This is a genomic window from Georgenia soli (assembly GCF_002563695.1).
Taxonomy (GTDB): domain Bacteria; phylum Actinomycetota; class Actinomycetes; order Actinomycetales; family Actinomycetaceae; genus Georgenia; species Georgenia soli.
Genome location: NZ_PDJI01000004.1, coordinates 800941 through 856578, shown reverse-complemented (window position 1 = coordinate 856578; position 55638 = coordinate 800941). Strand labels below are relative to the sequence as shown.

The following is a 55638-nucleotide window of genomic DNA, read 5'->3' as shown; positions in this document are numbered from 1 at the left end:
CGAGAACTGCGAGAGAAGCAGGCGCACACCGCGGTGCCTGGTGCGGGCCACGAGCGTCGCCGGGCCGTCGCGGTCGAGCCGCCGGGCGGCCTCGGTGCCGGCCAGACCGCGCGGCGCCGAGTCCAGCGCCTCCAGGACGGCGGTGCCGTCCTGGGCCCAGAACGCGGCCTGCTCGACCGACGGCACCCGGACTCACCCCCGCGCCGCGCTCCGCGGGGCCGGCCCGCCCGCCGTGCCCGCGCCGCCCGCCGGTGCCGCCACCACCGCGACGGCGGGGGCCGCGTGCAGCACGGCCTGGACGACGGAGTCCGGCCCGCGCGCCGGGCCCCGCAGCGGGCGGCCGAGAACCATCAGGGACGACCGTGCCCCCTCGTCCCTCAACGCCTCCACCGCGTCCAGGGGTGTCTCGACGACCTCCACGGGCACACCGGGGAACGGCTCGCGCGCGGCCGCCAGGAGCGTGTCGGCCCGACGGCTCTCCGGCGGCCGCTGTCCCGCCGCGGGGTGCACCACCCGCAGCGTCGTCCCCCGCCGGGCCGCCTCCGCGAGGGCGAGAGCCAGGGGGGCGGCCGTCTCGCTCCCGACGTCCAGCCACACCGTGACCGGCGCCTCCGGCAGCTCCTGCCGGCCGGTGACGACGACGACCGTCCCGTGCCCTCGGCTCACCACGGCACGGGACACGGACCCGAGCACGGAGCTGGTCAGCCGGCCGCGCTCGCGGCAGCCGAGCACGACCATCGACGCCCCCCGGGTCAGGTCGAGGAGCGCGGACGTGGCGTCGCCGAGCACCTCCCGCGTCGTCACGGCCAGGCCGGGCCGGCGCCTGGCGGCCCGCTCCTGCGCCGCGCCGGTGACGCGCTGACCGGCGGCGTAGGCGGTGGGGAGGGGAGCGACGTGGTCGAAGGCGTACAGGACCAGCAGGTCGGCTCCTCGCCAGGCCGCCTCGTCGGCCGCCCACCGGACGACCGCCTCGTCCTTGGCCGAGCCGTCGACGGCAGCCACCACCGGGCGGGGGGCGGAAAGCTCCGCAGAGCTCACCGTGACCTCGCCGGGACTCCTGGGCGGGTCCTCTCCATGGCGACCACCTTCGTCGGTGCGTGCCGGTGCAGCGGCAGGGCGAGCACGGCGTCACCGCGGCCCTGCTGCGACGAGCGTATTCCGCCGTCGCCCCGTGCGGGGGCGATCCGGGCCGAGCCCCGGCCCAGCCGTGTGCGCCCGGGGACCGGCCTACCGGCGGAGCACCTTGCGGGCGAGGTAGTTGCCGAGGAACTGCACGAGCTGCACGAGCACCACGATGACGAGCACCGTCACGTACGTGACGACCCAGTCGAAGCGCTGGTACCCCTGCGTGAGGGCGAAGTTACCGAGACCGCCGCCGCCGACGATGCCGGCCAGGGCCGACATGTCGACCACCGCCACGAAGAGGAACGTGTACCCCAGGATCAGCGGGGCGAGCGCCTCGGGGATGATCACCGTGAAGATGATCCGGAGGGGGGAGGCCCCCATGGAGCGGGCCGCCTCGATCACCCCCGGGTCGAGCGCCACGAGGTTCTGCTCGACGATGCGGGAGGTGGCGAAGGACGCCATGATCGCCGCCGGCACGATGAAGGCGTCCGTCCCGATCCTCGACCCGGTCAGCGCGATGGTCAGCGGGCCCACCGCGGTGATGAAGATGACGAAGGGGATCGGCCGGACGAAGTTCACCAGGACGTTCAGCGCCGTGAAGACGTACCGGTTCTCCAGCAGCCCGCCCCGTCGGGTGGTGTAGAGCACCAGCCCCAGGACCAGGCCGATGGCGCCACCGATCCCGAGCGCCAGCGCGACGATGTAGATCGTCTGCCAGAACGCCTCGACGAAGACGGGCCAGTCGTTGGCCCAGTCGAACTTCATGAACGCTCCCTCCCCGCGAGCGCGGGGTAGTCCTCGACGTCGGTGAACGTGCGCAGCTCCGCCAGCGCCCGGTCGATCGCCGCGGGGTCGCCGGTCAGCGAGAGCGTGAGCGAGCCGAACGGCCGCTCACCGATCTCGGTGATGCCGCCGTAGACGATGGCGCCGTCGACCTCACGCTCGGCGAAGGTCCGCATGATGCGGGCGGAGGAGCCGGTGTCCTCCTGGACGGCCACGGTCACCAGCCTGCCGGGGTGGCTCGCGGCGAGGCGGGTGAGGACCTCGGGGCTCGGCCGGTCGCGCAGCGACGTCCCGACGAAGCGGCGGGTCGCCTCGTGCCGGGGCCGCGAGAAGACGTCGTAGACGGTGCCCTGCTCGATGACGCGGCCGTGCTCCATGACGGCCACCCGGTGGCACAGGTACTTCACGACGTCCATCTCGTGGGTGATGACCACGATCGTCAGCCCCAGCTCGGAGTTGACCCGGCGCAGCAGGCCCAGCACCTCGCGGGTGGTCTCCGGGTCGAGCGCCGACGTGGCCTCGTCGGCCAGCAGGATCTTGGGCTGGCTGGCGAGCGCGCGGGCGATGCCGACGCGCTGCTTCTGCCCGCCGGAGAGCTCGGCGGGCCGGGCCTGCGCCTTGTCGGAGAGGCCGACGAACTGCAGCAGCTCCGCCACCCGGGCACGCCGGCGCTCCTTGTCCCACCCGGCCACCCGGAGCGGGTAGGCGACGTTCTCCGCGACGGACTTGGAGGAGAAGAGGTTGAACTGCTGGAACACCATGCCGATGTCCGTGCGCAGCGGCCGCAGCTCCCTCTCGCTGAGGGCGGAGACGGTGTGGCCGTCGACCTGAACGGTGCCGGAGGTGGCCCGCTCGAGGCCGTTGATGAGCCGGACGAGGGTGGACTTGCCGGCACCGGAGTAGCCGATGACGCCGAAGATCTCACCCTCCTCGATGTCGAGGGTGACGTCCTCGACGGCGTGCACGGCCTTCGGTCCTTCGCCGAAGGTCTTGTGCACGCCGTCGAACCGGATGATCGGACTCATACGCCCATCTTCCCGGGGACCGCCGTCCGCTGCGCGGCGGACCTCATCAGCTCAGGCTCGCCTGGACCTCGGCGAGGATGTCCTGGAGCTCCGCCGGGCCCTGGTCGGCCAGCGAGGCGGTGCCGCCCGCGGACTCCTGCAGGGCCTCGGTCACCTCGGGAGACTTGTGGATCTCGACGAGCTGCTGGAACGTCTCGTTGTCGGCGTCCTCGGCCCGCGCGACCCAGACGTTGATGTACGGGCGGGCACCCTCGGACTCGGCGCTGTCGGCGAACAGGGCGTCCTCCGGGTTGAGGCCGGCGTCGTCGATGAAGTCGTTGTTGACGATGGACGCGTCGACCGAGTCGAGCGAGACGACCGTCTGGTTCGCGTCGACGGGCGTGACCTTGACCTTCGACTCCGCCTCGACGACGTCGGTCGGGTCCGGGACCACGCCGGCGTCGTCGGCCAGGGTGATGAGCCCGGCCTCCTCGAGCACGAACAGGGCACGGGCCTGGTTCGTGACGTCGTTGGGGATCGCGACCTCGCCGCCGTCGGGGATGTCCTCGACGGCGTCGTGCTTGAGGGAGTACAGCGCGAGGGGGTACACCGCCGTGGCGCCGATCGGGGTCAGGTCCTGACCGTCGGCCTCGTTGTACTGCGCGAGGTAGAGGATGTGCTGGAACTGGTTGAGATCCAGGTCGCCGTCCGCGAGCGCGGGGTTGGGCTGGGTGTACTCGGTGAAGTCGACGATGTCGACGGCGATGCCCTCCTCCTCCGCGAGGTCCTCGAAGATGGGCCACTGCGGGTCGGTCGCACCGACGACCCCGATGCGGACCGGGTTCTCCTCCGAGCCCTTCTCGGCGGACTCGTCGGCGCCCGAGCCGCCGCAGGCGGCGAGGGTGAGGGCGAGGGCGGCGGACGCGGCGATCGCGCCGCCACGGCGCAGGTAGGTCATGGTGGGTCCTTCGGATAGGTCCGGGCCGGGCGCCGGGGGCGCCGGGCGGAAGCCGCCGGGGGGTCGGTGGCTCGACTGGTTCCAGAAAAACAGCGAGGCGACGCAGCGAGCGAACCGTGAACGGTGCCGTCTCAGGATGCGAGCGCCCGGAGGGGGTGGATGAGGCGGAGATCACGACCGGCCGGACAGCGGCCGGCGCCGGGGAGCGCCGCGGAACCGGACGGGGCCGGTGGGCGCGGTGGCGCCGGAGGCGGCGACGCAAGGTAGGTTGACCCCGTGTCAAAGCCGATCGTAACCCTCGCCACCTGCGCCGCGCTGCCGCGGCTGTCCGAGGATGATGCACCCCTGCCCGACGCGCTCGCCGACCGCGGCATCGAGCCTCGCATCGCCGTGTGGGACGACCCGGACGTGGACTGGTCCTCGGCCGGCACGGTCGTCCTCCGCTCGGTGCACGACTACGCCCTCCGGCGCGACCAGTTCGTGCGGTGGGCCGAGTCCGTGCCCCGGCTCTGCAACCACGCGGACGTGATCCGGTGGAACACGGACAAGCACTACCTCGTGGAGCTGGAGAAGCGCGGGATGCCGACCATCCCGACCGTCTGGCTCGAGCCGGAGCGCAACCTCAGCAAGCACCAGGTGCACACCCGCTTCCCGGCGAGCGGCGACTTCGTGGTCAAGCCCGCCATCTCCTCCGGCGCGCACGACACGGGCCGTTACACCGCCGTCGACGCGGGCTCCCGCCAGCAGGCGATCTCGCACGCGATGGACCTGCTCTCGCAGGGGCGCAGCGTGATGGTGCAGCGCTACCTCGAGTCGGTCGACCAGCGCGGCGAGACGGCGCTGATCTTCATGAACGGGCTCGTCAGCCACGCCGTGGAGAAGGAGGCGATGCTCCACGGTCCGTTCCGCAGCCAGGTCGAGGCGCCGAAGGAGGTCGCGCACGCGCGGGAGGCCACGGACGCCGAGTGGCGTCTGGGCGAGGAGGCCCGCAAGGCGATCCACTCGTACATCAAGGACCGGATGGGCCGGGACGAGCAGCTGACGTACTGCCGCATCGACGTAGTCGAGGGGGAGGACGGCATGCACGTCATGGAGGTGGCTCTCGTGGACGCCTCGCTCTACCTCTCCACCACCCCGGGCGCCGTGGACAACTTCGCCGACGCGATCGCGGTGCGCGCCTTCTGGTGACGGCCCGCCGGGTGTGAGGAGCGGCCGCGCGGTGTGTCAGGCACCGCGCGGCCGTACCGCCGAACCGCTCACGTGGCGGCTGCCCGCGGAACCGCACGGGCGCGGGCGCGGAGATGTGCGCCGGAAGGCGAGGAGGGCGGGCCGCGATGCGGCCCGCCCTCCTCGTGACGGGGTGAGTGACGGGACTTGAACCCGCGACATCCGCGACCACAACGCGGCGCTCTACCAGCTGAGCTACACCCACCATGCTGCCGTGAACTCCCCGGCAACAGTGGACGAGCATAGCCGATCCGCCGGCGGCTCCCGTAATCGACCGGCCGTGGTCTGGGTCACGTCGTCGCGTGCTCCGGGGCCTCCTTCTCGGCCGCCTCCTGCGCCAGCGCCTCGACGACGGCGGCGGTCGGGGCCGCGGCGATCGCGTCGGCGGCCGCCTTGGCGGTCGGGGAGTCGGGACCGTCACCGGCCGGGAAGAGCACCGCGCGGTAGTAGCGCAGCTCGTCGATGGACTCGAGGATGTCGGCCAGCGCGCGGTGCCCGCCGTTCTTGGCAGGGGACTGGAAGTACGTGCGCGGGTACCAGCGGCGGGCGAGCTCCTTGATCGAGGAGACGTCGACGATCCGGTAGTGGAGGTGCTCGACGAGCTCGGGCATGTCCCGGGCGAGGAAGGTGCGGTCCGTCCCGACGGAGTTCCCGGCCAGCGGCGCCCTGCGCGGCTCGGGGACCCACTGGCGCACGTAGGCGAGGACCTGCTCCTGGGCCTCCGCCATCGACAGGCCGTGGTCGAGCTCCTGGAGCAGGCCGGAGGTGGTGTGCATCTCCCGCACGACGTCGTTCATCTGCTCGACCGAGCCCGGCGTCGGGGCGATGACCAGGTCCAGCCCGGCGTCCAGCGGCACCAGCTCGGAGTCGGTGACGACGACGGCGACCTCGATGAGGGCGTCCTTCTCCAGGTCCAGCCCGGTCATCTCGCAGTCGATCCAGACGATCGGGTCCTTGGGGGCGGTGTTTCGGCTCACCCGGTCAGCGTAGTCGGGACGTGCCGCACCGCCGTGGTGCCCCCAGCAGGACTCGAACCTGCAACCTACGGATTAGAAGGCCGTTGCTCTATCCATTGAGCTATGGGGGCTCGGTGAACGAGGGTAGCGCCCGGCGCGCTTGTCCTAGGACGCCGCGCGCATCACCGACAATGGGGCCGTGACCACCCTGAACCACGATCGTCCGGAAGCTCCCGCGGACGGTTCGGCGGCGCGGGAGGAAGGCCGTGGCCCGCGACTCTCGGTCGTCACCGATCTGCGGGCGGACGTCGAGCGTGCCGCCTACCCGCTGGACCTGCCGGGCGCCGAGGACCTGCGAGCGCTGCGCGAGCAGGTGCTCGTCCAGACAGGTGCGCGGTTGCTGCCGCGGCTACGCCGGGCGTCCGCGCCCGCCGTCGTCGTCCTCGGCGGTTCCTCGGGCGTGGGCAAGTCCACCGTGCTGAACTCCCTCCTCGGCGAGGAGGTCACCGAGGCGGGAGTGCTGCGCCCGACCACGCGCCGCGCCGTCGTCGCGGTCCATCCCGACGACGCGCCCGACCTCGACGGGCACCCCCTCGCGGAGATGGCGACGGTGGTCACCCACCCCGAGGTGCCCGTCGGTCTGGCACTCCTCGACGCGCCCGATCTCAACTCGGTCCACGCCGACAACCGCGCGCTGGCCAACCGGCTGCTCGAGACGGCCGACCTGTGGGTGTTCGTCACCACCGCCGCCCGTTACGGCGACGCCCTGCCGTGGCGCCAGCTCACCGAGGCCCAGGGGCGCGGTATCACGACCGCCGTCGTGCTCAACCGGCTGCCGCTGCGGGTGCGCGCCGCGGTCCGCGCCGACCTGCTGGCGCGCATGGACGGGCTCGGGCTCGGGTCGGCCCCGCTCTTCGTCGTCCCGGACACCGGCCCGCACGAGGGTCCGCTCGACGCCGCGGTCGTGGCCGAGCTGAAGGAGTGGCTCGCGCTGGTGGCCGACCGGCACCGCGCGGCAGGAGTTGTCCGCAGGACCACGCGGGGGGCCTGGGCCGCCCTGCGGGAGCAGCTGCTCGCACTGGCCGCCGGCGCGGACGCCCAGGTCGAGGCCGCCGACGAGTTGCGCCGCCTCGCCGCGGAGGCCGTCGACGAGCCCGCGCAGGCGCTGACCGACGCGCTGCGGAACGGCCAGGCGGGCCTCGGGGCCCCGACGACCCGCTGGCTCTCGCTGGCCTCCACCGGTGGCCCGCTGGCTCTCCTGCTCGAGGAGGGTGCGCGGCCGCGGGCGGGCCGGCAGGGGCGGGCCCTCGCCGCCCGGGACGCGGCGGCCGCCGATCTGGCGGCCGAGGCCACGGCGGCCCTTCAGCTCGTGGTCGCCGACGGCCTGCGGGGAGCGACCGACGGTGTCCGTCGCGTCCGGGCGCAGGCTGCGTTGGCCGAGAAGGCGCTCACCGCCTCCGGGACGACGCCGGACCGGGCGTCGGCGGTCGACGGTGCCCGCGCCGTCGTCACCGCCTGGGCCCGGGCGGTGCGTGACGCAGTCGGCGACCGTGGGGCGGACGAGGCGCTCAGCCCCGACGGGCTCGGCGCGCTCGTGCAGGCCGGCGCGGCCGGCGTCGCCGGTGCCGCCGCAGCCGTCCGGCGGCTGACCGGCGGAGAGCAGCTGGTGGACACCGCCCGCGACGACCTCGCCCGGCGTGCGGTGTCGGCGGTGCGCGCCGCCGTCGAGCCGTACCTGGCGGAACTCGACGCGCTCCCGCTGCAGCCGGGCACCGCGCTGCGGCTGCGCGCGTCGGAGCTGAAGGAGCACGCATGACGACCACCACGCCCTCCGAGACGCACGGGAGCTCCGCCACCGGCGGGGACACCCGGCCCTCCCCGGACACCGCGGCACCGCTGGGCGCCGAGGTGGCCGACGGCGCCCCCGCCGACGTCTCCGCCGTTGCTGCCGCCAACGCCGCGCCGACGCAGCCCGCGGAGGTCGACGCCGCGGCGCTCGCGGACCGGGCCGACTCGCTCGTGCTGGCGCTGGACGCGGCCGAGGGCCTGGTGGACCCCTTCGACGCCGCCCGGGCTCGGGCGGACCTCGACGCCGTGGCGGAGCGCCTGGCGCTCGGCGCCGACCGCACGGTCGTGGCGCTCGTGGGCGGGACGGGGTCCGGGAAGTCCTCGCTGTTCAACGCGATCTCGGGGCTGCAGTTCGCCGACGTCGGGGCCCTGCGACCGACCACGGAGGTTGCCGCGGCGTGCGTCTGGGGCGGCCAGGCGGAGGAGCTGCTCGACTTTCTGGAGGTCTCGCCGGCGCGACGCATCGAGCGCGAGTCGGTCCTCGACGGCGACCACGAGAGGGCGCTGAGCGGGATGGTCCTCCTGGACCTGCCCGACCACGACTCCGTGGCGCTGGAGCACGCCGTGCAGGTGGACCGGCTGCTGCCCGTCGTCGACGTGCTCGTCTGGGTGGTCGACCCGCAGAAGTACGCCGACAACGCGTTGCACGACCGCTACCTGAAGGCGCTCGCCGGGCGCAGCGACAGCATGCTGGTGCTCGTCAACCACGCGGACACGCTGCCCCCGCACGCCGTCGGGAAGGTGGCCGACGACGTGCGCCAGCTTCTCGCCCGGGACGGACTGACCGGGGTGCGGGTCCTCGCCACGTCGGCGCTCGAGCACACCGGGATCGAGGAGGTGCGCGAGGTCCTGGCCGAGGCTGTGGCCCGGCCCTCGGTGTCCCTGCGCACCGCGCTGGCCGAGGTGGACGCCGTCTCCGCGCGGCTGGCCCACGTGGTCGGTCCGGCCGAGCCCGTCCTCGAGACCAGCCCCGCGGTGGAGGAGCTCGCCCGGGCCGCCGGCGTGGACGCGGTCGCCGAGTCCGTGCGGACCGCCGTCGGCGGGCGACGCGGAGGGGCGGTGGCCCCGCCCGAACCGCCGTCAGCCGTCACCGTGGCCGCCGTCCGGGACGGCTGGGTGGCCCGGGCGCAGGACGGTCTGCCGACCACGTGGGCCGCCGCCGTCGACGCCGCGGTGCCGGGCGCACCTGCCTTGCGGGACGCGGTCACCTCAGCGGTCGGTGGTGTCGCGCTGCCGGCCGCCCGCTCGCCGCGCGCCTCGAGGCTCGCCGCCGCTGCTGCCGGGGTCGGTGGCCTCGCCGTCGCCTGGGTCGTCCTCGCGGTGGTCCTGGCGCTTCCCTGGCCGGCCGTGCTGCTGCCCGCCGTGGCGGCCGGCGTCGCCGCCTGGTTCCTCCTCTCCCGCTCCGCGCGGCTGCGGCTGGAGGACGCGGGGGCGTCCGCCGAGGGCTACCGGTCGGAGGCCCGGCGCCGCATCGACGAGGTGGTGCGTCGGATGCTGGCCGACCCCACGAGCGAGGTGCTGGCGAAGCACCGGCGGCTCCGCACCGCCCTCGGGCGCTGAGGATCCGACGCTGGGGATCCACAGCGCCCTCGCTCGCCACGTCCTCCACAGCTCCGCGCCGGCGGCCGGCGTCGCTCCGGCCTCACGAGGCACCGTTCTGGAGCAGGGCCGGCGCCCGGCCGGCCCGTGAGCCGAGGAGCGAGCATGAGCAACGAGATCCAGATCGCCGTGCGGGGGTGGATGGGCAGCGACCCCGTCCGCCACGTCGGCCCCAGCGGGGTGACCCTCGCGATGTTCCGTGTCGGGTCGACGCCGCGCCTGCGCGACCGCACCACGGGCGAGTTCCGCGACGGCGAGACCCAGTGGTTCACCGTCAAGGCCTGGCGCGACCTGGCCGAGAACGTCATCGCCAGCCTCAAGAAGGGCATGCCGGTGATCCTGCGTGGCACGCTCCGCACGGAGACGTGGCAGGGCGAGAACGGTGAGCGGTCGGCCAACGTCATCTCGGTCGACGCCATCGGCGCCGACCTGGCCAACGGCACGAGCGTCTACACCAAGACCGTCCGGGCCTCCACGGCCGCCGAGCCGGAAGGCGCGGCCGGGGCGGCGTCAGGCGGTGACGGTGCGCGGGAGGCCGGGCTCACGGGTCCTGACGGCACCCGCTTCACGGGGCAGGAGCTTCCCGACGACGTGGGGGACCTCGCCGACGAGCTGACGGAGGAGCTGGCTGAGGAGGACTACGCGTTGGCCTGAGTCAGGACGCCCACAGCTGCGCGAGCGGGGAGTCGTCGAGGCGTTCGTGGAGCTCGGCGACGGAGCGGTACACCGCGACGGCGCCGGCGTCGGTGAGGTCGGCCTCGCTGATGCCGCCGGTGAGGACGCCGACGCAGGGCACGCCGGCGCGGCGGCAGGACCTGACGTCCCACACGGAGTCGCCGACGAAGACGGCCCGGTCGGCCGGGACGCCCGCCTCGTCCAGGGCCGCCTCGACGAGGTCGGGAGCGGGCTTGGGGTCCTCGACGTCGGCGGCGGCGGTGATGCCGTCGACGTCGACGTCGAGCACCTCCTCGATGTGCTCGAGCTCGTCGGGGGAGGCGGAGGTGGACACGACGACCCGCAGTCCCCGTTCGCGCAGCGACCGGACGAGCTCGGGGACGCCGTCGAGCCGGCGCAACCGGTCGGCCGCCCGGCCGTAGAGGTCGGAGTGGATCTCCTTGGCGCGGTCGCCGACGGCCTGGGCGGCGTCTCCCAGCAGCTCGGGGATCAGGAGCTCCGAGCCCATGCCGATGCAGCGGTGGATGCGCCAGGCGTCCACCGGGTGCCCCACCTCCGCGAACGCGCGGGACCAGGCGTCGACGTGGAGATAGTTGGAGTCCACCAGGGTGCCGTCGGCGTCGAGCAGTACCGCGCCGGTCGAGGAGTTCGCCATACCGCAGTGCTACCGCCCGGCAGCGCCGTCCGCATCCCGGGGAGCAGCCGCCGTCCGCATCCCGGGGAAGATCCGCGGGGTCCCGGTGGCCTACCCTTGGTCCCGAAGCGGCCGCCCGTCGGGCGGCCGAGACCCCACGTACGCGATGCGGAGAGCAGTGGCTGAGTACATCTACTCCATGGTGCGGGCCCGCAAGGCCCATGGTGACAAGGTCATCCTCGACGACGTCACCATGGCGTTCCTGCCCGGCGCGAAGATCGGCATGGTCGGTCCGAACGGCGCCGGGAAGTCGACGATCCTGAAGATCATGGCGGGGCTCGACACCCCCTCCAACGGTGAGGCCCGACTCACCCCTGGCTACACGGTGGGCATCCTGCAGCAGGAGCCGCCGCTGAACGAGGAGAAGACCGTCCTGGGCAACGTCCAGGAGGGCGTGGCGGACATCCTCGGCAAGGTCCAGCGGTTCAACGAGATCGGCGAGCAGATGGCCGACCCCGACGCCGACTTCGACTCCCTGATGGAGGAGATGGGCAAGCTCCAGACCGAGATCGACGCGGCCAACGCGTGGGACCTGGACTCCCAGCTCGCCCAGGCGATGGACGCCCTGCGCTGCCCGCCGCCGGACGCCGACGTCTCCGTGCTCTCCGGTGGTGAGCGTCGCCGGGTGGCGCTGTGCAAGCTCCTGCTCGAGCAGCCCGACCTGCTGCTCCTCGACGAGCCCACGAACCACCTCGACGCCGAGTCCGTCCTGTGGCTCGAGCAGCACCTGTCGAAGTACCCCGGCGCCGTCATCGCCGTCACGCACGACCGGTACTTCCTCGACCACGTGGCCGAGTGGATCGCCGAGGTCGACCGCGGCCGCCTGTACCCCTACGAGGGCAACTACTCCACCTACCTGGAGAAGAAGGCCGCGCGTCTCGAAGTCCAGGGCAAGAAGGACGCGAAGCTCCAGAAGCGCCTCAAGGAGGAGCTGGAGTGGGTGCGGTCCTCGGCCAAGGGGCGCCAGACGAAGTCCAAGGCCCGCCTCGCGCGGTACGAGGAGATGGCGGCCGAGGCGGAGCGCACCCGCAAGCTCGACTTCGAGGAGATCCAGATCCCGCCGGGCCCGCGCCTGGGCTCCGTGGTCATCGAGGCGAAGAACCTGCGCAAGGGCTTCGGCGACCGCCTGCTGATCGACAACCTCTCCTTCACGCTGCCCCCGAACGGCATCGTCGGTGTCATCGGGCCGAACGGTGTCGGCAAGACCACGCTGTTCAAGACGATCGTCGGCCTCGAGCCCCTGGACGACGGCGACCTCAAGATCGGGGAGACCGTCAAGATCTCCTACGTCGACCAGAGCCGCGGTGGCATCGACCCGAACAAGACCCTGTGGGAGGTCGTCTCCGACGGTCTCGACTTCATCCAGGTCGGCAACGTCGAGATGCCCTCGCGCGCCTACGTCTCCGCGTTCGGGTTCAAGGGCCCGGACCAGCAGAAGCCGGCCGGGGTGCTCTCCGGCGGTGAGCGCAACCGCCTCAACCTGGCGCTGACCCTCAAGCAGGGCGGCAACCTGCTGCTGCTCGACGAACCCACGAACGACCTCGACGTCGAGACGCTCGGCTCGCTCGAGAACGCCCTGCTGGAGTTCCCGGGCTGCGCCGTCGTCGTCTCCCACGACCGGTGGTTCCTCGACCGCGTCGCCACCCACATCCTCGCCTGGGAGGGCGACGAGGAGAACCCGGCCAAGTGGTACTGGTTCGAGGGGAACTTCGAGTCGTACGAGAAGAACAAGGTCGAGCGGCTCGGCGCCGACGCGGCACGCCCGCACTCGGTGACCTACCGCAAGCTCACCCGCGACTGACCACCCCGTGCGGCGTCGCGCCCGACGTCGCCCGAGCACGGCCGGTCCCCGCAACGCGGGGGCCGGCCGTTCCTCGTCGGGCACACCGGTCGCCGGCCGCGCCCGTCGGTCAGCGCCGGTCCATGCCCGTCGCTCAGCGTCCCGTCCCCGCCCGTAGCCCCGCCCGTTGGTCAGCGTCCGGCGGGTCCGTTAGTGTCCGCGGGCGCCCCTCGTCACCGACCGACCCCGCCTGGAGGCCCCGTGGCACGGCTGACCATCCCCCTGCACATCCGCTGGAGCGACATCGACGGCTACCAGCACGTCAACAACGCGAAGATGTTCACGCTCCTGGAGGAGGCGCGTATCGCCGCGTTCTGGGCCTCGGTCCCCGGGGACGCACAGCTCGACGCGATCGGCGGGGGAGTCGACCCGGCGCACCCGCACCATGGCGCACCGGGCACCAAGATCCTCGCCACCGGTCCCGGCTCGGGCACCAACACCTACATCGCACGGCAGGAGATCGAGTACCTCGCGCCGCTGCCCTACACGCTGCGCCCCGTCGAGGTGCAGCTGTGGATCTCGCACCTCGGGGGCGCCAGCATCGACGTCTGCTACGAGATCGAGGGCGCCGACGGCCCCGCCGTGCGCGCGATGACGACGCTGGTGCTCATCGACGAGGAGACGGAGAGGCCCCGGCGCATGACCGACGCCGAGCGGGCCGCCTGGGAGCCCTACACGGACGATCCGGTCCCGTTCCGTCGTCGGCGGTGACCGGCACCGACCGGTGAGGAGTCAGCAGAGCAGGTCGAGCACCGCGCGCTCCACGGCCCCGTGCGTGTCGGGCGGCGCCGGGTCGCCCGGGTTGTCGGCCCGGGCCGCCAGCTTCAGGTCGATGGTGCGCCCACGCTCGGCCAGGTCGAGCACCCGGGAGTCGATGTAGGAGGCGCGGCACACCGCGGGGGTGTTGCCCAGGTACTCCGCGACCGCCTTCACCGCCTCGCGCTCCGCGCGCTTGTGAGCGGTGCGGCTGGTGGCGCCGGGGGTGCGCAGGGCCAGCTCGAGCGCCGCGAGGACCGTGGCGTGCCAGGTGCGGAAGTCCTTCGCCGACGCGTCGGGTCCCAGCCGCTCCTTGACGTACTCGTTGATGTCCGCGCTCGTGATGTCCACCCACCGGCTCCCGCGGCGGTAGGCGAGCAGCTCCTCGCCCCCGCCCCGGCGACGCCGCAGCGTGGTCAGCGGTTCGACGAGCGCCTCGTCGCGCAGCACCAGGCGCCGCGACTGCCCGGACTTGGCGAGATAGGCGAACACCAGCTCGCGGTCCTTGGTGATCTTCAGGTGCCGCTTGCGCAGGGTGGCGAGCCCGTAGCTGCCGTTGTGCTCCGCGTAGCTCTCCCCGCCCACCCGGAAGTACCCCAGGTCGAGCAGCCGGAAAGCGACGGCGAGCGCCCGTTCGCGCGGCATCCCCGGCCGGTTGAGGTCCATGGTCACCCGGCGCCGGGCCGCGGGCAGCCGGCGCGCGAGCTCGAGGACGCGCTCGTGCTTGGCGGCGTCCCGGCTCTCCCGCCAGGCGGGGTGGTACAGGTACTGGCGCCGCCCGGCGTCGTCGGTCCCGACGGCCTGGATGTGGCCGTTGGGCACGGGGCAGATCCACACCTGCTTCCAGGCGGGCGGGATGACGAGCGAGGCGCAGCGGGCCAGCACGTCGGGGTCGGTGACGCGTGCACCCTCGGCGTCGAGGTAGACGAACCCCTTCCCCGCCCGGCGCCTCGTCAGCCCGGGCCTGTCGACCCGCACCCGCCGCAGTCTCATCGCTTACCTCTCACGGGGTCAGTCTGCGAGCGGCGACGGCGACGCGCGCGCCGGGAGCGGCTACCCCAGGCGCGTGCCGAGCACGAGCGCGTCCGGCCGGGCCTCCAGCGTGCGCAGCCCGAGGTGCCGGTAGAAGCCGATCGCCGCGGTGTTCTCGGGCGAGACCCCGAGGTGCAGCCCGGGCGCGCCGGCGGCGGCCAGCGCCTCGAGCAGCGCCTCGAGCAGGCGCCGGCCGTGGCCGCCGCCCTGCGCCTCGGGCAGCAGGTCGACGTGCAGCTGGGCCGGGTGGTCGGCCAGCCAACCGCCCTCGGTGCGCGTCCCGGCGTGGAGGATGCGCACGAGCGCCGCGTCGGGGGAGTCGTCGTCCGGGTCGGGCAACGGGTACCGGGCCCGGAGCGGTGGCCACCACGACGCCGCGCACGCCTGCTCGAACGCCGTCGTGTCCGCGGTCGCGACGGCGTAGCCGACGGCGGAGCCGTCCGGGCGGCGCAGGACGCGGGCGAGCCGGGGCTCGAGGGCGAGGTAGGCGCCGAGGTAGACGTGGCCGAGAAGATCGTGGTCGCGGTAGAGGGCCGTGGCGTCGCCGCCCGCGTCCCCGGTGCGCAGGCAGACGTCGTAGAGCGCGGCGCGGTCCTCGGGGCGGTAGCCGCCGATCACGAGCGGCCCCGCGCCGGCGGCCGTGGGCGGTCCGGCGTCCGCGGACGCGGCCGGCCGTGCGCGCTCAGGCACGGCAGGCCTCCACGGCGGCGCTGAGCGCGCCGACGTCGGGCAGCGGCCACCCGGCGCGGTCGGCGGCGAGACGCAGGGACCCGACCACGGGGGCGGCGGCGTCGTGGACGCGGGGCCCGCCGGCCGGCCCGCCCAGCGCGGCGAGCACCCCCTCGCGCACGGGACCCGGCCGGGTCAGCACGGAACCCGCGAGCACCACGTCCGTGGCGCCGTCGGCCACGACCGAGAGCGTGCGCAGCAGTCCCGCCACGCCCTCGGCGACGATGCCGGAGGCGACGGCGTCACCCGCCTCCGCGAACGCGGTCACCTCCCGTGCGAACGCGCCGAGCTCCGCGGGGGAGCGCAGGTCCGTCAGCCGCACGAGGTCCTGGCGGGGGTCCCCCGTGCCGTCGGCGCCGCCCGCGGCGGCGAAGGCGGCCGCGGCCCGCGTCAGCGCCGTGCCCGGGCCGCGCCCGTCGAGGTCCGCCGCCGCGGCACGCAGCCCGGCCAGCGCCAGCCAGACGCCGGAGCCCACGTCCCCGAGCAGCCAGCCGAGCCCGTCGCTGCGGGCCAGCTCCGCGAACCCCGCGACGCGCAGCGCCACGGCCCCGGTGCCGGCCAGCAGGAGCGCCCCGTCGGGACCCGGCGCCCCGGCCGCGTAGGCCACCACAGGGTCGGTCACCACCTCGGCGGCGCCCGTGACGGGCAGGCCGGTCCTCGGCACGGCGCCCTGAAAAAGAGCCACCGCTCGGTCCCGCCCGGCGGGCCCCGCGCCGGCGACGCCGGCCACCAGCGCGTCGACCGCCCAGGGCCGCACCGTTCCGACGCGGTCCCGGACCCGTGCCGCCACGGCGGTGAGCAGCGAGCCGACGTGCTCGGCGACCGCGCCCGGGGAGGACCGGAAGTTCGCGCCGGGCCCGTCCAGCACCGCGAGCACGGTGCCGTCGTCGGCGAGCACGCCGGCGGTGGAGGAGGTCCCGCCCACGTCGAGACCGACGACGGCGCGCAGGGGAGAGGCCATGCTGTTCCACACCTCGCAAGACGGTGGTAACTTTCCAACTCAGAGCAGTTGGCGGAAATTATCACCCAGATGGTTCCGCCCCATCCAACCACCGCGACGGCCGGCCGGTGCGGCCCGCGGCGGCAGTCCCGCGCGGCCAGCCGCGCCCGACGTTCCCTGGAGCCGCGATGAGCCGCACCGACAACGACTGGCGCGAGGTCATCGGGCTTCGCTCCCCGACGGAGGAGCGCAACCCGCGCACCGGCGCGATCGACCAGCTGCCGGCACGCGAGCTCGTCGACCTGGTGATGGCGGAGGACCGTGCCGTCCTCGACGCCGTCGCCGCCGTCGCGGACGCGGTGGCAGAGCTCGTCGAGCGGGCGGTCGCGGCACTCGCTGCGGGTGGGCGCGTGCACTACGTCGGCTCGGGCACCTCCGGCCGGCTCGGGGTCCTCGACGCCGTCGAGCTGCTGCCCACCTACGACGTCGGGGAGGAGGCCTTCCGCGCCCACCTCGCCGGCGGCGAGGGGGCGATGATGCTCGCCGTCGAGGGCGCCGAGGACGACGTCGACGCCGGCCGGGCCCTCGGCAGCCAGTTCACCGGGCGGGACCTGGTCGTGGGGCTCACCGCCAGCGGGCGCACCCCGTTCGTCGCCGGCGCGCTGGAGGTCGCACGGAGCCTCGGCGCGGGGACCGCCCTGCTGTCCACCAACCCCGGGGCGCCGCTGGCCGCCGACGTCGACGTCGCGGTCCTGGTGGACACCGGCCCCGAGGTGGTGACCGGATCGACGCGCATGAAGGCGGCGACGGCCCAGAAGCTGGTCCTGAACACCTTCTCCACCGCCGTCATGGTGCGCCTGGGCAAGACCTTCTCGAACCTCATGATCGAGGTGCGGCCGACCAACCAGAAGCTGCGCGCCCGCACGGTGCGCATGCTCGTCCAGGCCACCGGCCGCGAGCCCGCCCGGTGCGCCGAGGTGCTCGAGGAGGCCGGCGGCCGGGTGCGGGTGGCTCTGGTGGCCCTGCTCGCCGGCACCGACGTCGCCGCCGCGGCCGACGCCGTCGCCGGCTTCCCGCCCGACCCCGACAGGGCCGACGACCCGGCCGGGGTCCGTTCCGCCGTCGCCACACTTGACGGGACGACGGTGCCGTGACCGAGGTGGCGCTCGCGGTGCGGCTGCGAGGGTTGCTCGACGACCTGCAGCCCTCCACCCGGCGCGTCGCCGAGTTCGTGCTCGCCGACCCGGAGCGGGCCGCCGACCTGACCATCACCGGGCTCGCGGACGCCTCCGGCACGTCCCAGTCGACGATCGTGCGGCTGTGCCGGGAGGTCGGGCTCGCCGGCTACCGGCAGTTCCGCCTCGCGCTCGTCGCCGACCTCGGCAGACGGGCCGGCGAGTCCCGCCCCGCCGAGCTTCCCGGCGACATCGCCGAGGGGGACGACCTCGCCTCCGTCGTCGCCAAGATCGCCTTCGCCGACGCGCGCGCCGTGGAGGACACCGGGCGGGCGCTCTCCGTGCCCGCCCTGGAGGCGGTCGTCGACGCGGTGGTGGCGGCGGGCCGGACCGACGTCTACGGGGTGGGTGCCTCGGGGATCGTGGCGGCGGACCTGCAGCAGAAGCTCCACCGCATCGGGCGGGTGGCGTTCTCCTACCCCGACGCGCACCTCGCCCTCACCTCCGCGGCGCTGCTGGAACCGGGCGACGTGGCCATCGGCATCTCGCACACCGGCACCACCATCGACACGGTGGACGCGCTCGCCATCGCCCGGCGCAGCGGCGCCACCACGGTCGCGATCACCAACGCGCCCCGGTCGCAGATCGCCCAGGAGGCCGACCACGTGCTGCTCACCGCGGCCCGGGAGACCACCTTCCGCTCCGGCGCCACCGCCTCCCGGCTCGCACAGCTGACCGTCGTCGACTGCGTGTTCGTCGGCGTCGCCCAGCGGACCTTCGCCGCGAGCCAGCGGGCCCTCGAGGCCACCCGCGACGCCGTCCGCGACCGGCGGCTGGAGCACCGCCCGCGCAGCGCCGCGCACTGACGGGCCGTCGCGGCGGGCCACCAAACTTCACCGACACCGACCGAGGGGGAAGGAGCAGCACCCGGGGAAGTTCCCGAGGGTCCGGCGCCCGACGACGCGCGCCGGACCCCGCCCGCCGCACCGAGGCGGCGGGCGAGCCGCCGGACCACCGGCGGCGACCGTCGTCGCCCGGAGCCGTGCGACGACAAGGATCACAACTGCAAGGGGGAGCAAGACATGAGACGACCGACCTCACGGACGATCGCCGCGCTGGGGGGCCTCGCACTCCTGCCCGCGCTCGCGCTCGCCGCGCCGGCCACGGCCGGCACGACGGACGTCGACCAGGACCGGCCGGAGCAGTGGCGCGGGTACTGGGTCGACGCCTTCAACCCGGGGATCTACGACGCCGAGCAGGTCACCGCCCTGGTCGCGGACGCGGAGGCGCTCGGCGCCAACGCGCTCGTGGTCCAGGTGGGCCGCCGGTTCGACTGCTTCTGCAACGACGCGCTGTACCCGCGCACCGACGCCTGGATCGACCCGGCGCCGTACGACCCGCTCGCCGAGGTCATCGAGCAGGCGCACGCCGCCGGCATCGAGGTCCACGCGTGGGTCAACGCCACGACCCTGTGGAACTCCGCCACCCCGCCGCGCTCGCCCGAGCACGCCTTCAACGCCCACGGCTTCGCCGCCGAGGGTGAGGACCGGTGGCTGAACAAGAGGGTCGACGGGGTGGAGAAGGTCGGCAACAACTCCTTCGTGGACCCCGCCAACCCGCACGTGGTCGACTACATCGTCGACGCCGTGGCTTCCATCACCGAGAACTACGACGTCGACGGCGTCAACCTCGACTACATCCGCTACCCCGACTACAACAGCGGCGACTTCGTCAACGACTGGGGCTACTCCGAGGTCTCCCTCGCCCGGTTCGCCGCCGAGACCGGGCGCACCGACGTCCCCGCGCCCACGGACGAGCAGTTCAGCGACTGGCGCCGCGACCAGGTCTCGGCGCTCGTCCGCAAGATCTACCTGGGGATGTACGAGGTCGACCCCACCGACCGGCTCAGCATCAACGGCATCACCTACGCGTTCGGACCGGCGAGCTACGGCGGCTGGGAGGGCACCCGCCCGTACCGCAACGTCATGCAGGACTGGAAGAGCTGGCTGGACGAGGGCATCGTCGACACCGTCACCGCCATGAACTACAAGCGCGAGTGGATGCCCGCGCAGGCGCAGATGTTCGACGAGTGGAACGACGCCCTGGTCGAGTACCGTGCCGGGCGGCACGTGGTCAACGGCCCGGCGCTGTACCTCAACGACGTCGACAGCTCCGTCCAGCAGGCCCGGGACACCCTCGCGAGCGGCTTCGACGGGTGGATGGGCTACTCCTACGCCAACGCCACCATGGCGGCGACCGCGTCCGGCAGCCAGGCCGTCAAGGACGCCGAGCGGGCCGCTCTCACGGCGGCGCTGCGGAGCGACGTCTTCGCCGACGACGTCGCTGTGCCGACGATGACGTGGAAGACCGCCGCCACCACCGGGAACGTCGCCGGCACCGTCACCCTGGCGGACGGGACGGTGGCGGACCAGGTGGACGTGGTGCTCCACCCGGTCTCCGGGCCGGGGCAGAAGCTCGTGGTGCGCACCGACGGGTCGGGCTGGTTCGGGGCGGTCGACCTCGCACCCGGCCGCTACCGGGTGCAGGTGGTCGAGGAGGGCGCCGAGGGGACGGCGTCGACCTTCGTCACCGTGGAGGCCGGCACCGTCGCGGACGTGGCCGTCCGGGCGGGCACGCTCGGCTGACCGGGAGGCGCCCGTCGCTCAGCGCAGCGACGGGCGCTTCCACACCTCGTCCGGTCCCGGCACGGAGACCGGGTGCCGCTCCGTGCCGGGTCCGGGCTCGGCGTCGGCCGGCACGCGGACCATGCCCTCCTGGGCGACCGTGGCCACGTGGGTGCCGGCCGTGTCGAAGATCTTGGCGATGCCGAGCCCGCGGCCGCCCTGGGCGGAGGGGGACTCCTGGACGTAGAGGAGCCACTGGCCGACGTCGAGCGGGCGGTGCCACCACATGCCGTGGTCGAGGCTCGCCACGCTCAGCCCCTCCGTCCGCCAGCTCAGCCCGTGGCGGCGCAGCACCGGCTCCAGCAGCACCTGGTCGCACGCGTACGCCAGCAGCGCCCGGTGCTGGAGCTGGGTGAGCCCCTCCGGCAGCGGCGAGCGCACCCGCATCCACAGCATCTGCGAGTCGGTCGCCCGCTCGGCCTCACGCAGGTAGATGTCCCGCTCGACGTGACGGATGTCGAACGCGGCCGTGGAGGACATGAACTTCGCGGCCGGGTGGTCGACCTCGCTGAAGAGCGTCAGCGCGCTGGGCAGGCTCTCGGGGTCGGCGGCAGGCGGTGCCGCGGCCGCGTGCTCCCGGCCGGGCTGGTCCTCCTGGTAGGAGCTGATGAGGGAGAGGATCGGCTTGCCCTGCTGCAGCGCGTGCGTGCGCCGGGTGCTGAAGGAGCGGCCGTCGTGGAGTCGCTCGACCGCGAACGTGATCGGCAGCTCGACCTTGCCCGGTCGCAGGAAGTACCCGTGCACGGAGTGCAGCTGACGCGAGCCGTCGCCGTCGTCGGGCAGGGTCGCGGCGGCGGCCAGCACGGACTGCGCCAGCACCTGCCCGCCGTAGATGCGCCCGGTCAGCTGGGGCAGGGAGGTGCCGGTGAACTCGTCCGGGCCGAGGCGGGTCAGCCGCAGGGTGCGCAGGACCGTCGCCAGAGGCTCGACGTCGGTCTCCGGGACGTCGAGGACGGCGGAGGCGTCGGGGGCTTCGGGAAGCTGGGGCATCGGACTCCTCAGATCAGGCTGCGGCGGCCGGGTTCGGGCGTGTTGACCATCGCGTGCGCGGCGCGTTCGAGATAGTCCCACAGCAGGGCCTCCAGCTCGGGGGAGAGGCCGAGCTCGTCGACGCCGACCCGCATGTGGGCGAGCCAGCGGTCCCGGGCGGCGGGGGTCACCTCGAAGGGCATGTGGCGACGGCGCAGCATCGGGTGACCACGCTGCTGCGAGTAGGTGGTCGGCCCGCCCCAGTACTGCTCGAGGAACATCGTCAGGCGCTCCTCGGCGCCCTCCCAGTCGTCCTGCGGGTACATCGGGGCCAGCAGCTCGTCCTCACGGACGCCCTGGTAGAACCGGTGCACCAGCCGGGCGAACGTGGCGTGCCCGCCCATGGCCTCGAACACGGCGGACATGTCAGCGGGGGTGGGAGGGTGCGCGGTCACCGTCCCATCATCGCTCACAGCCCGAGCTCGCCCAGAACCGGCAGCCCCTCGCGCACGCGGGCTCGGGCGTCGGCGGCCGACTCCGCGTCCACGGCTGCCCGGGCGAGCCGGCGGCAGGTGGCCAGGTCGGTGGCGGCCAGCACCGCGGCGACGTCGGCCAGCGCCCGCGGCGTCATGGACAGCGACGAGACGCCCAGCCCCACCAGGACGACGGCGAGGGCCGGGTCCGCGGCGGCCTCGCCGCACACCCCGACCGGCCGGGACTGCTGCGCGCCGCCCTGGCAGGTGGCCTCCACCAGCCGCAGCACGGCCGGCTGCCACGGGTCGGACAGCTCGGCGAGCGAGCCGAGGAGCCGGTCGGCGGCCATGGCGTACTGGGTGAGGTCGTTGGTGCCGATCGAGGCGAACGCGGCCCGCGCCAGGATCGGCCCGGCCAGCAGCGCGGCGCTGGGCACCTCGACCATGACGCCCGCCGTGCCCAGCCCGTGCCGCTCGCACGCGGCGACGAAGTCCTCCGCCTCCGTGACCGTGGCGACCATCGGAGCCATCACCCACACGTCCGCCTCGGTGGCGTCCGCCGCCCGGGCGATCGCGGCGAGCTGGTTCTCCAGCACCTGCGGGGCCTTGCGCGCGGTCCGCAGCCCGCGCACGCCGAGGGCCGGGTTGGCCTCCTCCGCGTCGGTGACGAACGGCAGCGGCTTGTCCGCGCCGGCGTCGAGGGTGCGGACCACGACCTTCTTGCCGGGGAACTGCTCCAGCACCCGCCGGTACTGCTCCGCCTGCTCCTCCACCCCCGGCTCCTCGGCGCGGTCGAGGAAGCAGAACTCGGTGCGGAACAGCCCCACGCCCTGGGCGCCGGCCTCGGCGGCGGCGCGGGCGTTGTCCGGGTCGCCGACGTTGGCGAGCAGCGCGACCTCGTGGCCGTCCGCGGTGCGGCCCCGCCCGTCGAAGGTGCGGGTGACGCGGCGCTGCTCCTCCGCGTGGCGGACGCGCTCGGCGTCCGGTGCGAGCTCGACGGTGCCGGCCCCGCCGTCGACGAGGACGACCTCGTCCTCCGGCAGGGACTCGGCGGCGCCGCTCACGCCGACCACCGCTGGGATGCCCAGGGACCGGGCCAGGATCGCGGTGTGCGAGGTCGGGCCGCCCTCGGCGGTGACGATGGCGCGCACGAGGGCGGGGTCGAGCAGGGCCGTGTCCGCGGGGGCGAGGTCGGTGGCCACGAGGACGAACGGCTCCGAGCGCTGCGGGACCCCGGGCATCGGCTGCCCCGTCAGCTCGGCGATGATCCGGTTGCGCACGTCCGCGACGTCCTTGGCCCGCTCGGCCATGTAGCCGCCCAGGGCGCTCAGCTGCTCGGCCACCTGGCCCGCGGCCTGCCACACCGCCCGCGGCGCGGGCAGGTGCTGGTCGCGCACCAGAGCGACCGCCCCCTTCACCAGGGTCGGGTCCGCCGCCATCTGCGCCGTGGTCTCGAGCAGCTCGCGGCGCTCGCCCTCGACGGTCGTCGCGGACTCCTGGAGCGCCTTCGCGACGGCGTCGGCGGCCACGGAGATGCGACCCGCCTCGGCCTCGGCGTCCGACTCCGGTACCGCCGGACCGCTCGGCGGCTCGCCGGCGGGCGGCCGGACCTGCGCGACCGGCCCGGCCGCGACGCCTGGGCTCACGCCGACACCCCGCAGGGTCGTCGGCACGGACGTGACGGTGCCCTGGGCGTTCTCGCCGCCCGTGGCCTCGTTGCTCATGGGAACTCCTGTCCTGACGGATACCTCCATCATGCCCGTCACGGGCGCACGTGCCCGTCGCACGCGCCGGTCCACCAGCACGGCCCCGGACGGTGCGGCCCGGGCGGTGCGGCCCGCCGCGCGCCGATCTGGTGGTGCACCCTCCGCACGCAGGTAGGCTCGGAGGAGGTCGCGGGAACGTGACGAATCCCGCACGATCACCGTCTCAAACCTGTTGGAGGAGTTTCATGAACAAGGCCGAGAGCATCGTGGCCGCCCTGGGGGGTGCGCCGAACGTCGTCGACGTCGAGCCGTGCATCACCCGTCTGCGCGTGGAGGTCCGGGACCCTGCCGTGGTGGGGGAGAGCGACCTGAAGGCCACCGGTGCGTTCGGCGTCGTGCGCGTCGGCCGCGTCGTGCAGATCGTCGTCGGTCCCGAGGCGGACGACCTGGCCGAGCAGATCAGCGCGCTCCTGTAGCCCCACGCGCCGCACGACGTGCCGGCGAGGGCGAGGCCCCCGGCGCGGAACCCACGCCGGACGCACGGTCGTCCGTCGACACCGAGGAGCACCATGACGTCGAGCCCGGCACCGGCCGCGGACACCACCACTCCCTCGCCGGAGCTGCGCCGCCTGGCGGACAGCTTCGGCGTGGCGACGGACTTCTGGGACTACACCGGCCAGCACCGGGTCGTCCCGGCCGCGACCATCCGGGCCGTGCTCGCGGCGCTCGGCGTGGCCGCGGCCACCGAGGAGGAGGTCCGGGGTGCGCTCGCCGAGGTGGAGCTCGCCCCCTGGCGCGCGGTGCTGCCGCCGTCGGTGGTGGTGCGGCAGGGACGCGACCACGAGCTCCCGGTCCACGTCCCCGACGGTTCGGGGGTCGCCGTCGTCGTCGAGTTCGAGGGCGGTGGCACCCGCCGGCTGGAGCAGAAGGACGCGTGGGTGGCCCCGCGTGAGGTGGACGGCGTGGCGACCGGCCGGGCGACCTTCGTCGTCCCGGCCGGCCTGCCCGTCGGCTGGCACGAGGTGGTGGCCCGCGTCGACGGCGGCCCCGAGGCCCGCGCCCCGCTCGCGGTGACCCCGGACCGCCTGCCCCGGCCGGCCGTCGCCACCTCTCGCGGGTGGGGCCTGATGGCGCAGCTGTACTCGGTCCGCTCCGCCCGTTCGTGGGGCGTCGGCGACCTGTCCGACCTGGCCGAGCTGACCAGCTTCTCCGGTGACCTCGGGGCCGACTTCCTGCTGATCAACCCCCTGCACGCCGCCGAGCCGAGCGGCCGCATGACCCCCTCGCCGTACCTGCCGGTCACCCGCCGGTTCGTCAACCCCATCTACGTCCGGCCCGAGGAGGTCCGTGAGGTCGCCTACCTGCCGGGCCCCCAGCGGGCGCTGGTGGAGTGGGCCGCCGAGGAGGTGCGGGGTACGAACGCCACGAACGCCCCCATCGACCGCGACGCCGCCTGGGCCGCGAAGCGCGAGGCGCTCGAGGTGATCTTCGCCGCCGGCCGCAGCCGGTCCCGCCAGCGTGCGCTCGACCGTTTCCGCGCCGGCGAGGGCCAGGGGCTGGAGGACTTCGCCCTGTGGTGCGCGCTGCACGAGAAGTACGCCGAGACCGGCTGGCCCGAGGAGCTGGGGGACATCCGCTCGCCGTACGTGGCGCGCGCCCGCCGCGAGCTCGCCGATCGGGTCGACTTCTACGTGTGGCTGCAGTGGGTCGCGGACGAGCAGCTCGCCCACGCCCAGCAGGTGGCGAAGGACTCGGGCATGGGCCTGGGCGTCATGCACGACCTCGCCGTCGGCGTGCACCCGGGCGGCGCCGACTCCTGGATCGACCGCGAGGCGTTCGCGCAGGGCATCGGCGTCGGCGCGCCGCCGGACATGTACAACCAGCAGGGCCAGAACTGGAGCCAGCCCCCGTGGCGGCCCGACGCCCTGGCCCGCACCGCCTACGCGCCGCTGCGGGAGATGGCCCGCACCGTGCTGCGCCACGCGGGCGCGGTACGCGTGGACCACATCCTCGGCCTGTTCCGGCTGTGGTGGATCCCGGACGGGATGGGCGCCGACGAGGGCACCTACGTCCGCTACGACCACGAGGCGATGGTGGGCGTGCTGCTGCTCGAGGCGGCGCGGGCCGGCGCGACCGTCGTCGGCGAGGACCTGGGCACCGTCGAGCCGTGGGTGCGGGACTACCTCGAGGACCGCGGGGTGCTCGGCACGTCCGTGCTCTGGTTCGAGAAGGACGACGGCGGTCACCCGCTCGAGCCCGACGCCTACCGCAACCTCGTGCTCGCCACCGTCGACACCCACGACCTGCCGCCGGTGGCCGGCTACCTCGCCGAGGAGCACGTCGACCTGCGCGAACGGCTGGGGCTGCTGACCGAACCCGTCGAGAAGGTGCGGGCCGAGGCGCGGACGGAGCGCCAGCGCATGGTGGCCCGTCTGCGCGAGCACGGGCTGGTCGGGGAGGAGCCCACGGAGCGGGAGCTGGTCGAGGCGCTGCACGTGTACGTGCTGCGCACGCCGGCCGTGCTCGTCGGCGTCTCGCTCACCGACGCGGTGGGGGAGCGGCGCGCGCAGAACCAGCCGGGCACGGACACGGAGTACCCGAACTGGAAGCTGCCCCTGGCCGACGGCGCGGAGCAGGTGGTCATGGTCGAGGACCTTCCCGGCTCGGCCCGGCTGCTCTCCCTCGTCGCCGCTGTCCGCGCCGCGCTCGGTGACGACGACCGCCTCGCCTGACGGGCGCCCCGACCCCCTCCCGGCGAGAGGTCAAGTCCTCCGTGAGAGGTCACTTCCTCCCTGAGGGCTCACTCCCTCCGTGAGGGGGCACTTCCTCCGTGAGGGGGCACTTCCTCCGTGAGGGGGCACTTCCTCCGTGAGGGGGCACTTCCTCCGTGAGGGGGCACTTCCTCCGTGAGGGGGCACTTCCTCCCTGAGGTGTCGGGGGCGGTGACACTTCGCCTGTCCGCGCTGAGTCGCCGGCCGGAGAGGCGCAACGTGCCCCCGACCGAGCTGCCCGGGTACAGAACGACCCCCTGCACGGAGCCTTGGAGCTCCGCGCAGGGGGTCGTCGCGGCGTCGGCGGTTTACGCGACGGGCGGGGTGCCGCCCTCGCGCTCCTCGCGCTCGCGGCGACGCTCCTCGTAGGCCTTGCCGACGGCGCGGGCAGGGTCGTCGTACGCGGACGGCTCGGTGGTGGGCACCCGGTCAGGGTCGTCGCGGTCGAGCTCGGGGGCGGCCTTGCCGGTGTCCTCCGCGACGGCGGCGGCCGGGTTCTGACGCCGTCCCTCCCGCTCCTCCGCAGCGCGGGCACCGGTGGAGACGGCGGCGGCCTCCTGGGCCTCGTCGAAGACCGACGGGGCGCCGGAGGCGGTGTCGCCCTCCTCCTCGCGGCCCGGGGTGCGCAGGTTCCACCGCTTGATCGCGAAGCTGAAGATCAGGTAGTAGATCACCGCGTAGCCCAGGCCGATCGGGATGATCCACAGCGGCATGGTCGCGATGCCGAAGTTGAGCAGGTAGTCGATCGCACCCGCCGAGAACGTGAACCCGTCCTTGATGCCGATGGCGTTGACCAACGCCAGCGACGTGCCGGTGAGCACGGCGTGGACGACGTAGAGCGGGAAGGCGACGTAGGCGAAGGCGTACTCCAGGGGCTCGGTGATCCCGGTGAGGAAGGACGTCAGGGCGACCGAGATCATGATGCCGCCGGTGACCTTGCGGCGCTCCGGCTTCGCGTGGCGCCAGATCGCGAGGGCGGCCGCGGGCAGCGCGAACATCATGATCGGGAAGAAGCCGGTCATGAACGTTCCCGCGGTCGGGTCCCCGGCGAAGAAGCGGAAGATGTCACCCTGCGCCACCTGGCCCGTGTCCGGGTTCGTGTACTCGCCGAACTGGAACCACGGGAGGTTGTTGAGCAGGTGGTGAAGGCCGAAGGGGATCAGCAGGCGGTTGAGCGTGCCGAAGACGAAGCCGCCGATGACGACGTTGCCCTCGTCCGTGACCCACCGGCCGAACCCGCCGATGACGGCGTTGAACGCGGGGTAGATCAGGGCGAACAGCACCGCCACGACCACGGCGACGAACGCGGTGATGATCGGCACCAGCCGGCGTCCGCCGAAGAAGGCGAGGTACGGAGGCAGCTTCGTGCGGTAGAAGCGCTGCCAGAGCAGGGCCGCGATGATGCCGATCGTGATGCCGCCGAGCACGCCGTAGTTGATGGTCTCCTCGCCCTCGGCGCCGGCGCCGAAGTAGGGCGCGAGCGCGTCGAGCACGGCGGAGAAGGTCAGGTAGCCGACGAGGCCGGCGAGCGCCGTCGAACCGTCGGACTTGCGTGCGAAGCCGATGGCGACGCCGAGCGCGAAGATGATCGGCAGGTTGCCGAACACCGCGTTGCCCGCGGCGGCGAACACGTTGGCGACCGGCAGCATCCAGGCCATGCCTGGCCAGCTCGACACGCCCTGCTCGCCCAGCATGTCCGGCTGGCCGAAGCGCAGGAGGAGGCCGGCGGCGGGCAGCACGGCGATGGGCAGCATGAGCGAGCGGCCGACGCGCTGGGCCTGGGCGAAGCCCGGGATGCTTCTCTTCTGCTTGGTGGCGGGGACACCCGCCGCGGTGGTGGTCATCGCTGCTCCAATGGTCAGGAGCGGCCCACCTGGCGTGCGCTTCGGCGCGCACCGGGACGCTCCGGGGTGCGTCCACCCCTCCGTCTCGCACTGCGATACGGACGAGCCGACGCGCACACTGAATCGCCAGCAAACCTGTGTGTCAAGGACCCGCGCCGCGCCTTGGGGAACGCTTGACACACGGCTGGCCTGCGCGGTCTTATCAGCATGCCGGGGCAGACTGCCCCGGTGCGGGCGCCCGACGGCGCACGGCGGGGAGTTCCGCCGGCAGGGTCACGGCCGGTCCGTGACGACAGGAGCTGAAGATGAGCCAGGCGGAGCAGATCCTCGCGGCGCTGGGCGGGGACGCCAACATCCTCGACCTCGAGGCGTGCATCACGCGGCTGCGCGTGGAGGTCGAGGACCCGGCCAAGGTCGACGAGGCCGGTCTGCGCGCCGCGGGCGCCTTCGGCGTCGTCCAGCAGGGCGCGGCCGTCCAGGTGGTCGTCGGCCCCCAGGCGGACACGATCGCCGAGGACATCGAGGACCTGCGGTGACGCTGCGGGTCCTCGCGCCCGTCGCCGGAAAGGTCCTGGCTCTGAAGGACGTGCCGGACCCCGTCTTCTCCGAGGCCATCGTGGGGCCGGGCATCGCCGTCGACCCCGCCGGTGCCGAGGTGTCTGAGGTCCGGGCCCCCGTGGCCGGGACCATCATGAAGTTCCACCCGCACGCCTTCGTCCTGGTGGCCGACGGCGGACGTGGCGTTCTCGTGCACCTCGGCCTGGACACCGTCCAGCTGGGCGGCGAGGGGTTCACCCTTCACGCGCAGGAGAAGGACAAGGTCGAGGCCGGGCAGCTGCTCGTCACCTGGTCGCCCGAGCAGGTGGCCGCCGGTGGCCGCTCCCCGGTCACCCCGGTCATCGCGCTCGAGGGCACGGCGGAGTCCCTGACCCAGGCGGTGCAGCCCGGCGACAGCGTGTCCGCGGGCGACGAGCTCTTCTCCTGGGCGTGACGGACTCCGGCCTGCGCGGCCGGGTGGACGCGATGCTGCGTTCGCCGGGCGCCGGCCTGCTCCTGGACCTGGACGGCACGCTGGTGGACTCCGAGCCGACCCACCGCGCCGCGTTCGCCACGTACTTCGCGCGCCGCGGCTGGGACGTGCCCGCGGACATGCTCCACCTCTTCGCCGGCCGGCGCGGGGCGGAGGTGTTCGCGGCAGTGGAGGGCCCGTGGACGGGCGAGGACCCGATGGGCCTGGCCCACGAGGTCATCGCCTGCCTGGACGTGGAGACCTACCCGCCGGCCCCGGTGGCCGGCGCGGCGGACGCGATCGCGGGGTGGCGCAGGGCCGGTCTGCCCGTCGCCGTCGTCACCTCCGCCACCCGCGCCTGGACGACGGCGGCCCTGGACCTGCTCGGGGTGGCCGACCTGGGCGTCGCCCAGGTCACCGCGGAGCTGGTCGAGGTGGGCAAGCCCGACCCCGCCCCGTACCGCCTCGGCGCCGAGGTTCTCGGTGTCGAGGCGGCCGCCTGCGTGGCCGCCGAGGACACCCCGGCCGGGCTGAGCGCCGCGCTCGGCGCGGGCGTGGGTCTGGTGCTGGGCGTGACCACGTCGCACGCGGCGCGCACGTTGCGGGCGGCCGGCGCCCACGACGCCGTGGACGACCTCAGCGCCCTGGTGCCCTGAGCGGTGCGGCCCCGCGCGCCGGGCCACCGCTTGTAGGCGTGCGTGAACGGGGGACGCAGTGGCCGCCTCCGGCGTGTCCGCTGGCTGCTGGCACTCCGCCCACTGCCGGTTCTTCCGCCGTCTGCTGGTTCTTCCGCCGTCTGCTGGCTCTTGTGCCAGGTGCCGGTTCCTTCGCCGGGTGCGCGCGTCGTTGCGTGCGCACCCGGCGGAAGGACCCGCAGTCGGCTGCGACCTCCTGGGCGGGGGTCGGCCGTCAGGCGCTGGCCCGGTCGGCCTCCTGGGCCCGCACCGCGCGGCGGGCGGCGTCGAGGTTCTCCACCACGAGGCGCCGCAGCGCGGGCGGGGCGTCGGCGTGCGAGTCCAGCCACTGCTGCGTCAGCTCCACGACGTCCACCCCGTGCTCGGCCGCGAGACCGGCGAGCTTGCCCGGGTAGAGCCCGACGACGATGTTCTGCGCCATCTCGTTCGTGCGGCCGGACCAGACCGGCTCCAACGCGGCGAAGTAGCGCTCGACGAAGGGCGCGAGCAGCCCGCGTTCGTGCACCTGGGTGAACCCGCCGATGACGTTGGCCTGCACGGCGTTGGGCAGCGCGTCGGAGTCGACGACGTCGGTCCAGGCCCGCTCCTTGTTCTCAGCCGTGGGGATCGCCGCGCGGGCGCGGGCAGCCTGCTGCTGCCCGGTCGCCGTGGCGTCGCGCTCCAGCTCCGCCTCGATCTCCGACTCCGCCGCCCGCCCGCCGGCCACCAGGCCCTGCAGCAGCGTCCACCGCAGGTCCGTGTCCACCGTGAGCCCCGGCAGCTCCGCCGAGCCGTCCAGCAGCCCCGCGAGCACGTCCAGGTGCTCGCCCGCCACCGCGTGCGCGGCCAGCGCCCGCACCAGCTGCAGCTGCGTGTCGGAACCGGCCTCGGCCTCGCGCGCGAGCGCGAGCAGACGTCCGGCGACGTCCTGCCCGACCTCGGCGCGCCGCTCCGGGGCGACGTACTGGCCCAGGGCGGTGGCGACCTGGCGCAGCAGCACCATGACCACGGTGGAGTCGGTCTCGGTGGCCACCGCCCGCAGCGCGAGGTCGATGAACTGCCGCGCCGACCACTCGCCGTCCCGGGTCATGTCCCACGCGGCCGCGAGCACGAGCGCCCGGGGGAGGGACTCGGTGAAGCCGCCCAGGTGCGCGGTCGCCGTGGCGAGGGACCGCTCGTCCAGACGAACCTTGGCGTACGCCAGGTCCTCGTCGTTGACCAGGATGAGGTCCGGCCGCGGCCGGCCGGCGAGCTCCGGCACCTCGGTGCGGGCGCCGTCGACATCGAGCTCGACGCGGACCGTGCGCTCCAGGCGGGCGTCGGCCCCCTCCCCGACGACGTCGTACCCACCCACCACGAGGCGGTGCGGGCGCAGCGTGGGGTGCTCCGCCGGGGCCTCCTGGAGGATGGCGAACGAGGCGATCGTGCCGTCGTCGTCCTCGATCTCGGGACGTAGCAGGGTGACTCCCGCCTCCTCGAGCCAGACCCTCGACCAGGCGGACAGGTCGCGCCCGGAGGTGGCCTCGAGCTCGACGAGCAGGTCCCGCAGCTCGGTGTTGCCGAAGGCGTGCTTGGCGAAGTAGCGGCGCACGCCCGCGAGGAAGGCGTCACGGCCCACCCAGGCGACGAGCTGCTTGAGCACCGAGGCGCCCTTGGCGTACGTGATGCCGTCGAAGTTGACCTCGACGTCCTCGAGATCGTTGATGGGCGCGACGATGGGGTGGGTCGAGGGCAGCTGGTCCTGGTTGTACGCCCAGGACTTCTCCAGCGACGAGAACGTCGTCCAGGCGCTCGTCCAGCGGGTGGCCTCGGCGGTGGCCAGGTGGGAGGCGTACTCGGCGAAGGACTCGTTGAGCCACAGGTCGTTCCACCAGCGCATGGTGACGAGGTCGCCGAACCACATGTGGGCGAGCTCGTGCAGGATCGTCACCGCGCGGCGCTCGACGGTGGCCTCCGGGACCTTGGAGCGGAAGACGTAGCTCTCCAGGAACGTCACGGCGCCGACGTTCTCCATGGCGCCGGCGTTGAACTCCGGCACGAAGAGCTGGTCGTACTTGGTGAACGGGTAGGGCCGGTCGAACGCCTCCTCGTAGAACGCGAACCCGGCGCGGGTGATGTCCATGATCTCCTCGGCGTCGAGGAACTCGGCCAGGGAGGCGCGGCAGTACACGCCGAGCGGGATCGTGCGCCCGTCGCGGGACGTCAGCTCGCCGGTGACCCTGTGGTACGGGCCCGCGACGATCGCGGTGAGGTAGGAGGAGATCACCTCGGTGGGGGCGAAGCGCCAGGTCAGCGACTCCGCGCCGGGCTCCGCCACCGGCTCGGGGGCCACGACCGGCGTGTTGGACACGACCGTCCAGTGCGCCGGGGCGGTGACGGTGAAGGAGAAGACGGCCTTGAGGTCCGGCTGCTCGAACACGGCGAAGACGCGGCGCGAGTCGGCGACCTCGAACTGGGAGTAGAGGTAGACCTCGTCGTCGACCGGGTCGACGAAGCGGTGCAGCCCCTCGCCGGTGTTCATGTACCGGCAGGTGGCCTCGACGACGAGCTCGTTGTCCGTGGCGAGGTCGGTCAGGGTGATGCGGGCACCGTCGAACGCCGCGGTGTCCACCTCGCGGCCGTTGAGCACGATCCGCTCGACGGACTCGGCGATGAGGTCGACGAACGTGCCCGCACCCTCGCTCGCCGTGAAGCGGATGGTCGTCGTCGAGCCGAAGACCGCCTCCCCGCGGGTGAGGTCCAGGGCGACGTCGTAGGCGGACGTCGCGACGGTGGCGGCCCGCTCCTGGGCCTCGGCGCGGGTGAGGTTCTCTCCGGGCATGGGACTCCTTGAGACGTGCGTGACGGCCCATCGGCCGCGGTCCTGGCGGCGCCGGCGGCGCACCGCCCCCGATCCTGCCACCGAGGTGCCGCGGCGGCCGACCTGATTCCGCCGGTTGCGGCCCTCACCCGCCGGGGACACGCTGGGGCCAGTCCCCGGCGGCGGACGCCGGGGGCACGACGACGAGGAAGGACCGAGATGGACGCCGAGACCCCGCGCGAGACCGCGGACCGCGCCAAGGAGCTGGCCGACGCCGCCGCCGAGAACCTCGAGCACACCCGGCCCGACGACGAGGAGCTGGCCGAGGCGGACGTGGACGCCGCCCACCAGCCCGGCACGCCCGACCACCAGGAGCAGCTGAGGCCGGAGGGCGAGGGCGAGGACCTGGTGGGTCCTGGCTCACCGATGCCCTGAGCCGTCAGGCCGCTGCCCTCAGCCGTCAGGAGGACGGCAGCGCCACGCGCCGCTCGAGCCGCTCGGTGCGGTAGACCTCCAGACCGCGCGCCCGGTAGTTCGCCAGCGCGTGCGGGCTGTCGAGGCTGCAGGTGTGCAGCCACACCCGGGTGGCCGGCGGCAGCCCGGGCCAGCGCTCCGGCAGTGCCCAGGCCCGCACCAGGACGTCGGCGAGCAGGTGCCCGCCCAGTCCGCGGCCGGTGAAGGCGGGGAGCAGCCCGAGGTAGACGATCTCCACCTCGGTGCCACCGTCGGCGGCCGAGTCGCGGGTTTCGCCCGCGAGCTCCGCGTAGCCGGCGATCTCGCCGTCGACGCGTGCCACCCACGTCTCCCGGCCGGGCACCGCCAGCCACCGCGCCCACTCCTCCGGCGGCCACCCCAGGCGGTCGGTCCAGCTCCACCCCGCCCCGACGGCGCAGTACAGGCGGCTGTTGAGACGGGGGTCCGGCTCGCTGACCCGCTCGAGCGTGAACGAGGAGGGCCGCGGGGACGACGGCGGGGCGAGCGTGGCGGGATCGGTCGCCTGCAGGTAGGTGACGGTCACGAGCACCCCCACATCTCAGCACAGGGCCGGCCGGGGACCGACCCCGCTCGTGCTTGGCCGGGACCGGCCGCCGCCCATGCGTGGGCGCGGGAGACGCACCGAGGCGGGTCCGGGGACCTGGCCCCGGGGCACCGGGTGTGTGCCGGGCCCCACGACGATGTCGTCCGCCGTCGTCCGTACGATGGCGGTATGACCGAGACGACCAACTCCCGTGCCACCGCCGACTTCTGGTTCGACCCCATGTGCCCGTGGGCCTGGATGACCTCCCGCTGGATGACCGAGGTCGAGAAGGTCCGGGACGTGACCGTGCGCTGGCACGTCATGAGCCTGTCGGTGCTCAACGAGGGCCGTGACCTGCCGGAGGACTACGCGGCGCTGATGGAGCGCGCGTGGGGCCCGGTGCGCGTGGTCAACGCGGCGCGCGAGCAGCACGGCGAGCAGGTGCTCAAGCCGCTGTACGACGCGCTCGGCACCCGGATCCACCCCGGCGGTCGGGGCGAGGACCTGCCCGCCGTCATCGACGAGGCGCTCGCCGAGGTGGGGCTGCCCGCAGAGCTCGCCCGGTACGCGACGTCCGACGAGCTCGACGACTCGCTGCGCGCCTCCCACCAGGCGGCGCTCGACCTGGTCGGCGACGAGGTCGGCACCCCTGTCGTCGCCGTCGACGGCGTCGGCTTCTTCGGCCCCGTCGTCACGCCCGCGCCGAAGGGCGAGGCGGCCGGCCGGCTGTGGGACGGCGCACTGCTCGTCTCCTCGACGCCCGGGTTCTACGAGATGAAGCGCACCCGCACCCAGGGGCCGATCTTCGACTGATCACGCCGGCCGGCGTGACGTCGCAGGCGGTGCGCGGGTAGCGGCGCGGATCACGGGCTCGCGTACCGCCGGCGCGCGGGGTCGACGCGCAGGGGCGGTTGCGGACGGCGGGCACGGACGGCAGGCCGCCGGCCTGTCGCGATGGCGTAGCGTGTCTGCGCCCCCGAGGACGAGAAGGAGCGGTCGAATGGCGCAGGCAGGTCGGAGCAGGCTGAGCGGTGGCGAGCGTGCCGTCGTCGTCATCTCGGCACTGCTCGTCGTCGCCTTCGCGGTCCTGCTCGCGGTGCGGTTCACCGGGTCCTCCGCACCCGAAGCCACGACCGCGGCCACCAGCGGCACCGCGACGCCCTCGGGGACGACCGCGACCGGGCCCACCGAGGACCCCACGGAGGCACCCACCGGGGAGGACCTCACAGACGTGGCGTGGGACTTCGTCAGCCCGAGCGGCAACATCGCGTGCACGGTCGACGACGAGCGCGCCCTGTGCGGCATCGCCACCTTCGAGTACGCCGACAAGATCCCCGCCGCCGAGGTCGAGAGGTGCGACGGCAAGGTCGGGCACTTTCTGCAGGTGACCGCCGAGGGGTCCTCGCTCGTGTGCGACACCTCCGGCCAGGACCTCACGATCGACGCCGCCGGGACGCCCGCGCTGGGCTACGGCCAGGAGGAGAGCGTCGACGGCTTCACCTGCCTCTCCGAGGAGACCGGCATGTCCTGCCGCCACGACACCAGCGGCTACTCCTTCTCGGTGCGTCGCGCAGCGTACGACCTCGCGTGAGCCCGACCCTCACCGGCGTCCTCCAGCCCCGCCCGCTCGCCCTCGCCCTGCTCGGCATGGCGGTGGGCAGCTTCGCGATCGGCACCACCGAGTTCGCCACCATGGGCCTGCTGCCGCAGGTGGCGGAGACCTTCGCGGCCACCATCCCCCAGGCCGGCCACCTCGTCTCTGCGTACGCGCTGGGCGTGGTCGTCGGGGCGCCGGCGATCGTGCTCGCCTCCTCCCGTGCCCCTCGCACCGGGCTGCTCGTGGCCCTGGCCCTGGCGCTGGCCGTCGGCAACGCGCTCTCCGCGCTCGCACCGACGCTCCCGACGGCGCTCGCGGCCCGCTTCCTCGCCGGCGTGCCGCACGGTGCCTACTTCGGCATCGCCGCGGTCGTCGCCTCCGCCGTCTCCCCGCCGCAGCGCCGCGCCCGCTCCGTCTCGCTGGTGATGGTCGGCCTGACCGTGGCCACGATGCTCGGTGTGCCGCTGTCCACCGCGATGGGGCAGGCGTGGGGCTGGCGCTCGCTGTACTGGCTCGTCACGGCGGTGGCCGTCCTCGCCGCGGTGGCCATCTGGCGCTGGGTCCCGCCGGTGGCCGTGCGCGCGGGTGCGACAGCGCGGCGCGAGCTGACCGCGCTGCGCTCCCTCCAGCTCTGGCTGGCCGTGGCGACGGGCGCGGTCGGCTTCGGCGGCATGTTCGCCGTGTACAGCTACATCACCCCCACGATGACCGAGGTCGCCGGCATCGCCGAGACCGACGTGCCGTGGGTGCTGTTCGTGTTCGGCGTCGGTATGACGCTCGGCACGCTGCTGGGCGGGCGGCTGGCCGACCGGTCCGTGCACGGCTCGATCATCGCCGGGCTGGTCGCGATGGCCGTGAGCCTCGCGGCCTTCGCGGCGGTCGTGCGCGGGCCGGTGAGCGCGTACCTGATGGTGCTGCTCGTCTCCGTCGGCAGCCAGCTCATCGGCCCGGCGCTGCAGACCCGGCTGCTCGACGTCTCCCGCGAGGGCCCGTCGCTGGGCGCCGCCCTGCACCACAGCGCGCTCAACATCGGTAACGCGCTGGGGGCCTGGGTCGGCGGCGTCGTCATCGCGGCCGGGCTCGGTTACCTGGCGCCCGCCTGGGCCGGGTCGCTCCTGGCGCTGGCCGGGCTGGGCGTCGCCGTCGTGGCCGTGCTCCTCGAGCGCCGCTCAGGCGCGCCGGGGCCCTCGACCAGGATCGGCTGACGACCCCGCGGGGCGCCGGCAAGGATCGGCTGCCCGGCGCGCTTGGTGGGAGGCACGTCCGGGCGTGCGGCGGACCGCACGCCCGGGCGCTCACCTCACCAGATGCGCACGCGCTCCTCGGGCGGCAGGTAGAGCGCGTCACCCGGGCGGACGTCGAACGCCTCGTGGAAGGCGTCCATGTTCCGCACGACCCCGTTGCACCGGAACTCAGCGGGGGAGTGGGGGTCGATGCTCAGCAGCAGGATGGCGTCGGCGTCCCGTGACTTCGAGCGCCAGATCCGGCCCCAGGAGTGGAACACCCGCTGCAGCCCGGTCAGGCCGTCCACGACGGGCGCGTCCGCGACGCCGTCGAGGCCCTGCTGGCGCAGGGCGATGTCGTAGGCCTTGATCGCGATGGACAGGCCACCGAGGTCGCCGATGTTCTCGCCGATCGTCAGGGCACCGTTGACGTGGTGGCTGCCGTCGAGCTGTGCGGGGGAGTAGGCGTCGTACTGCCCGATGAGGGCCTTGGTCCGCTTCTCGAACTCCGCACGGTCCTCCGGCGTCCACCAGTCGGTGAGCCGCCCGGTGCCGTCGTACTTCGAGCCCTGGTCGTCGAAGCCGTGCCCGATCTCGTGACCGATCACGGCGCCGATCCCGCCGTAGTTCCAGGCGTCGTCGCCCTCCGGGTCGAAGAAGGGCGGCTGGAGGATCGCGGCGGGGAAGACGATCTCGTTCATCGTCGGGTTGTAGTACGCATTCACCATCTGCGGCGGCATGAACCACTCGTCGCGGTCCATCGGCTTGCCGAGCTTGGCCAGGTCGCGACGCTCCTCGAAGAGGTTCGCCGCTCGCACGTTGCCGAGAAGATCCTGCGCGTCGATCTCGAGGGCGGAGTAGTCCCGCCACTTGTCGGGGTAACCGATCTTGGGGGTGAACGCCTCGAGCTTGGCCAGGGCGCGCGCTCTCGTCTCCTCGCCCATCCAGTCCAGCGCGGAGATCGACTCGCGGTAGGCGGCGATGAGGTTGTCCACCAGGCATTGCATGGCGGCCTTGTGCTCGGGCGGGAAGTGCGCGGCGACGTACAGCTCGCCGACCGCCTCGCCGAGCGCGCTCTCGACGAGCGCGACACCGCGCTTCCACCGTTCGCGCAGCTCCTCCGCGCCGGTGAGGGTGCGGCCGTAGAAGTCGAAGTTCTCGTCGACGAACGCGGCCGGCAGGTACGGGGCACGTGCGTGCACCACCTGCCAGGTCAGCCACATCCGCAGCGAGTCGACGTCGAGCGACTCCCAGGCGCGGGCGAAGTCGGTGAGATAGGACGGCATGGCCACGATGAGGCGCTCGAACGCGCTCTCCGGCACGCCGGTGGACTCCCGCCACAGGTCCCAGTCGAAGCCCGGGGCGGCGGCGACCACCTCGTCCCAGCCCATGGGGTTGTTGATCTGGTCGGCCTCACGGGACCGGACCTTGTCCCAGTGCCCGGCCGCGAGGGTGGTCTCGACCTTCATCACCCGCTCCGCGGCCCCCATGGCCTCGTCCTCGCTGACCAGACCGGTCAGGGCGAGCATCGCGGCCACGTGCGCCACGTAGGCCGTGCGGGTCTCGGCGTGGGCGTCCTCGCGGTAGTAGGACTCGTCCGGCAGGCCCAGCCCGGACTGGAAGAAGAACACGACGTAGCGCTCCGGGTCGTTCAGGTCGGTGTCGACCCCGTAGCCGACCGCGCCGGTCACCCCGGTGGGCTGCAGCGTGCCCATCGCGCGGGTCAGCGCGTCCTTGTCCAGGGCGGCGGTGAGGAGGTCCAGGTCCGCGCGCAGCGGCCCCGTGCCGAGGGCCTCGATCCGCTCCGTGGCCATGAACGAGGAGTGCAGGTCCCCGATCTTGCGGGCGTTGTCCGGGTTGCCGCCGCCCGCGTCGCCGGACGCGGCCGCCTCGACGATGGCGCGCACCCGCACCTCGCTCAGGTCCCGCAGGGCGTAGAAGGCGCCGTCGCGCGCACGGTCCGCGGGGATCACGTGCTTGGCCAGCCAGGTGCCGTTGACGTGCCGGAAGAGGTCGTCCTGCACACGGACGGAGGGGTCCATCGCCTCCGCGTCCGTCATGCCGGGAGTGGTCTCGCTCACGTTGGTCGTGGTCATCCTCCGACCCTACGGCAGCCCCCCGACACCGCGGAACGCCCCGGGCCGGGCCGACGGCGCGCCTGCGCGGCCGTCCGGGGCGGCGCGTGCCCGGTTCTCGAGCGCCGGGCGCCCCGTGACGGTGACCGGGCAGCCGCCACGACGGTGCCGTCGGTATTGGCACAATGACCGCATGCGCATCCACATCGCCGCGGACCACGCCGGGTTCGAGCTGAAGTCAGCCCTCGTCGAGCACCTGCGGGCCGCGGGCCACGAGGTCGTCGACCACGGCGCCCACGAGTACGACGCCCTGGACGACTACCCGCCGGTCTGCTTCGCCGCCGCGCAGGCCACCGTCGGCGACCCCGGCTCCCTCGGGATCGTCCTCGGCGGCTCGGGCAACGGCGAGCAGATCGCCGCCAACAAGGTGGTGGGCGTGCGTGCCGCGCTGGCGTGGAACACCGAGACGGCCACCCTGGCCCGCGCGCACAACGACGCCAACGTGGTCGCCGTCGGGGCGCGCCAGCACTCCGTCGACGAGGCGATCGAGCTGGTCGAGGCCTTCCTCGCGGAGCCCTTCTCCGGCGACGAGCGCCACCAGCGCCGGATCGACCTCGTCGCCGCGTTCGAGAACGGCCGCTAGAAGCCCCAGCTGATCGCCGGGGCCAGCGGCCAGCCGAGCGCGGTGGAGGCCGGGGCGAGGGCGCCGGGCCTCAGCTCTGTCACCCTCCCGGCGCCCGCCAGCGCCGCCAGCGACACCCCGCCGAGGTAGGCGGAGGCGAGGTCCGCGACGTCGAGGGCGAGGTGGGCGGGCTCCCCGGTGCGCCCCGCCGTCGCCCTGGCGGGCGAGCCGCGCAGGTGCCAACGGCCCGCGTTCGCGGGCAGGAGCTCGTCCCGCACCTCCAGGACGACGTCCACCTCGGCCGCGTAACGGCGGGCGGCCAGCGCCGCGCCGACGTCGAGCAGGCGCAGCCACATGCCGTCGTGCAGGCGCACCTGGGCGCCGCGAAGGTCGGTGAGCATGTGCAGCAGCGGGTCGTCCACGGCGAGGCGCCCCGTCCGGACGCTCACCATGAGGTCCAGGTCCGTGAGCGTGCCCCACAGCGCCCGCGCGGCCGCGGCGTCGAGGGCGACGGACTCCCGGATCGTCACCGTGCCCTGTGGCTGGCCGGTGTCGGCCCAGTCGCCCTTGCGGCGGAACAGCGCGTAGCCGCGCGGCTCGCCGCCGGCGGTCCGGACGACGGCGATCCGCAGGCCCTCGGCGTCCTTCCTGGCGCTGGGCCAGTCGACCAGGTGCCCGGCACGCAGCGCCTCGCTCGCGCGCCGGATCCAGCCCGGCCGGTCGACGGCGCCGTGCACCCGCTCGACGACGTCGCCGTGGCGGGCGGGGTCGACGCGGTCCAGCTCGACGACCAGGTCCTCGGCCCCGGGCACCGTGCGCAGCTCGGCACCGCGGGCCACCTTGGCCGTGGCGTGCTGCGTCGCGACGCCGTAGCCGTAGCGTCCGTAGATGCCGGTCTCGGCGGCGTAGAGCGCCGAGACGACCTCCCCGCGCCCCAGCGAACGGGCCAGGTGGGCGGTGACCATCGCCCGGGACAGGCCCCGGCGCCGGTGCCCGGGGTGGACGCCCACCCAGGTGAGACCTGCGGTCGGCAGGCGCACCCCGCCGGGGACGGGCAGCTGGAACGCGAAGGAGGAGTGGATCGCGGCGAGGCGGCGCGCGGCAGGGTCGCGCTCGTCCCACACGCCGACGGTGCGGCCCGGCTCCAGCTCCCAGACCGCCGCGGCCTCGTCCTCGGGGGTCAGCTCGTAGGCGAAGGCCCACCGGTCGACGTCGGTCATGGCGGCACGGTCGGCGACGTCGTCGAGCTCGGCGAGCCGGTAGCCGGCCGGCAGCGGCGGGATGTCAGGGGCACCCACGGTGCGCGGGGTGGCGTCGGGGGCGTCGGCGCGGGAGGTGACCGTCGTGGTCACGGAGTCTGTCATGCGGCCAGCGTGGCAGGACGGGCGCCGTGCTGACGAGCGCTTTTCGCGTCAGCGGCTCACCGCGGCGGTGCGGGCGGCGACGACGACGGCGAGGGGGACGAGGACGATGACGGTCGCCGGCACCACGCTCAGGAGCGCCACGGCCGCGGCCACGAGAAGACCTTGGACCAGCCAGCGGCGCAGCTCGCCCGGCCTGTCGGCGCCGCGCTCGGCCACCGCCCGTGCGCGGGCGTTCTCCCCGGCCTCGCCGGGAGTGAGCAGCAGCGTGCCCCACGTGCGGGCGCGCACCAGCGCCGTGACTGCTCCGGCGGCGAGCCAGGTGGCCCCCGCGACGAGCGCCCCGGTCCACCCGCCCGCGAGCAGGGCGACGAGCAGGGCCGCGAGCGGGGTCAGGCCGGCGGAGGTGAGGGCCGCCGCCACGACGGCGCGGGCGTCGGACGTCCGGCGCCGGGCCGCGCCGGCGACGACGAGCGCGAGCGCGGTGACGAGGACCCAGCCCAGCGCCGACAGGCCCACGGCGGCGAGCGCGAGAGCCGGACCGTCGACGACCGAGGCCAGGACCGCCGTCGCCACCAGGGCCGCCGCGCCGACGACCGCCATCCGGGTCGCACGCGCGCGTGCCCGGTCGCGCGAGGACTCCACGAGCGCCTTGACGTCGAGGTGCTCGTGGGGGACGGAGTCGTCACAGTGCTCGCAGCGGTAGGAGTGCGCGGCGGGCTCGGGGACGTCGGTGGTGTGCGCTGTCATGGTGCTTGCGATGATACGGGGGTGAACCAGGACCGGACGGAGCTCGCGGAGCTCGTGCTCGACGTCGCCGACCAGGTGCCGAGCGGCGCGGTGACCACGTACGGCCTCGTCGCGGAGGCGGTCCGTGCCGTCAGCGGGCACGGGCACCCCCGTCATGTGGGATCCGTCATGGCGGCCTTCGGGGCGGAGGTGCCGTGGTGGCGTGTGGTGCGTGCCGACGGGACGCTGCCGAGGCAGCTGCGCGAGCGCGCCCTGGAGCACTACCGCGCCGAGGGCACGCCCCTCACGCCCTTCGTCCCGGTCCGCGTGGACCTCGAGCGCGCCCTGTGGGACGCGCCGTCCCGCTGGCAGGCGCCCGTGGCAGGTCCGCGTGCCTGAGGGTCACACCGTCCACCGCCTCGCCCACGCGTTCCGAGAGCTCTTCGGCGGCCACCAGCTGTCCGTCACCTCGCCGCAGGGGCGGTTCGCTGCCGGCGCCGCCCTGCTGGACGGCCACGTGCTCACCGTCACCGAGGCGCACGGCAAGCAGCTCTTTCTCGGGTTCTCGCCCGACGGCGCCTCCGCCGACGGCGCGCCCTCCAGCGGCGCCTCCGACGGCGAGCCCTCCGGCGGCGCCTCCGTCGACGGCGACCACGGGCCGGTTCGCTGGCTCCGCATCCACCTGGGCCTCTACGGCTCCTGGACCTTCGCCGGGGACGAGAGCTTCTCCGCCCCGCACGCGATCGGCGCGCCCCGCCGCCGCGTGTCCGAGGAGGAGACGGCGCTCGCCCCGGATCCCGGCAACGGCGTCGCGGTGGGGCAGTGGTCACCGCCCGAGCCGCGCGGTGCGGTGCGGGTGCGCCTCCTGGGCGACCACGGGGTCGCCGACCTGACCGGCCCCACCGCCTGCGAGGTGGTCACGGAGGAGGAGAAGGCGGCCGTCCACGCGCGCCTGGGGCCGGACCCGCTGCGTCCCGACGGTGACGCGGAGGTGTTCGTCGACGGCGTGCGGGCCCGCCGTCGTGCGGTGGGGGAGCTGCTGATGGACCAGGCCGTGATCGCGGGCGTGGGGAACATCTACCGTGCCGAGGCCCTCTACCGGGCCCGCGTGCACCCGCTCCGGCTCGGCCGGGACGTGCCCGCGGCGCGGCTGCGGCGGATGTGGGCGGACCTCGCCGAGCTCATGGCCGACGGCGTGGCGACCGGCCGCATCGTGACCACCCGCCCGGAGGACCGCCGGGACGAGGAGGACCGCTGGTACGTCTACCACCGCTCGGGCACCCCGTGCCTGGTCTGCGGGACGCGGGTGGCCGAGTCGCTCATGCAGGGCCGCCGGCTGTTCTGGTGCCCGCGGTGCCAGCGGGCGCCGCGCCCGGCCTAGTCGGAACGCTCCGCCGTCGTCAGATGTAGAGGGCGGGATCGGACCAGGGGTCGTGGACGGTGGCGGGGGGAGCGGGCCGGGGACGGGCCGGCACCCCGACGGCGACAGCGCCGGGCGGGACGTCCTTGACCACGACGGCGTTGGCGCCGACACGCGCGTCGGAGCCGACGCGCACCGGTCCCAGGACCTTCGCGCCGGCGCCGATCATCACGCGGTCGCCCACGGTGGGGTGCCGTTTGCCGCGGCTCATCGACGTCCCGCCGAGCGTGGTGCCGTGGAACATCACGACGTCCTCGCCGACCTCGGCCGTCTCGCCGATCACGACGCCCATGCCGTGGTCGATGAACAGCCGACGTCCCAGGACGGCCGCCGGGTGGATCTCGATGCCCGTGGCGGCCCGCGCCGCCTGCGACAGCAGGCGGGCGGGCAGCCGGAGCATCGGGTTGGCGTGCCACACGCGGTGCGCCAGGCGGTGCGCCCACAGCGCGTGCACGCCGGGGTAGGCCAGGGCGACCTCCACCAGGGTGCGCGCCGCCGGGTCACGGCGGCGCGCAGCCTGGAGGTCCTCCAGCAGCAGCTGGCGGAGCGGCACGCGAGAGTCGTGCACGGTCAGTCGACCAGACCCTCGAAGAGGATCGTGGACAGGTAGCGCTCGCCGAAGGACGGGATGACCACCACGACGGTCTTGCCGGCCATCTCGGGACGCTGCGCCACCTGCACGGCGGCGGCCAGGGCGGCCCCGGAGGACAGGCCCACGAGCAGGCCCTCCTCGGTGGCGGCGCGACGGGCCCACCTCACGGACGTCTCCGCGTCGATGTCGAGAACCTCGTCGTAGATCTCGGTGTCGAGGATCTCGGGGATGAAGTTGGCCCCGATGCCCTGGATCTTGTGGGGTCCGGGCTGCCCACCGTTGAGGATGGGGGACTCGGCGGGCTCGACGGCGAAGATCTTCACGTCGGGCTTGCGCTCCTTGAGCACCTGCCCCACGCCCGTGATCGTCCCGCCGGTGCCGATGCCCGCGACGACGGCGTCCACCTGGCCGTCGGTGTCGTTCCAGATCTCCTCGGCGGTGGTCCGGCGGTGGATCTCCACGTTCGCGGGGTTGGCGAACTGGCGTGCCAGGATGGCGCCCTCGCGCTCGGCGGCGATCTCGTTCGCCTTCTCGACGGCGCCCTTCATGCCGCCCGCCGGCTCGGTGAGGATCAGCTCGGCGCCGAAGGCGCGGAGCAGCGCCTTGCGCTCGCTCGACATGGAGGCGGGCATCGCGAGCACCACCTTGTAGCCGCGGGCCGCGCCGACCATCGCGAGCGCGATGCCGGTGTTGCCCGAGGTGGCCTCGACGATCGTGCCGCCGGGCTTCAGCTCGCCGGAGGCCTCCGCGGCGTCGACGATCGCGACGCCGATGCGGTCCTTGACGGAGTTGGCGGGGTTGTAGAACTCGAGCTTGGCGAGCACGGTGGCGCCCGCGCCGTCCGTGATCCTGTTCAGGCGCACCAGCGGGGTGCGGCCGATGAGCTGGGTGACGTCCTCGTAGACCGTGGCCATGGGTGTTCATCTCTCCTTGCGTGGTGGGAGGCGTGCAGGGGGTCCGGCGGATCCGGTTGTCGAAGGTCGTGAGCGCCTGGCATGCGGTCGTGGCCGCACGCTTGAGCCGGGCGCTCTAACGACAGAGCCTGCAGCGCAGGCGGCACGGGCGGACGGGGAGCATGGTGCTCACGGCAACGTCCTCTCTCTGTGCGCTCGCGCGGCGATCTTGAAGCCTCAATCACCCTAGCGCGTGCGGCGCGTCACATGCACGGCGGTCCGGCGCGCACGGCGCGGGCCGTGGGGCCGTCAGCCGGGAGGGAGGTCCTCGGCGTGCCGCGCCCGCTCGGCACAGGCGTTCAGCAGGGCCGCGCCGGTGGGCGCGTCGTCCACGGTGACGACCAGACGGCGGCCGCCGGTGCGCTCGACGTCGACGGCGACGCCCGCCCGGACCACCACGCCGACGGTCCCGTCCGGCGCGACGCGCAGCCCCCACCCACCGAAGTCGTTGAACGGGGAGACCTGCCGGGTCCTGGCGACCACGACCTCGCTGGCGGGCACGTGCCGGCGTGGCCAGCCGAGTGCGCCGCGCGCGGTGATCCCGGTGGTGTCCACGCGCACCTGCCACACCAGCATGGTGAGCACCACGGGAAGGACCGCGAACATCACGGCCGCGACGAACCAGCTCTGAGCCACGACCGCCGTCCATGCGACGAGGCCGATGTACACGGCCAGCAGCACGCCGCCCCAGTGCACCAGGGCCGCGCTCGGTCCCGTCGTGCGGATCCACACCGCGCGCTCGTTGGCGGCGAGCGGGGTCCGCGGGGCGGAGGCGGGGAGCGGTTCGGTGGCGGGCAGCTCCGGGTCAGGGCCGGCGAGCGCTCCCGCCGCGATGCCGACGAGCACGGCGGCCACCACGCTGACGGTGAGCCCGAGGTCGGGCGGGGCGGCGGCCGTCGCGTCCGGCGCGTCGACCTGGATGCCGACCACGGTGACGAGCATGCCGCCGAAGAGCACAGCCGTTCCCGCCGCGAGGCCGAGCACCGTGCGCCGGGTCAGGGCCGTCCGCCCGACGGTGAGCGAGAGCACCGCGAGGACGGCCACCGTGATCCCTCCGACGATCGCCGTGGTCCTGAGCAGCTCCGCCACGGAGCCGACCCGGTCGACGATCCCGCCGGGCCCCCAGTGGAGCGCGACGTACCGCGGCAGGCGCGGCAGCCAGGAGATCACCAGGGTCCAGGCAAGGGTGGTCACGGCCAGCGGGACGGCCACGCCGAGGAGCCACGCCCGACGGCGGTGGGGGAGCGCAGAGGGCGAGGCCAGGGTCGTCATCGGCCAAGCCTGTCGCACTGCCCGGGCGCGCGGGTCGGGATGACGGCCTCCTGGCCGCACTAGGGGACCGGATGCTCGACGACGGCCGTGCCGGCGGCCACCGGGGTCGCGGCCCCGGAGGTCAGCGCGGCGAGGGTGCCCGCGAGCTGGTCGCCGTCGGCCGCGGCGAGGGTGAACCGCACCCCGGCGGCCGAGTAGCCGACGTCCGTGATGCCGACTCCCCGCGCGTGCAGCTCGGCCTCCAGCCGGCCCGCGTCGGCGTGGCCGACGTCCACCGTCCACAGGCCGAGAGCCTCCGCCCGGACCCGCGGGGTCACGGCAAGCGCGCCCTGGACCGCCTCGGAGTACGCCCGCACGAGGCCACCGGTGCCGAGCTTGATGCCGCCGAAGTAGCGGACGACGACGGCGACGACGTTCGTCAGGCCCGAGCCGCGGAGCACCTCGAGCATCGGCATGCCGGCGGTCCCGGCGGGCTCGCCGTCGTCGGAGGACCGCTCGACGCGGTTGGCTCCGTCCACGTCGACGATGAACGCGGAGCAGTGGTGCCGCGCGTCCGGGAAGGTGGCGCGGGCCTCGGTCACCAGGGCGCGTGCCTCGTCCTCCCCGTCCGCCCGCCGGACCAGCGCGATGAACCGTGAGCGGCGTATCTCGGTCTCGGTGCGGACGTCGGCGCCGCGGGCAGGTCTGAGGTCGCTCATCGGGGCAGTATCCCGCCCCGGCGCGACGGATCTCACACCGGTGGGCGCCCGCGGGTGCCGTCCGACGGCGGCGGGCGATCTCACACCTGGGTTAGACTGCTCCGGTTGGTCTGACGCCCCTGCCTCGTGGGAGGGTATACGTCGGCAATATCCCTCTACGTACGGAAGGAGCGGCAAGGGCATGGCAGTTCCCAAGCGCAAGATGTCCCGCAGCAACACCCGCTCTCGCCGGTCCCAGTGGAAGGCTGAGCTCACCGAGCTCGTCGCCGTCCGCGTGCAGGGCCGCGAGGTCAAGGTGCCGCGGCGGCTGGCCAAGGCTTACCAGAAGGGCATGCTGGTCGAGGACTGATCCTCGCCACGGACCCTGACGGCCCCCTCACCGATCCGGTGAGGGGGCCGTTGCCGTCCTGGGCGAGGACCGGGCGGCGACTGCCGGCGCTGAGTCGGGCGAGAACGGGGCCTCGACGTCCTCGCCGAGGTGCGTTGGGGAGCAGTGGGCACGATTCCACGACCGCTTCCTTGCCGCCGCCGGAGCTCGCCCCGAGCCGCCGTGGTCGTAGTGAGGGCGCAGTGGCGCCGTGCCGTGACGGCGCGTGGCGCCTGATCGCTGTGGAGCGGGTGACCAGAATCGAACTGGCACCATCTGCTTGGAAGGCAGAGGCTCTACCATTGAGCTACACCCGCGCGGGCCGGAGCCGCACGAGGATTCTAACCAGATCCTGTCCGCAGGTGTGACCCGCTGCAGGGTGAGGGCGGTCGCACGTCGACGGCGTGCGCCGGGTCGCCGCCGGCGGCCGTAGAATGCCCACTGGCGCGCCGACGGTGGTGCGACGGGATGTGGCGCAGGTTGGTAGCGCGTCCGCTTTGGGAGCGGAAGGTCGTGGGTTCGAATCCCGCCATCCCGACTTCTTGCGAGGCCCGCTGGCGCAACGACGTGGAGCAGCAGCAGCCCTGGCCGTCGGGCGGTCGCGGGAATTCTTCTTCAAAGCGGTCCGGATCGTTGCACGCCTGGTTCGCGCGTGCGCGGAATCCCGTCTCAGTTGTGCATTTACGGTTCAAGTATTCCGTGAATGCTGTCACAGCGTTAGCGTCACGTGTCGACGGGCAGGCGCCCCCCTCGCCGCCCCTTGAACAGGAGACCCCTGATGTCCGAAGACCGTAGCTGGACCGCGAGCGCGGCCTGCGCACAGCAGGCCCCCGACGCCCTCTTCGTCCGAGGTGCCGCACAGCGCACCGCCCGGGAGCTGTGCTTCAGCTGCCCGGTGCGTGAGGCCTGCCTTGCGGAAGCCCTCGACACCGCGACTGAGTTCGGTGTCTGGGGCGGCATGACCGAGCGGGAGAGGCGCGCTCTGCTCCGCCGTCACCCGGAGGTGACCGACTGGGCGGCCTGGCTCGCCGCGCGGGGCGAGGAGATCGACAACCCCTCCATGCGTGCCGCGCGCCGCCGGGCCCGCCGGACGCTCGTCAACGCCTGAGCCGACTCCGGTCGACGCCTGAGCCGGACGCTGGTCGGAGCTCGGAGCAGCCGTCCGGGCCCCGTGTGCCCGCGGACGGCTGCGTGCCCTAGGATTGGTCGGTCTGTGCGCCTCGATGTCATGTCGGGAGCACGCAAGAACTTCGCGCCGCCTCCTCGGGGCGGGGCCAGACCGAACCGTCACGATGAGTGGAGAGCACCGCAGTGAAGAGCGCCGTCGAGAACCTTGAGCCCACCCGGGTCAAGCTGACCGTGGAGGTGTCGTACGACGAGCTCAAGCCGAGCCTCGACCACGCCTACTCCCACATCGCCGAGCAGGTCAACGTGCCCGGCTTCCGCAAGGGCAAGGTGCCCCCGCGCGTCCTCGAGCAGCGCGTCGGCCGCGCCGCGGTGATCGAGCACGCCGTCAACGACGCCGTCCCCGGCTTCTACAACCAGGCGGTCGCCGAGACCGAGGTTCGCCCCATGGGGCAGCCCAGCATCAACGTCACCGAGATCCCCGCGGTCACCGGCACGCCGGGCGGCCAGCTGGTCTTCGAGGCCGAGGTCGACGTCCGCCCGGAGATCACCCTCCCGGCGCTCGACGGTCTCGAGATCACCGTCGACGAGGCGGCCGTGGCCGACGACGACGTGACCGCCAAGCTCGACGAGCTGCGCGAGCGCTTCGGCACCCTCGTCGGCGTCGACCGGCCCGCGCAGGACGGCGACTTCGTCGTCATCGACCTCTCCGCCAAGATCGGCGACGAGGAGATCGACTCGGTCTCCGGCGTCTCCTACCAGATCGGTGCGGGGAACATGCTCGACGGGCTCGACGAGGCCCTGACCGGCCTGACCGCCGGCGAGACCACCACGTTCACCGCATCCCTGGCCGGCGGCGAGCACGCCGGCGAGGAGGCCGAGGTCACCGTCACCCCGACCGCCGTCAAGGAGCGCGAGCTTCCCGAGGCGGACGACGAGTTCGCCCAGCTCGCCTCCGAGTTCGACACCATCGACGAGCTGCTCGAGGACCTGCGTGGCCAGGCCGCGAAGGACAAGGCGTCCGACCAGGCCGTCCAGGCGCGGGACCTGCTCCTCGAGCGCCTGCGTGGCGACGTGGAGATCCCCGTTCCCTCCGGCGTCGTCGAGGCGGAGATCGGCCGCCACCTCGAGGCCGAGGGCAAGGAGGCGGGGGACCCCCACGGCGAGGAGGTCCGCGAGGAGATCACCGACCTCCTGCGCGACCAGATGCTGCTGGACACTCTCGTGGACCAGCTGAGCGTCGGCGTCACGCAGAACGAGCTGCTCGAGTTCCTCGTCTCCAGCGCCCAGCAGTACGGCATGGAGCCGAACCAGTTCATCCAGGCGGCCTCCCAGACCGGCCAGATCCAGGCGTTCATGGGCGAGATCGCGCGCAACAAGGCGCTGGCCGTCGCGCTGCGCCAGGTGAGCGTCAAGGACTCTGAGGGCAACGAGGTCGACCTGAGCGAGTACATCGGCTCCGACGAGCTCGACGCCGCAGGCCCCGAGGGCGAGGCGGGGTCGACCGAGAGCCCGGAGTCGGCTGAGAGCGCCGAGTCGCCCGAGAGCCCGGAGTCGGCCGAGAGCCCGGAGAGCCCCGAGTCGGCCGAGAGCGCCGAGTCGGCTGCCTCCCCGGAGGAGCCCGCCGAGGCGACGACGGACGAGCAGGCCGAGGTGGCCGAGGAGCCCAAGCCGAAGGCGGAGAAGAAGCCGGCCAAGAAGGCGGCGAAGAAGTCCACCGCCAAGAAGACCGAGAAGGTTGCGGAGGAGGCGGGCGAGTAGTCCCCGCCCCCCACGTCACGGGCCCGGCACCGCAAGGTGCCGGGCCCGTGGTGCACCCGGCGCGGGCACCGGTCGCCGCCGTGCGCCGTGAGCGAAAAGGGCCGCCTGCGCCAAGGATCTGTCGGCGGGCGGCGTTAGTGTCGACGGACCGGACCAAGCACAGGTCGAGACGGCCGTGGCCGCAGGGCACGGCGAGAAGGAGCATGCACGTGAGCGACAAGATGCCGCAGGCGAGGACCGAGACCGCCGGCATGGGCCTGACCGACAACATCTACAACCGGCTCCTGAAGGAGCGCATCATCTGGCTCGGCTCGGAGGTGCGGGACGACAACGCCAACGCCATCTGCGCCCAGATGATGCTCCTCGCCGCGGAGGACCCGGACAAGGACATCTTCCTCTACATCAACTCCCCGGGCGGCTCCATCACCGCGGGCATGGCGATCTACGACACGATGCAGTTCGTCCAGCCCGACGTCGCCACGGTCGCGATGGGCATGGCGGCCTCGATGGGTCAGTTCCTGCTCTCCTCGGGCGCGAAGGGCAAGCGGTTCGCCACCCCGCACGCCCGCGTGATGATGCACCAGCCCTCCGGCGGCATCGGCGGAACCGCGACGGACATCCGCATCAACGCCGAGCTGATCCTCCACATGAAGCGCGTCCTGGCCGAGCTGACCGCGGAGCAGACCGGCAAGAGCGTGGAGCAGATCAACAAGGACGCCGACCGCGACCGCTGGTTCACGGCGCCGGAGGCCCTCGAGTACGGCTTCATCGACCACGTCGTCGAGCACTCGCGCTCGGTGCCCGGTGGCGGTGGCACCGACAGCAACAGCGGGTCCGAGACCAAGTGACGCCGCACCTCGCCGACCCGACCACACCAGGAGCACCCGTGAGCACGAACTTCTACGCCCAGGCCGGCCGGATGCCGGCGTCCACCGCCCCGGCCATGCCGACCTCGCGGTACGTCCTTCCGCAGTTCGAGGAGCGCACCGCCTACGGCTACAAGCGTCAGGACCCCTACACCAAGCTGTTCGAGGACCGGATCATCTTCCTCGGCGTGCAGGTGGACGACGCCTCGGCCGACGACGTCATGGCACAGCTGCTGGTCCTGGAGAGCCAGGACCCGGACGGGCTGATCACCATGTACATCAACTCGCCCGGCGGCTCGTTCACCGCCATGACCGCGATCTACGACACGATGCAGTACATCAAGCCGCAGATCCAGACCGTCTGCCTCGGCCAGGCCGCCTCGGCGGCTGCCGTCCTGCTCGCTGCCGGCTCGCCCGGCAAGCGGCTCGCGCTGCCGAACGCCCGCGTGATGATTCACCAGCCCGCGATGGAGGGCGGTGGCTACGCGCAGGCCTCGGACATCGAGATCCACGCCAACGAGGTGCTGCGCATGCGGGAGTGGCTCGAGGAGACCCTCGCCAGGCACTCCGGCACGCCGGTGGAGCAGGTCCGCAACGACATCGAGCGCGACAAGATGCTCACGGCCGAGCAGGCCCGTGAGTACGGCCTGGTCGACCAGGTCCTCGAGTCGCGCAAGACCCCCGTGCTGACCGAGGCCTGAGAGCCCCGCAGGACCGCCGGGCGTGCGCGTCCCTCGGGGCGGTGCGCCCGGCGTCACCGTTTCCGGGGTACGGTGAAGCGCCCGCGCGGCGCGCAGGACAGGACCACACCTCGTGGTGTGGAATGGGGGTGCCGGGGCCGATTACTCCGGCGCGCACAGTAGAGACGACGAGACGGTGGTGGAGCGCGGTGGTTCGCACAGGTGACGGAGCGGACCTGCTCAAGTGCTCGTTCTGCGGGAAGAGCCAGAAGCAGGTCAAGAAGCTCATCGCAGGTCCTGGCGTGTACATCTGCGACGAGTGCATCGACCTGTGCAACGAGATCATCGACGAGGAGCTCGCGGAGGCCAGCGAGCTCGGCCTGGTGGACCTGCCGAAGCCGCGCGAGATCTACGACTTCCTCGAGGAGTACATCATCGGCCAGGACCGTGCGAAGCGGTCGCTGGCGGTGGCGGTCTACAACCACTACAAGCGGGTGCAGGCCCGCGAGTCGGCGGGGCAGGACGACGCCGGCGTCGAGATCTCGAAGTCGAACATCCTCCTGATCGGCCCCACCGGCACCGGGAAGACCTACCTGGCGCAGACGCTCGCGAAGATGCTGAACGTCCCGTTCGCCATCGCCGACGCCACGGCGCTGACCGAGGCCGGCTATGTCGGCGAGGACGTCGAGAACATCCTCCTCAAGCTCATCCAGGCCGCCGACTTCGACGTCAAGAAGGCCGAGAAGGGCATCATCTACATCGACGAGATCGACAAGATCGCCCGCAAGAGCGAGAACCCGTCGATCACGCGCGACGTCTCCGGTGAGGGCGTCCAGCAGGCGCTGCTGAAGATCATCGAGGGCACCCAGGCCTCGGTGCCCCCGCAGGGCGGGCGCAAGCACCCGCACCAGGAGTTCCTGCAGATCGACACCACGAACGTGCTCTTCATCGTGGCCGGTGCGTTCGCGGGCCTGGAGGAGATCATCTCCGCCCGGGCCGGCCGGCGCGGCATCGGCTTCGGGGCGCCCCTGCGCTCCGCGGACCAGGAGGTCGACCTCTTCTCCGAGGTCCGGCCCGAGGACCTGCACAAGTTCGGCCTCATCCCCGAGTTCGTGGGCCGGCTGCCCATCGTGGCCACCGTGAGCAAGCTGGACCAGGACGCGCTCGTGCGCATCCTCACCGAGCCGCGCAACGCCCTGGTCAAGCAGTACCAGCGCATGTTCGAGATCGACGGCGTGGAGCTCGAGTTCACGGACGACGCCCTCGAGGCGATCGCCGACCAGGCACTCCTGCGGGGCACGGGCGCGCGCGGCCTGCGCGCCATCATGGAGGAGGTCCTGCGCGAGGTGATGTTCGAGGTGCCGTCGCGTGACGACGTCGCCCGTGTCGTCGTCACCCGCGAGGTCGTCCTGGAGAACGTGAACCCGACGCTCGTGCCGCGCGAGAAGGCGAGCAAGCGGCGCGCGCCGCGCGAGAAGTCCGCCTGACGGGCGTACGAGCACAGTTTTCGAGAGGCCGGCACCGGTAAAGGTGCCGGCCTTTCGTGCACCTGTGGCGTCCGGGCGCCGGGTGAGCGAGAGTGGACGGACCACACGACCCCGAGACAGCGAGGTGCGCGATGCGACTTGACCGGATCACCGCCAACCTTCCCCAGGACGTCCCCCTTGTCACCGTCGTCATGGACGCGACGCGGGAGAGCGAGACCGGGAACCAGGCGGTGCTCACGCGGTGGAAGGACCTCCGGCGAAGCCTGGAGGAGCAGGGGGCCGACGGACCCACCCTCGAGGCGCTCGGTGAGCGTATCCGGACCATCAGCAACGCGGCCGGCAAGCACGGAAGGGTCCTGGTCGCCGCCCGCGACGAGGTGGTGCTGGACTGCACGCTCGCCTCGCCGCCCGCCTTCGACGAGGCGATCGTCGACTCCGGCGTCAACGCGCTCGCGCTGGCGCGCGTGGCGGACGAGCACGTGCGCTACCTCCTCGTCACGGTGGACCGGTCGGGCGCGGACGTCACGCTCTTCGAGTCCGCCTCCGCGACGGAGGTGGCCACCGACCTCGTGCGCGTCGAGGGCGGCCACGACGAGCTGACGAAGGCCAACACGGGCGGATGGTCCCACCGCCGCTTCGAGAAGCGGGCGGAGGACTCCTGGGAGCGCAACGCGGAGGTCGTCGCGGCCGAGCTGGACCGCATCGTCGCCGAGCGACGTCCGGAGCTTCTGCTGCTCACCGGCGACGTCCGCGCACGGGCGCTGGTCGCCGACTCCCTCGGCCAGGGCGCCACGGAGATCCTCGCGACCTTCGACGGCGGCTCGCGGGCCGACGGCGTGAAGGCCGATGCGCTGAACGCCCACGTCGCGGCAGCGCTCACCCAGTTCCGGCTCCGCCGCCGCGAGGCCGTCCTGGACCGTTTCCGCGAGGCCCACGGGCAGGACGGCGCGGCCGTGTCGGGCCGCGACGGCGTGCTCGACGTGCTTCGCCGCGGCCAGGTGGCGGAGCTTCTGGTCACCGAGGCGGTGGCGGGTCCGCCGTCGTCCCTCGCAGGCAAGAAGATGTGGTGCGGCGACGACCCGCTGCAGATCGGCAACCACACGGACGTCGTCGAGATGGGCGCCCGGGCCCCGCACGAGATCCGCGCCGACCTGGCTCTCGGTCGGGCTGCCCTCGCGCAGGGGGCGGGCATCACGGTGGTCGACGAGGCCAGCGTCCAGCTGGCCGACGGTGTCGGCGCGCTGCTGCGCTGGAACGACGCGGCGACGCCGAACGACCACCTGTTCTCGCAGAGCGCCGACCCGCACCGGGAGGGGCGGAGCCGGGTGGGGCGTCGTCAGGAGCTCAGCGAGCCCCGCTGAGCCGGGCCGAGGGAGCCGGCAGCGCCGACCCGGCCCCCGCCTCGCGGCCGGGCAGGGCGCGTCCGCCCGGACGGACGCGCCCTCCCGCCCGTGGGCGCGCGGCACGGCCCCTCCCGCCCCGTGGGCGGAGGGGAGCCGGGCCCCCGCCCTTCCGTAGGATCACGGCATGACGACGACCCCGGGGATCCACCGCAGCAACGAGCCCGAGGACGTGCCGGCCGCCCTGCGCTCGGCACGCGCGACGATCGACAACATCGACGCCGCGCTGGTGCACCTGCTCGCCGAGCGGTTCCGCTGCACGCAGCAGGTCGGCGTGATGAAGGCCGAGATGGACCTGCCGCCGTCGGACCCCCGGCGCGAGGAGCGCCAGGTGGCCCGGCTCCGGGCTCTGGCCGAGGAGGCCGGGCTCGACCCGGTCTTCGCGGAGAAGTTCCTCAAGTTCATCGTCGAGGAGGTCATCCGCCACCACGAGGACATCGCCGAGGCGCGCGCGAACGGCGGGGACCAGGTCTGAGGCCCCCGCCGGACGGCGGTTTGGTCAGGAGTAGATCTTCTCGACCTCGTCGGCGAAGTCGGCGAGCACCTTGGCCCGCTTCACCTTCTGCGACGGCGTGAGGTAGTCGTTCTCGATCGTGAAGTCCGTGGTCAGCACCCGGATCTTGCGGATCGACTCCGCCCGGGAGACCGCCTCGTTGGCGCGGGTGACCGCGCGGTCCAGGGCGGCGAGCACCTGCGGGTTCTCGGCCGCCTCCGCGACGCTCATCGCGGGCAGGCCGTGGTTGGTCAGCCACTGGGGAAGCATGTCGGCGTCGAGCGTGACGAGCGCGCCGATGAACGGCTTGCCGTCGCCGACGACGACCACCTGGGAGACCAGCGGGTGGCCGCGCAGGCGGTCCTCGAGCACCGCGGGGGCGACGTTCTTGCCGCCGGCGGTGACGATGATCTCCTTCTGGCGTCCGGTGATGCGCAGGTAGCCGTCCTCGTCCAGCGTGCCGATGTCGCCGGTGACGAACCATCCGTCGTCGAACGCCGCCGCGGTGGCCTCGGGGTTGTTCCGGTACCCGCGGAAGACGTTGGGGCCCTTGACCTGCACCTGGCCGTCGGGACCGATGCGCACCGAGCTGCCGGGGTACGGCGGTCCGACGGTGCCGATCTTGACGAGCCCGGGCCGGTTGACGGTCGTCGGGGCGCCGACCTCGGTCAGGCCGTAGCCCTCGAGGACGACGACGCCGATCCCGCGGAAGAAGTGCCCGAGCCGCTCGCCGAGCGGGGCGCCGCCCGAGACGGCGTAGACGAGGTCGCCGCCCATGGCGGCGAGGATCTTGCCGTAGACGAGCCGGGAGGCGAGGGCGTGCTGGGCCTTGAGGGCCGCCGTCGGGCCGCCGGGACGGTCCTGGGCGCGGGAGTACTCGATGGCCACCTTGGCGCCCCAGCGGAAGATCCGCTTCTTCGTGCCCGCCCCGGCCTTGGCGTCGGCCGAGTTGTAGACCTTCTCGAAGACGCGCGGCACGGCGAGCAGGAAGGTGGGCCGGAACGCGTTCAGGTCGGCCACGAGGTTCTTGGCGTCCGGCACGTGCGCCATGACCGCCCCCGAGTAGACGCACAGCACCTCGACGAAGCGTGCGAAGACGTGCGCCAGCGGCATGAACAGCAGGGTGCGCTTGCCGCTGCCCCGCACGACGTCGGAGAAGTTCGGGTCGTCGGTGCCGTTGACCACCAGGGACACGAAGTTGCCGTGGGTCAGCTCGACGCCCTTGGGCCGCCCGGTGGTGCCGGAGGTGTAGATGACGGTGGCCAGGTCGTCCATGCGCACGGCGTCCGTGCGCTCGTCGATCACCTGGTCCGGGACGTCGGCCCCCTCGGCGGACACCTGGGAGATGGCGAACTCGTCGATGACGAAGACCTTCTCGAGCGACTCGACCTTGCCCACCAGCGGCTCGACGAGCGCGGCCATGGCGCGGCTCTCCACGAAGACGAACCGCACGGCGGAGTCGGACACGATCCACTCGACCTGCTCGGCGGAGGACGTCTCGTAGATCGACACGGGCACGGCACCGGCGGACCAGCCGCCGAAGTCGACGACCGACCACTCGTAGCTCGTCCGGCTCATGATCGCGATGCGGTCACCGGGCTCGAGGCCGAGCGCCACCAGGCCCTTCG

Annotated in this window: 52 protein-coding genes, 4 tRNA genes and 1 pseudogene (2 of these 57 cut by a window edge); 30 read left to right on the top strand and 27 right to left on the bottom strand. The window is 73.5% G+C overall.

The features are described 5' to 3' along the window. The 5 genes from mgtA to ATJ97_RS05255 form a co-directional block, all read right to left on the bottom strand. On the bottom strand, window positions 1–186 hold the 5' portion of the coding sequence (gene mgtA / locus ATJ97_RS05275) for a magnesium-translocating P-type ATPase (RefSeq protein ID WP_098482835.1). 2424 nt of this gene lie to the left of the window's left edge; the window shows 186 of its 2610 coding nt (coding positions 1–186); the start codon lies at window positions 184–186; its stop codon lies off the left edge, out of view. A gap of 6 nt (window positions 187–192) precedes the next feature. Then, the gene (locus ATJ97_RS05270; protein ID WP_098482834.1) at window positions 193–1038 is read right to left on the bottom strand and encodes a universal stress protein; all 846 of its coding nucleotides are present in this window, start codon (window positions 1036–1038) and stop codon (window positions 193–195) included. 189 nt (window positions 1039–1227) lie between these two features. Beyond that, window positions 1228–1890 carry a methionine ABC transporter permease gene (locus tag ATJ97_RS05265; RefSeq protein ID WP_098482833.1) on the bottom strand — a complete coding sequence of 221 codons (663 nt, stop codon included), beginning with the start codon at window positions 1888–1890 and terminating at the stop codon, window positions 1228–1230. Continuing rightward, window positions 1887–2933 carry a methionine ABC transporter ATP-binding protein gene (locus tag ATJ97_RS05260; RefSeq protein ID WP_098482832.1) on the bottom strand — a complete coding sequence of 349 codons (1047 nt, stop codon included), beginning with the start codon at window positions 2931–2933 and terminating at the stop codon, window positions 1887–1889. Before ATJ97_RS05260 ends, ATJ97_RS05265 begins: the two co-directional genes overlap by 4 nt. Window positions 2934–2979: 46 nt before the next feature. Next, the gene (locus ATJ97_RS05255; RefSeq protein WP_098482831.1) at window positions 2980–3870 is read right to left on the bottom strand and encodes a MetQ/NlpA family ABC transporter substrate-binding protein; all 891 of its coding nucleotides are present in this window, start codon (window positions 3868–3870) and stop codon (window positions 2980–2982) included. 276 nt (window positions 3871–4146) lie between these two features. Between ATJ97_RS05255 and ATJ97_RS05250 the strand changes: the two genes are divergently transcribed. After that, the gene (locus tag ATJ97_RS05250) at window positions 4147–5058 is read left to right on the top strand and encodes an ATP-grasp domain-containing protein (RefSeq protein ID WP_098482830.1); all 912 of its coding nucleotides are present in this window, start codon (window positions 4147–4149) and stop codon (window positions 5056–5058) included. 171 nt (window positions 5059–5229) lie between these two features. Here the strand turns inward: ATJ97_RS05250 and ATJ97_RS05245 are convergent. From ATJ97_RS05245 to ATJ97_RS05235, 3 genes are all read right to left on the bottom strand, one after another. Further along, a tRNA-His gene (locus ATJ97_RS05245) sits at window positions 5230–5302 on the bottom strand. Between the two features lie 85 nt (window positions 5303–5387). After that, window positions 5388–6074 (bottom strand): oligoribonuclease, encoded by a 687-nt coding sequence (gene orn, locus ATJ97_RS05240; RefSeq protein ID WP_098482829.1) that lies wholly within the window; start codon window positions 6072–6074, stop codon window positions 5388–5390. A gap of 34 nt (window positions 6075–6108) precedes the next feature. Further along, window positions 6109–6184, bottom strand: a tRNA-Arg gene (locus ATJ97_RS05235). Between the two features lie 68 nt (window positions 6185–6252). On the opposite strand from ATJ97_RS05235, the gene ATJ97_RS05230 reads away from it, so the two are divergent. The 3 genes from ATJ97_RS05230 to ssb all read left to right on the top strand — a co-directional run bounded on the left by ATJ97_RS05230 (window position 6253) and on the right by ssb (window position 10154). Further along, window positions 6253–7869 carry a GTPase gene (locus tag ATJ97_RS05230; protein WP_098482828.1) on the top strand — a complete coding sequence of 539 codons (1617 nt, stop codon included), beginning with the start codon at window positions 6253–6255 and terminating at the stop codon, window positions 7867–7869. Further along, window positions 7866–9461, top strand: coding sequence for a GTPase (locus tag ATJ97_RS05225; protein WP_098482827.1), 1596 nt, complete (start codon window positions 7866–7868; stop codon window positions 9459–9461). Before ATJ97_RS05230 ends, ATJ97_RS05225 begins: the two co-directional genes overlap by 4 nt. 144 nt (window positions 9462–9605) lie before the next feature. After that, complete coding sequence (ssb, locus tag ATJ97_RS05220) at window positions 9606–10154, top strand: single-stranded DNA-binding protein (RefSeq protein ID WP_098482826.1); 549 nt, start codon at window positions 9606–9608, stop codon at window positions 10152–10154. 1 nt (window position 10155) lies between these two features. On the opposite strand, the gene ATJ97_RS05215 is transcribed toward ssb, so the two are convergent. Next, window positions 10156–10830: an HAD family hydrolase gene (locus ATJ97_RS05215; RefSeq protein ID WP_098482825.1), complete on the bottom strand. Its 675-nt coding sequence runs from the start codon at window positions 10828–10830 to the stop codon at window positions 10156–10158. A gap of 157 nt (window positions 10831–10987) precedes the next feature. Between ATJ97_RS05215 and ettA the strand changes: the two genes are divergently transcribed. Both ettA and ATJ97_RS05205 read left to right on the top strand, forming a co-directional pair. Then, window positions 10988–12670, top strand: a complete 1683-nt coding sequence (ettA, locus tag ATJ97_RS05210; protein ID WP_098482824.1) for an energy-dependent translational throttle protein EttA — start codon at window positions 10988–10990, stop codon at window positions 12668–12670. 240 nt (window positions 12671–12910) lie between these two features. Continuing rightward, entirely contained in the window at window positions 12911–13420 is a 510-nt protein-coding gene (locus ATJ97_RS05205; RefSeq protein ID WP_098482823.1) for an acyl-CoA thioesterase, read from the top strand. Between the two features lie 21 nt (window positions 13421–13441). Here ATJ97_RS05205 and ATJ97_RS05200 read toward each other — a convergent pair whose 3' ends face one another. The 3 genes from ATJ97_RS05200 to ATJ97_RS05190 are packed head-to-tail and all read right to left on the bottom strand — an operon-like array spanning window position 13442 to window position 16187. Continuing rightward, window positions 13442–14458 carry a DNA topoisomerase IB gene (locus ATJ97_RS05200; protein WP_098482822.1) on the bottom strand — a complete coding sequence of 339 codons (1017 nt, stop codon included), beginning with the start codon at window positions 14456–14458 and terminating at the stop codon, window positions 13442–13444. Between the two features lie 60 nt (window positions 14459–14518). After that, a complete protein-coding gene (locus ATJ97_RS05195) occupies window positions 14519–15187 on the bottom strand; it encodes a GNAT family N-acetyltransferase (protein ID WP_245862157.1) in 669 nt (222 codons plus the stop codon). Then, window positions 15180–16187, bottom strand: a complete 1008-nt coding sequence (locus tag ATJ97_RS05190) for a BadF/BadG/BcrA/BcrD ATPase family protein (protein WP_098482821.1) — start codon at window positions 16185–16187, stop codon at window positions 15180–15182. Before ATJ97_RS05190 ends, ATJ97_RS05195 begins: the two co-directional genes overlap by 8 nt. A 167-nt stretch (window positions 16188–16354) precedes the next feature. Here ATJ97_RS05190 and ATJ97_RS05185 point away from each other — a divergent pair, with 167 nt between their 5' ends. From ATJ97_RS05185 to ATJ97_RS05175, 3 genes are all read left to right on the top strand, one after another. Beyond that, on the top strand, window positions 16355–17320 hold the full coding sequence (locus ATJ97_RS05185; RefSeq protein WP_098482820.1) for an N-acetylmuramic acid 6-phosphate etherase: 966 nt from the start codon (window positions 16355–16357) through the stop codon (window positions 17318–17320). Then, window positions 17317–18207: a MurR/RpiR family transcriptional regulator gene (locus ATJ97_RS05180; protein ID WP_245862155.1), complete on the top strand. Its 891-nt coding sequence runs from the start codon at window positions 17317–17319 to the stop codon at window positions 18205–18207. Before ATJ97_RS05185 ends, ATJ97_RS05180 begins: the two co-directional genes overlap by 4 nt. 216 nt (window positions 18208–18423) lie before the next feature. Further along, window positions 18424–19986 (top strand): family 10 glycosylhydrolase, encoded by a 1563-nt coding sequence (locus ATJ97_RS05175; protein ID WP_098482819.1) that lies wholly within the window; start codon window positions 18424–18426, stop codon window positions 19984–19986. 18 nt (window positions 19987–20004) lie between these two features. On the opposite strand, the gene ATJ97_RS05170 is transcribed toward ATJ97_RS05175, so the two are convergent. Genes ATJ97_RS05170 through ptsP form a run of 3 tightly spaced genes read right to left on the bottom strand, consistent with a single transcriptional unit; the run spans window position 20005 to window position 23191 of the window. After that, window positions 20005–21015: an acyl-CoA thioesterase gene (locus ATJ97_RS05170; protein WP_098482818.1), complete on the bottom strand. Its 1011-nt coding sequence runs from the start codon at window positions 21013–21015 to the stop codon at window positions 20005–20007. 8 nt (window positions 21016–21023) lie between these two features. Further along, the gene (locus ATJ97_RS05165; RefSeq protein ID WP_098482817.1) at window positions 21024–21419 is read right to left on the bottom strand and encodes a globin; all 396 of its coding nucleotides are present in this window, start codon (window positions 21417–21419) and stop codon (window positions 21024–21026) included. Between the two features lie 44 nt (window positions 21420–21463). Continuing rightward, window positions 21464–23191 carry a phosphoenolpyruvate--protein phosphotransferase gene (gene ptsP / locus ATJ97_RS05160; RefSeq protein WP_098482816.1) on the bottom strand — a complete coding sequence of 576 codons (1728 nt, stop codon included), beginning with the start codon at window positions 23189–23191 and terminating at the stop codon, window positions 21464–21466. Between the two features lie 227 nt (window positions 23192–23418). Here ptsP and ATJ97_RS05155 point away from each other — a divergent pair, with 227 nt between their 5' ends. Both ATJ97_RS05155 and malQ read left to right on the top strand, forming a co-directional pair. Further along, window positions 23419–23649 (top strand): PTS sugar transporter subunit IIB, encoded by a 231-nt coding sequence (locus ATJ97_RS05155; RefSeq protein ID WP_043499863.1) that lies wholly within the window; start codon window positions 23419–23421, stop codon window positions 23647–23649. A 93-nt stretch (window positions 23650–23742) separates the two neighbouring features. Next, window positions 23743–25905 carry a 4-alpha-glucanotransferase gene (gene malQ, locus ATJ97_RS05150; protein WP_098482815.1) on the top strand — a complete coding sequence of 721 codons (2163 nt, stop codon included), beginning with the start codon at window positions 23743–23745 and terminating at the stop codon, window positions 25903–25905. Between the two features lie 542 nt (window positions 25906–26447). Here the strand turns inward: malQ and ATJ97_RS05145 are convergent. Further along, window positions 26448–27788, bottom strand: a pseudogene (locus ATJ97_RS05145) (PTS transporter subunit EIIC); the annotation flags it as partial. A 305-nt stretch (window positions 27789–28093) separates the two neighbouring features. Here ATJ97_RS05145 and ATJ97_RS05140 point away from each other — a divergent pair. From ATJ97_RS05140 to ATJ97_RS05130, 3 genes are read left to right on the top strand one after another with little or no spacing between them, the layout of a single operon-like run. Then, window positions 28094–28324 carry a PTS sugar transporter subunit IIB gene (locus ATJ97_RS05140; RefSeq protein ID WP_043498907.1) on the top strand — a complete coding sequence of 77 codons (231 nt, stop codon included), beginning with the start codon at window positions 28094–28096 and terminating at the stop codon, window positions 28322–28324. Continuing rightward, on the top strand, window positions 28321–28779 hold the full coding sequence (locus tag ATJ97_RS05135) for a PTS sugar transporter subunit IIA (RefSeq protein WP_098482813.1): 459 nt from the start codon (window positions 28321–28323) through the stop codon (window positions 28777–28779). The genes ATJ97_RS05140 and ATJ97_RS05135 overlap by 4 nt, the downstream gene beginning before the upstream one ends. After that, window positions 28776–29453 (top strand): HAD family hydrolase, encoded by a 678-nt coding sequence (locus ATJ97_RS05130; protein ID WP_098482812.1) that lies wholly within the window; start codon window positions 28776–28778, stop codon window positions 29451–29453. The genes ATJ97_RS05135 and ATJ97_RS05130 overlap by 4 nt, the downstream gene beginning before the upstream one ends. Before the next feature lie 253 nt (window positions 29454–29706). On the opposite strand, the gene pepN is transcribed toward ATJ97_RS05130, so the two are convergent. After that, window positions 29707–32292, bottom strand: a complete 2586-nt coding sequence (gene pepN, locus ATJ97_RS05125) for an aminopeptidase N (RefSeq protein ID WP_098482811.1) — start codon at window positions 32290–32292, stop codon at window positions 29707–29709. Window positions 32293–32490: 198 nt separating this feature from the next. Here pepN and ATJ97_RS05120 point away from each other — a divergent pair, with 198 nt between their 5' ends. Next, the gene (locus ATJ97_RS05120) at window positions 32491–32706 is read left to right on the top strand and encodes a hypothetical protein (protein WP_098482810.1); all 216 of its coding nucleotides are present in this window, start codon (window positions 32491–32493) and stop codon (window positions 32704–32706) included. 25 nt (window positions 32707–32731) lie between these two features. On the opposite strand, the gene ATJ97_RS05115 is transcribed toward ATJ97_RS05120, so the two are convergent. Continuing rightward, window positions 32732–33289: a GNAT family N-acetyltransferase gene (locus ATJ97_RS05115; protein WP_245862152.1), complete on the bottom strand. Its 558-nt coding sequence runs from the start codon at window positions 33287–33289 to the stop codon at window positions 32732–32734. A 189-nt stretch (window positions 33290–33478) separates the two neighbouring features. Between ATJ97_RS05115 and ATJ97_RS05110 the strand changes: the two genes are divergently transcribed. From ATJ97_RS05110 to ATJ97_RS05100, 3 genes are all read left to right on the top strand, one after another. Then, the gene (locus tag ATJ97_RS05110; protein ID WP_098482809.1) at window positions 33479–34102 is read left to right on the top strand and encodes a mycothiol-dependent nitroreductase Rv2466c family protein; all 624 of its coding nucleotides are present in this window, start codon (window positions 33479–33481) and stop codon (window positions 34100–34102) included. 187 nt (window positions 34103–34289) lie between these two features. Further along, entirely contained in the window at window positions 34290–34880 is a 591-nt protein-coding gene (locus tag ATJ97_RS05105; protein ID WP_098482808.1) for a hypothetical protein, read from the top strand. Next, entirely contained in the window at window positions 34877–36091 is a 1215-nt protein-coding gene (locus ATJ97_RS05100) for an MFS transporter (RefSeq protein ID WP_211287057.1), read from the top strand. Before ATJ97_RS05105 ends, ATJ97_RS05100 begins: the two co-directional genes overlap by 4 nt. 95 nt (window positions 36092–36186) lie before the next feature. On the opposite strand, the gene ATJ97_RS05095 is transcribed toward ATJ97_RS05100, so the two are convergent. Next, window positions 36187–38205: a M13 family metallopeptidase gene (locus ATJ97_RS05095; RefSeq protein WP_098482807.1), complete on the bottom strand. Its 2019-nt coding sequence runs from the start codon at window positions 38203–38205 to the stop codon at window positions 36187–36189. Window positions 38206–38377: 172 nt separating this feature from the next. Here ATJ97_RS05095 and ATJ97_RS05090 point away from each other — a divergent pair, with 172 nt between their 5' ends. Further along, window positions 38378–38827 carry a ribose-5-phosphate isomerase gene (locus ATJ97_RS05090; protein WP_098482806.1) on the top strand — a complete coding sequence of 150 codons (450 nt, stop codon included), beginning with the start codon at window positions 38378–38380 and terminating at the stop codon, window positions 38825–38827. Here ATJ97_RS05090 and ATJ97_RS05085 read toward each other — a convergent pair. Continuing rightward, the gene (locus ATJ97_RS05085) at window positions 38824–40170 is read right to left on the bottom strand and encodes a GNAT family N-acetyltransferase (protein ID WP_098482805.1); all 1347 of its coding nucleotides are present in this window, start codon (window positions 40168–40170) and stop codon (window positions 38824–38826) included. The genes ATJ97_RS05090 and ATJ97_RS05085 overlap by 4 nt on opposite strands. Window positions 40171–40218: 48 nt before the next feature. Next, window positions 40219–40917, bottom strand: coding sequence for a hypothetical protein (locus ATJ97_RS05080; protein WP_098482804.1), 699 nt, complete (start codon window positions 40915–40917; stop codon window positions 40219–40221). Window positions 40918–40938: 21 nt separating this feature from the next. Between ATJ97_RS05080 and ATJ97_RS05075 the strand changes: the two genes are divergently transcribed. Both ATJ97_RS05075 and ATJ97_RS05070 read left to right on the top strand, forming a co-directional pair. Further along, window positions 40939–41295: an MGMT family protein gene (locus ATJ97_RS05075; protein ID WP_211287051.1), complete on the top strand. Its 357-nt coding sequence runs from the start codon at window positions 40939–40941 to the stop codon at window positions 41293–41295. After that, window positions 41288–42277: an Fpg/Nei family DNA glycosylase gene (locus tag ATJ97_RS05070; protein ID WP_098482802.1), complete on the top strand. Its 990-nt coding sequence runs from the start codon at window positions 41288–41290 to the stop codon at window positions 42275–42277. Before ATJ97_RS05075 ends, ATJ97_RS05070 begins: the two co-directional genes overlap by 8 nt. A 19-nt stretch (window positions 42278–42296) precedes the next feature. On the opposite strand, the gene epsC is transcribed toward ATJ97_RS05070, so the two are convergent. The 4 genes from epsC to ATJ97_RS05050 form a co-directional block, all read right to left on the bottom strand. Continuing rightward, window positions 42297–42869, bottom strand: a complete 573-nt coding sequence (gene epsC, locus ATJ97_RS05065; protein WP_245862150.1) for a serine O-acetyltransferase EpsC — start codon at window positions 42867–42869, stop codon at window positions 42297–42299. 17 nt (window positions 42870–42886) lie between these two features. Continuing rightward, window positions 42887–43822, bottom strand: a complete 936-nt coding sequence (gene cysK, locus ATJ97_RS05060) for a cysteine synthase A (protein ID WP_098482800.1) — start codon at window positions 43820–43822, stop codon at window positions 42887–42889. Window positions 43823–44110: 288 nt separating this feature from the next. Beyond that, the gene (locus ATJ97_RS05055) at window positions 44111–45133 is read right to left on the bottom strand and encodes a hypothetical protein (protein WP_098482799.1); all 1023 of its coding nucleotides are present in this window, start codon (window positions 45131–45133) and stop codon (window positions 44111–44113) included. A gap of 59 nt (window positions 45134–45192) precedes the next feature. Then, window positions 45193–45831 (bottom strand): IMPACT family protein, encoded by a 639-nt coding sequence (locus ATJ97_RS05050; RefSeq protein ID WP_098482798.1) that lies wholly within the window; start codon window positions 45829–45831, stop codon window positions 45193–45195. A 181-nt stretch (window positions 45832–46012) separates the two neighbouring features. Here ATJ97_RS05050 and rpmF point away from each other — a divergent pair, with 181 nt between their 5' ends. Further along, a complete protein-coding gene (gene rpmF, locus ATJ97_RS05045; protein WP_043496948.1) occupies window positions 46013–46180 on the top strand; it encodes a 50S ribosomal protein L32 in 168 nt (55 codons plus the stop codon). Between the two features lie 261 nt (window positions 46181–46441). On the opposite strand, the gene ATJ97_RS05040 is transcribed toward rpmF, so the two are convergent. After that, window positions 46442–46515, bottom strand: a tRNA-Gly gene (locus ATJ97_RS05040). A gap of 147 nt (window positions 46516–46662) precedes the next feature. On the opposite strand from ATJ97_RS05040, the gene ATJ97_RS05035 reads away from it, so the two are divergent. From ATJ97_RS05035 to ATJ97_RS05000, 8 genes are all read left to right on the top strand, one after another. Continuing rightward, window positions 46663–46736: transfer RNA gene (locus tag ATJ97_RS05035), tRNA-Pro, on the top strand. A gap of 240 nt (window positions 46737–46976) precedes the next feature. Further along, on the top strand, window positions 46977–47306 hold the full coding sequence (locus ATJ97_RS05030) for a WhiB family transcriptional regulator (protein ID WP_170037124.1): 330 nt from the start codon (window positions 46977–46979) through the stop codon (window positions 47304–47306). A 203-nt stretch (window positions 47307–47509) separates the two neighbouring features. Next, the gene (gene tig, locus ATJ97_RS05025; protein ID WP_098482797.1) at window positions 47510–49084 is read left to right on the top strand and encodes a trigger factor; all 1575 of its coding nucleotides are present in this window, start codon (window positions 47510–47512) and stop codon (window positions 49082–49084) included. A gap of 221 nt (window positions 49085–49305) precedes the next feature. After that, a complete protein-coding gene (locus tag ATJ97_RS05020; protein ID WP_211287311.1) occupies window positions 49306–49932 on the top strand; it encodes an ATP-dependent Clp protease proteolytic subunit in 627 nt (208 codons plus the stop codon). A 71-nt stretch (window positions 49933–50003) separates the two neighbouring features. Beyond that, window positions 50004–50651 (top strand): ATP-dependent Clp protease proteolytic subunit, encoded by a 648-nt coding sequence (locus ATJ97_RS05015; RefSeq protein ID WP_098485245.1) that lies wholly within the window; start codon window positions 50004–50006, stop codon window positions 50649–50651. 188 nt (window positions 50652–50839) lie between these two features. After that, a complete protein-coding gene (gene clpX, locus ATJ97_RS05010) occupies window positions 50840–52117 on the top strand; it encodes an ATP-dependent Clp protease ATP-binding subunit ClpX (protein WP_098482795.1) in 1278 nt (425 codons plus the stop codon). A 131-nt stretch (window positions 52118–52248) separates the two neighbouring features. Then, complete coding sequence (locus ATJ97_RS05005) at window positions 52249–53478, top strand: baeRF2 domain-containing protein (RefSeq protein ID WP_098482794.1); 1230 nt, start codon at window positions 52249–52251, stop codon at window positions 53476–53478. A 166-nt stretch (window positions 53479–53644) separates the two neighbouring features. Beyond that, a complete protein-coding gene (locus tag ATJ97_RS05000; protein ID WP_098482793.1) occupies window positions 53645–53992 on the top strand; it encodes a chorismate mutase in 348 nt (115 codons plus the stop codon). Between the two features lie 24 nt (window positions 53993–54016). Here the strand turns inward: ATJ97_RS05000 and ATJ97_RS04995 are convergent, their stop codons facing one another. Further along, on the bottom strand, window positions 54017–55638 hold the 3' portion of the coding sequence (locus ATJ97_RS04995) for an AMP-dependent synthetase/ligase (RefSeq protein ID WP_170037122.1). Its footprint extends 199 nt past the window's final position; 1622 of the gene's 1821 nt are visible here — the last part of the coding sequence; its start codon lies beyond the right edge, outside the window; the stop codon is at window positions 54017–54019.

Bases quoted from the DNA above. Each gene is read 5' to 3' on its own strand.
- ATJ97_RS05265 (WP_098482833.1), bottom strand. From the start codon at position 1,890: ATGAAGTTCGACTGGGCCAACGACTGGCCCGTCTTCGTCGAGGCGTTC.
- ATJ97_RS05260 (WP_098482832.1), bottom strand. From the start codon at position 2,933: ATGAGTCCGATCATCCGGTTCGACGGCGTGCACAAGACCTTCGGCGAA.
- ATJ97_RS05255 (WP_098482831.1), bottom strand. From the start codon at position 3,870: ATGACCTACCTGCGCCGTGGCGGCGCGATCGCCGCGTCCGCCGCCCTC.
- ATJ97_RS05225 (WP_098482827.1), top strand. From the start codon at position 7,866: ATGACGACCACCACGCCCTCCGAGACGCACGGGAGCTCCGCCACCGGC.
- ssb (WP_098482826.1), top strand. From the start codon at position 9,606: ATGAGCAACGAGATCCAGATCGCCGTGCGGGGGTGGATGGGCAGCGAC.
- ATJ97_RS05215 (WP_098482825.1), bottom strand. From the start codon at position 10,830: ATGGCGAACTCCTCGACCGGCGCGGTACTGCTCGACGCCGACGGCACC.
- ATJ97_RS05200 (WP_098482822.1), bottom strand. From the start codon at position 14,458: ATGAGACTGCGGCGGGTGCGGGTCGACAGGCCCGGGCTGACGAGGCGC.
- ATJ97_RS05190 (WP_098482821.1), bottom strand. From the start codon at position 16,187: ATGGCCTCTCCCCTGCGCGCCGTCGTCGGTCTCGACGTGGGCGGGACC.
- ATJ97_RS05185 (WP_098482820.1), top strand. From the start codon at position 16,355: ATGAGCCGCACCGACAACGACTGGCGCGAGGTCATCGGGCTTCGCTCC.
- ATJ97_RS05175 (WP_098482819.1), top strand. From the start codon at position 18,424: ATGAGACGACCGACCTCACGGACGATCGCCGCGCTGGGGGGCCTCGCA.
- ATJ97_RS05170 (WP_098482818.1), bottom strand. From the start codon at position 21,015: ATGCCCCAGCTTCCCGAAGCCCCCGACGCCTCCGCCGTCCTCGACGTC.
- ATJ97_RS05165 (WP_098482817.1), bottom strand. From the start codon at position 21,419: ATGTCCGCCGTGTTCGAGGCCATGGGCGGGCACGCCACGTTCGCCCGG.
- ptsP (WP_098482816.1), bottom strand. From the start codon at position 23,191: ATGAGCAACGAGGCCACGGGCGGCGAGAACGCCCAGGGCACCGTCACG.
- ATJ97_RS05155 (WP_043499863.1), top strand. From the start codon at position 23,419: ATGAACAAGGCCGAGAGCATCGTGGCCGCCCTGGGGGGTGCGCCGAAC.
- malQ (WP_098482815.1), top strand. From the start codon at position 23,743: ATGACGTCGAGCCCGGCACCGGCCGCGGACACCACCACTCCCTCGCCG.
- ATJ97_RS05140 (WP_043498907.1), top strand. From the start codon at position 28,094: ATGAGCCAGGCGGAGCAGATCCTCGCGGCGCTGGGCGGGGACGCCAAC.
- pepN (WP_098482811.1), bottom strand. From the start codon at position 32,292: ATGCCCGGAGAGAACCTCACCCGCGCCGAGGCCCAGGAGCGGGCCGCC.
- ATJ97_RS05120 (WP_098482810.1), top strand. From the start codon at position 32,491: ATGGACGCCGAGACCCCGCGCGAGACCGCGGACCGCGCCAAGGAGCTG.
- ATJ97_RS05110 (WP_098482809.1), top strand. From the start codon at position 33,479: ATGACCGAGACGACCAACTCCCGTGCCACCGCCGACTTCTGGTTCGAC.
- ATJ97_RS05105 (WP_098482808.1), top strand. From the start codon at position 34,290: ATGGCGCAGGCAGGTCGGAGCAGGCTGAGCGGTGGCGAGCGTGCCGTC.
- ATJ97_RS05095 (WP_098482807.1), bottom strand. From the start codon at position 38,205: ATGACCACGACCAACGTGAGCGAGACCACTCCCGGCATGACGGACGCG.
- ATJ97_RS05090 (WP_098482806.1), top strand. From the start codon at position 38,378: ATGCGCATCCACATCGCCGCGGACCACGCCGGGTTCGAGCTGAAGTCA.
- ATJ97_RS05085 (WP_098482805.1), bottom strand. From the start codon at position 40,170: ATGACAGACTCCGTGACCACGACGGTCACCTCCCGCGCCGACGCCCCC.
- ATJ97_RS05080 (WP_098482804.1), bottom strand. From the start codon at position 40,917: ATGACAGCGCACACCACCGACGTCCCCGAGCCCGCCGCGCACTCCTAC.
- cysK (WP_098482800.1), bottom strand. From the start codon at position 43,822: ATGGCCACGGTCTACGAGGACGTCACCCAGCTCATCGGCCGCACCCCG.
- ATJ97_RS05055 (WP_098482799.1), bottom strand. From the start codon at position 45,133: ATGACGACCCTGGCCTCGCCCTCTGCGCTCCCCCACCGCCGTCGGGCG.
- ATJ97_RS05050 (WP_098482798.1), bottom strand. From the start codon at position 45,831: ATGAGCGACCTCAGACCTGCCCGCGGCGCCGACGTCCGCACCGAGACC.
- rpmF (WP_043496948.1), top strand. From the start codon at position 46,013: ATGGCAGTTCCCAAGCGCAAGATGTCCCGCAGCAACACCCGCTCTCGC.
- ATJ97_RS05030 (WP_170037124.1), top strand. From the start codon at position 46,977: ATGTCCGAAGACCGTAGCTGGACCGCGAGCGCGGCCTGCGCACAGCAG.
- ATJ97_RS05020 (WP_211287311.1), top strand. From the start codon at position 49,306: ATGCCGCAGGCGAGGACCGAGACCGCCGGCATGGGCCTGACCGACAAC.
- ATJ97_RS05015 (WP_098485245.1), top strand. From the start codon at position 50,004: ATGCCGGCGTCCACCGCCCCGGCCATGCCGACCTCGCGGTACGTCCTT.
- ATJ97_RS05005 (WP_098482794.1), top strand. From the start codon at position 52,249: ATGCGACTTGACCGGATCACCGCCAACCTTCCCCAGGACGTCCCCCTT.
- ATJ97_RS05000 (WP_098482793.1), top strand. From the start codon at position 53,645: ATGACGACGACCCCGGGGATCCACCGCAGCAACGAGCCCGAGGACGTG.